53 protein-coding genes and 1 pseudogene are annotated in these 48,005 nt (G+C 71.1%); 26 read left to right on the top strand and 28 right to left on the bottom strand.

The genetic code is table 11. The features are described from left to right. The first annotated feature begins 103 nt into the window (after positions 1 to 103). From AC08OO_RS06215 to AC08OO_RS06205, 3 genes are all read left to right on the top strand, one after another. Positions 104 to 1,096 (top strand): GH25 family lysozyme, encoded by a 993-nt coding sequence (locus AC08OO_RS06215; RefSeq protein WP_476611456.1) that lies wholly within the window; start codon positions 104 to 106, stop codon positions 1,094 to 1,096. A gap of 91 nt (positions 1,097 to 1,187) precedes the next feature. Continuing rightward, positions 1,188 to 2,069 (top strand): hypothetical protein, encoded by an 882-nt coding sequence (locus AC08OO_RS06210; RefSeq protein ID WP_476611457.1) that lies wholly within the window; start codon positions 1,188 to 1,190, stop codon positions 2,067 to 2,069. Further along, complete coding sequence (locus AC08OO_RS06205) at positions 2,066 to 2,320, top strand: holin (RefSeq protein WP_476611458.1); 255 nt, start codon at positions 2,066 to 2,068, stop codon at positions 2,318 to 2,320. Before AC08OO_RS06210 ends, AC08OO_RS06205 begins: the two co-directional genes overlap by 4 nt. Positions 2,321 to 2,545: 225 nt before the next feature. Here the strand turns inward: AC08OO_RS06205 and AC08OO_RS06200 are convergent, their stop codons facing one another. The 7 genes from AC08OO_RS06200 to AC08OO_RS06170 all read right to left on the bottom strand — a co-directional run bounded on the left by AC08OO_RS06200 (position 2,546) and on the right by AC08OO_RS06170 (position 8,182). Next, positions 2,546 to 2,806 carry a hypothetical protein gene (locus tag AC08OO_RS06200; RefSeq protein ID WP_476611459.1) on the bottom strand — a complete coding sequence of 87 codons (261 nt, stop codon included), beginning with the start codon at positions 2,804 to 2,806 and terminating at the stop codon, positions 2,546 to 2,548. A gap of 95 nt (positions 2,807 to 2,901) precedes the next feature. Next, positions 2,902 to 3,183, bottom strand: a complete 282-nt coding sequence (locus tag AC08OO_RS06195; protein WP_476611460.1) for a hypothetical protein — start codon at positions 3,181 to 3,183, stop codon at positions 2,902 to 2,904. Between the two features lie 55 nt (positions 3,184 to 3,238). Further along, on the bottom strand, positions 3,239 to 3,673 hold the full coding sequence (locus AC08OO_RS06190; protein WP_476611461.1) for a hypothetical protein: 435 nt from the start codon (positions 3,671 to 3,673) through the stop codon (positions 3,239 to 3,241). Positions 3,674 to 3,825: 152 nt separating this feature from the next. Continuing rightward, positions 3,826 to 4,206 carry a hypothetical protein gene (locus AC08OO_RS06185; RefSeq protein ID WP_476611462.1) on the bottom strand — a complete coding sequence of 127 codons (381 nt, stop codon included), beginning with the start codon at positions 4,204 to 4,206 and terminating at the stop codon, positions 3,826 to 3,828. Beyond that, the gene (locus AC08OO_RS06180; protein ID WP_476618311.1) at positions 4,203 to 4,925 is read right to left on the bottom strand and encodes a hypothetical protein; all 723 of its coding nucleotides are present in this window, start codon (positions 4,923 to 4,925) and stop codon (positions 4,203 to 4,205) included. Before AC08OO_RS06180 ends, AC08OO_RS06185 begins: the two co-directional genes overlap by 4 nt. 71 nt (positions 4,926 to 4,996) lie before the next feature. Next, a complete protein-coding gene (locus AC08OO_RS06175) occupies positions 4,997 to 6,073 on the bottom strand; it encodes a hypothetical protein (protein ID WP_476611463.1) in 1,077 nt (358 codons plus the stop codon). 288 nt (positions 6,074 to 6,361) lie between these two features. Continuing rightward, entirely contained in the window at positions 6,362 to 8,182 is a 1,821-nt protein-coding gene (locus tag AC08OO_RS06170; RefSeq protein WP_476618310.1) for a SulP family inorganic anion transporter, read from the bottom strand. 284 nt (positions 8,183 to 8,466) lie between these two features. Here AC08OO_RS06170 and AC08OO_RS06165 point away from each other — a divergent pair, with 284 nt between their 5' ends. Further along, complete coding sequence (locus AC08OO_RS06165; RefSeq protein ID WP_023839852.1) at positions 8,467 to 8,814, top strand: ArsR/SmtB family transcription factor; 348 nt, start codon at positions 8,467 to 8,469, stop codon at positions 8,812 to 8,814. Between the two features lie 127 nt (positions 8,815 to 8,941). Then, entirely contained in the window at positions 8,942 to 10,186 is a 1,245-nt protein-coding gene (locus AC08OO_RS06160) for a malic enzyme-like protein (protein WP_476609479.1), read from the top strand. Between the two features lies 1 nt (position 10,187). Here AC08OO_RS06160 and AC08OO_RS06155 read toward each other — a convergent pair whose 3' ends face one another. Both AC08OO_RS06155 and AC08OO_RS06150 read right to left on the bottom strand, forming a co-directional pair. Further along, positions 10,188 to 10,367 (bottom strand): hypothetical protein, encoded by a 180-nt coding sequence (locus AC08OO_RS06155; RefSeq protein WP_476609478.1) that lies wholly within the window; start codon positions 10,365 to 10,367, stop codon positions 10,188 to 10,190. 385 nt (positions 10,368 to 10,752) lie between these two features. Next, positions 10,753 to 11,193, bottom strand: coding sequence for a type II 3-dehydroquinate dehydratase (locus AC08OO_RS06150; protein ID WP_011434893.1), 441 nt, complete (start codon positions 11,191 to 11,193; stop codon positions 10,753 to 10,755). A gap of 324 nt (positions 11,194 to 11,517) precedes the next feature. Between AC08OO_RS06150 and AC08OO_RS06145 the strand changes: the two genes are divergently transcribed. From AC08OO_RS06145 to AC08OO_RS06135, 3 genes are all read left to right on the top strand, one after another. Next, entirely contained in the window at positions 11,518 to 12,684 is a 1,167-nt protein-coding gene (locus AC08OO_RS06145; protein ID WP_476609477.1) for a DegT/DnrJ/EryC1/StrS family aminotransferase, read from the top strand. Further along, entirely contained in the window at positions 12,681 to 13,811 is a 1,131-nt protein-coding gene (locus AC08OO_RS06140) for a Gfo/Idh/MocA family protein (protein ID WP_476609476.1), read from the top strand. The genes AC08OO_RS06145 and AC08OO_RS06140 overlap by 4 nt, the downstream gene beginning before the upstream one ends. Before the next feature lie 66 nt (positions 13,812 to 13,877). Beyond that, the gene (locus tag AC08OO_RS06135) at positions 13,878 to 14,669 is read left to right on the top strand and encodes an HAD-IA family hydrolase (RefSeq protein WP_476609475.1); all 792 of its coding nucleotides are present in this window, start codon (positions 13,878 to 13,880) and stop codon (positions 14,667 to 14,669) included. Here the strand turns inward: AC08OO_RS06135 and AC08OO_RS06130 are convergent. The 3 genes from AC08OO_RS06130 to AC08OO_RS06120 are packed head-to-tail and all read right to left on the bottom strand — an operon-like array spanning position 14,636 to position 17,602. After that, positions 14,636 to 15,688, bottom strand: a complete 1,053-nt coding sequence (locus AC08OO_RS06130) for an ROK family protein (protein ID WP_476609474.1) — start codon at positions 15,686 to 15,688, stop codon at positions 14,636 to 14,638. The two genes, AC08OO_RS06135 and AC08OO_RS06130, sit on opposite strands and share 34 nt — an antisense overlap. 16 nt (positions 15,689 to 15,704) lie before the next feature. Continuing rightward, positions 15,705 to 16,526 carry a shikimate dehydrogenase family protein gene (locus AC08OO_RS06125; RefSeq protein ID WP_476607693.1) on the bottom strand — a complete coding sequence of 274 codons (822 nt, stop codon included), beginning with the start codon at positions 16,524 to 16,526 and terminating at the stop codon, positions 15,705 to 15,707. Between the two features lie 5 nt (positions 16,527 to 16,531). After that, on the bottom strand, positions 16,532 to 17,602 hold the full coding sequence (locus AC08OO_RS06120) for a 3-dehydroquinate synthase family protein (protein WP_476609481.1): 1,071 nt from the start codon (positions 17,600 to 17,602) through the stop codon (positions 16,532 to 16,534). Positions 17,603 to 17,872: 270 nt separating this feature from the next. Here AC08OO_RS06120 and AC08OO_RS06115 point away from each other — a divergent pair, with 270 nt between their 5' ends. Next, positions 17,873 to 18,325 carry a MarR family winged helix-turn-helix transcriptional regulator gene (locus tag AC08OO_RS06115; protein ID WP_476609473.1) on the top strand — a complete coding sequence of 151 codons (453 nt, stop codon included), beginning with the start codon at positions 17,873 to 17,875 and terminating at the stop codon, positions 18,323 to 18,325. Between the two features lie 414 nt (positions 18,326 to 18,739). Here AC08OO_RS06115 and AC08OO_RS06110 read toward each other — a convergent pair whose 3' ends face one another. From AC08OO_RS06110 to AC08OO_RS06090, 5 genes are all read right to left on the bottom strand, one after another. Continuing rightward, positions 18,740 to 19,312 (bottom strand): VOC family protein, encoded by a 573-nt coding sequence (locus AC08OO_RS06110; RefSeq protein ID WP_476609472.1) that lies wholly within the window; start codon positions 19,310 to 19,312, stop codon positions 18,740 to 18,742. A 215-nt stretch (positions 19,313 to 19,527) separates the two neighbouring features. Continuing rightward, complete coding sequence (locus AC08OO_RS06105) at positions 19,528 to 21,177, bottom strand: NAD(P)/FAD-dependent oxidoreductase (RefSeq protein ID WP_476618309.1); 1,650 nt, start codon at positions 21,175 to 21,177, stop codon at positions 19,528 to 19,530. A gap of 325 nt (positions 21,178 to 21,502) precedes the next feature. Continuing rightward, a complete protein-coding gene (locus AC08OO_RS06100; RefSeq protein ID WP_476609471.1) occupies positions 21,503 to 21,727 on the bottom strand; it encodes a hypothetical protein in 225 nt (74 codons plus the stop codon). Further along, positions 21,724 to 23,331: an L-seryl-tRNA(Sec) selenium transferase gene (gene selA, locus AC08OO_RS06095; RefSeq protein ID WP_476609470.1), complete on the bottom strand. Its 1,608-nt coding sequence runs from the start codon at positions 23,329 to 23,331 to the stop codon at positions 21,724 to 21,726. The genes AC08OO_RS06100 and selA overlap by 4 nt, the downstream gene beginning before the upstream one ends. A 21-nt stretch (positions 23,332 to 23,352) precedes the next feature. Next, complete coding sequence (locus AC08OO_RS06090; protein ID WP_476609469.1) at positions 23,353 to 23,841, bottom strand: hypothetical protein; 489 nt, start codon at positions 23,839 to 23,841, stop codon at positions 23,353 to 23,355. A 286-nt stretch (positions 23,842 to 24,127) separates the two neighbouring features. On the opposite strand from AC08OO_RS06090, the gene AC08OO_RS06085 reads away from it, so the two are divergent. Further along, on the top strand, positions 24,128 to 24,487 hold the full coding sequence (locus tag AC08OO_RS06085) for an STAS domain-containing protein (protein ID WP_035729468.1): 360 nt from the start codon (positions 24,128 to 24,130) through the stop codon (positions 24,485 to 24,487). 29 nt (positions 24,488 to 24,516) lie between these two features. Here the strand turns inward: AC08OO_RS06085 and mshD are convergent, their stop codons facing one another. Continuing rightward, the gene (gene mshD / locus AC08OO_RS06080) at positions 24,517 to 25,551 is read right to left on the bottom strand and encodes a mycothiol synthase (RefSeq protein WP_476609468.1); all 1,035 of its coding nucleotides are present in this window, start codon (positions 25,549 to 25,551) and stop codon (positions 24,517 to 24,519) included. A 225-nt stretch (positions 25,552 to 25,776) separates the two neighbouring features. Then, on the bottom strand, positions 25,777 to 26,520 hold the full coding sequence (locus AC08OO_RS06075; protein WP_476607801.1) for a response regulator transcription factor: 744 nt from the start codon (positions 26,518 to 26,520) through the stop codon (positions 25,777 to 25,779). A 337-nt stretch (positions 26,521 to 26,857) separates the two neighbouring features. On the opposite strand from AC08OO_RS06075, the gene AC08OO_RS06070 reads away from it, so the two are divergent. The 9 genes from AC08OO_RS06070 (at position 26,858) to AC08OO_RS06030 (ending at position 31,090) form a co-directional block, all read left to right on the top strand. Beyond that, positions 26,858 to 27,409 carry an alpha/beta hydrolase gene (locus AC08OO_RS06070; protein WP_476609467.1) on the top strand — a complete coding sequence of 184 codons (552 nt, stop codon included), beginning with the start codon at positions 26,858 to 26,860 and terminating at the stop codon, positions 27,407 to 27,409. Next, entirely contained in the window at positions 27,406 to 27,699 is a 294-nt protein-coding gene (locus AC08OO_RS06065) for a MoaD/ThiS family protein (protein ID WP_011434909.1), read from the top strand. Before AC08OO_RS06070 ends, AC08OO_RS06065 begins: the two co-directional genes overlap by 4 nt. Beyond that, entirely contained in the window at positions 27,696 to 27,821 is a 126-nt protein-coding gene (locus tag AC08OO_RS06060; RefSeq protein ID WP_023839837.1) for a hypothetical protein, read from the top strand. Before AC08OO_RS06065 ends, AC08OO_RS06060 begins: the two co-directional genes overlap by 4 nt. Before the next feature lie 32 nt (positions 27,822 to 27,853). Next, the gene (locus tag AC08OO_RS06055; protein WP_476609466.1) at positions 27,854 to 28,795 is read left to right on the top strand and encodes a hypothetical protein; all 942 of its coding nucleotides are present in this window, start codon (positions 27,854 to 27,856) and stop codon (positions 28,793 to 28,795) included. Positions 28,796 to 28,886: 91 nt separating this feature from the next. Beyond that, a complete protein-coding gene (locus AC08OO_RS06050) occupies positions 28,887 to 29,327 on the top strand; it encodes a thioredoxin family protein (protein WP_476618308.1) in 441 nt (146 codons plus the stop codon). Next, positions 29,275 to 29,442, top strand: coding sequence for a putative leader peptide (locus AC08OO_RS06045; protein ID WP_476609464.1), 168 nt, complete (start codon positions 29,275 to 29,277; stop codon positions 29,440 to 29,442). The genes AC08OO_RS06050 and AC08OO_RS06045 overlap by 53 nt, the downstream gene beginning before the upstream one ends. Positions 29,443 to 29,537: 95 nt before the next feature. After that, positions 29,538 to 29,957: a DUF4395 domain-containing protein gene (locus AC08OO_RS06040; RefSeq protein WP_476607795.1), complete on the top strand. Its 420-nt coding sequence runs from the start codon at positions 29,538 to 29,540 to the stop codon at positions 29,955 to 29,957. Beyond that, positions 29,954 to 30,787 carry a sulfurtransferase gene (locus AC08OO_RS06035; protein ID WP_476607794.1) on the top strand — a complete coding sequence of 278 codons (834 nt, stop codon included), beginning with the start codon at positions 29,954 to 29,956 and terminating at the stop codon, positions 30,785 to 30,787. The genes AC08OO_RS06040 and AC08OO_RS06035 overlap by 4 nt, the downstream gene beginning before the upstream one ends. A gap of 3 nt (positions 30,788 to 30,790) precedes the next feature. Beyond that, entirely contained in the window at positions 30,791 to 31,090 is a 300-nt protein-coding gene (locus AC08OO_RS06030) for a DUF1416 domain-containing protein (RefSeq protein ID WP_011434914.1), read from the top strand. A gap of 71 nt (positions 31,091 to 31,161) precedes the next feature. Here AC08OO_RS06030 and AC08OO_RS06025 read toward each other — a convergent pair whose 3' ends face one another. Beyond that, positions 31,162 to 31,413, bottom strand: a complete 252-nt coding sequence (locus tag AC08OO_RS06025) for a hypothetical protein (protein WP_347272478.1) — start codon at positions 31,411 to 31,413, stop codon at positions 31,162 to 31,164. Positions 31,414 to 31,598: 185 nt separating this feature from the next. After that, the gene (locus AC08OO_RS06020; protein ID WP_476609463.1) at positions 31,599 to 32,165 is read right to left on the bottom strand and encodes a nitrobindin family protein; all 567 of its coding nucleotides are present in this window, start codon (positions 32,163 to 32,165) and stop codon (positions 31,599 to 31,601) included. A 570-nt stretch (positions 32,166 to 32,735) separates the two neighbouring features. On the opposite strand from AC08OO_RS06020, the gene AC08OO_RS06015 reads away from it, so the two are divergent. After that, positions 32,736 to 33,098, top strand: a complete 363-nt coding sequence (locus AC08OO_RS06015; RefSeq protein ID WP_035729484.1) for a DsrE family protein — start codon at positions 32,736 to 32,738, stop codon at positions 33,096 to 33,098. A 101-nt stretch (positions 33,099 to 33,199) separates the two neighbouring features. On the opposite strand, the gene AC08OO_RS06010 is transcribed toward AC08OO_RS06015, so the two are convergent. Beyond that, complete coding sequence (locus AC08OO_RS06010; RefSeq protein WP_476609462.1) at positions 33,200 to 33,694, bottom strand: type III secretion system chaperone family protein; 495 nt, start codon at positions 33,692 to 33,694, stop codon at positions 33,200 to 33,202. A 56-nt stretch (positions 33,695 to 33,750) separates the two neighbouring features. Next, positions 33,751 to 35,058, bottom strand: a complete 1,308-nt coding sequence (mshA, locus tag AC08OO_RS06005; RefSeq protein ID WP_476609461.1) for a D-inositol-3-phosphate glycosyltransferase — start codon at positions 35,056 to 35,058, stop codon at positions 33,751 to 33,753. A gap of 238 nt (positions 35,059 to 35,296) precedes the next feature. On the opposite strand from mshA, the pseudogene AC08OO_RS06000 reads away from it, so the two are divergent. Further along, positions 35,297 to 36,088: pseudogene (locus tag AC08OO_RS06000) on the top strand (class I SAM-dependent methyltransferase); the annotation flags it as partial. Positions 36,089 to 36,184: 96 nt separating this feature from the next. Here AC08OO_RS06000 and AC08OO_RS05995 read toward each other — a convergent pair. From AC08OO_RS05995 to AC08OO_RS05980, 4 genes are all read right to left on the bottom strand, one after another. Continuing rightward, positions 36,185 to 37,138: an aldo/keto reductase gene (locus AC08OO_RS05995; protein WP_011434921.1), complete on the bottom strand. Its 954-nt coding sequence runs from the start codon at positions 37,136 to 37,138 to the stop codon at positions 36,185 to 36,187. Positions 37,139 to 37,255: 117 nt separating this feature from the next. Further along, positions 37,256 to 37,783 (bottom strand): hypothetical protein, encoded by a 528-nt coding sequence (locus tag AC08OO_RS05990; RefSeq protein WP_011434922.1) that lies wholly within the window; start codon positions 37,781 to 37,783, stop codon positions 37,256 to 37,258. Positions 37,784 to 37,952: 169 nt separating this feature from the next. Further along, positions 37,953 to 38,726, bottom strand: a complete 774-nt coding sequence (locus AC08OO_RS05985; RefSeq protein WP_476609460.1) for a helix-turn-helix domain-containing protein — start codon at positions 38,724 to 38,726, stop codon at positions 37,953 to 37,955. Positions 38,727 to 39,137: 411 nt separating this feature from the next. Next, positions 39,138 to 40,367, bottom strand: a complete 1,230-nt coding sequence (locus tag AC08OO_RS05980; RefSeq protein WP_476609459.1) for a DUF349 domain-containing protein — start codon at positions 40,365 to 40,367, stop codon at positions 39,138 to 39,140. Positions 40,368 to 40,646: 279 nt separating this feature from the next. On the opposite strand from AC08OO_RS05980, the gene AC08OO_RS05975 reads away from it, so the two are divergent. The 5 genes from AC08OO_RS05975 to AC08OO_RS05955 all read left to right on the top strand — a co-directional run bounded on the left by AC08OO_RS05975 (position 40,647) and on the right by AC08OO_RS05955 (position 46,772). Then, positions 40,647 to 41,552, top strand: coding sequence for a carbohydrate ABC transporter permease (locus AC08OO_RS05975; RefSeq protein ID WP_476608658.1), 906 nt, complete (start codon positions 40,647 to 40,649; stop codon positions 41,550 to 41,552). Beyond that, the gene (locus tag AC08OO_RS05970) at positions 41,549 to 42,514 is read left to right on the top strand and encodes a carbohydrate ABC transporter permease (protein WP_476609458.1); all 966 of its coding nucleotides are present in this window, start codon (positions 41,549 to 41,551) and stop codon (positions 42,512 to 42,514) included. The genes AC08OO_RS05975 and AC08OO_RS05970 overlap by 4 nt, the downstream gene beginning before the upstream one ends. 12 nt (positions 42,515 to 42,526) lie before the next feature. Next, complete coding sequence (locus AC08OO_RS05965) at positions 42,527 to 43,885, top strand: extracellular solute-binding protein (RefSeq protein ID WP_476609457.1); 1,359 nt, start codon at positions 42,527 to 42,529, stop codon at positions 43,883 to 43,885. A 25-nt stretch (positions 43,886 to 43,910) separates the two neighbouring features. Continuing rightward, a complete protein-coding gene (locus tag AC08OO_RS05960; RefSeq protein WP_476609456.1) occupies positions 43,911 to 45,068 on the top strand; it encodes an ABC transporter ATP-binding protein in 1,158 nt (385 codons plus the stop codon). A gap of 354 nt (positions 45,069 to 45,422) precedes the next feature. Further along, a complete protein-coding gene (locus AC08OO_RS05955) occupies positions 45,423 to 46,772 on the top strand; it encodes a transcriptional regulator (protein ID WP_476609455.1) in 1,350 nt (449 codons plus the stop codon). A gap of 60 nt (positions 46,773 to 46,832) precedes the next feature. On the opposite strand, the gene ygfZ is transcribed toward AC08OO_RS05955, so the two are convergent. Further along, the gene (gene ygfZ / locus AC08OO_RS05950) at positions 46,833 to 47,990 is read right to left on the bottom strand and encodes a CAF17-like 4Fe-4S cluster assembly/insertion protein YgfZ (protein ID WP_476609480.1); all 1,158 of its coding nucleotides are present in this window, start codon (positions 47,988 to 47,990) and stop codon (positions 46,833 to 46,835) included. Between the last annotated feature and the right edge of the window lie 15 nt (positions 47,991 to 48,005).

Here is a 48,005-nt window from a genome sequence, read left to right as displayed (position 1 = left end):
CTCATCATGCCGGGAGGCTGTTGGTGTCGTACCCGACCCGCTACCCGGGTGCCACCTGGCGCCCGGTGCCGCACTACAGCCCGGGGATGGGACGGAGCGGACGGTGGTGACCGAGTTCGCGGACATCTCCAGCTTTCAGGCCGGCGCCGACCTGGCCGCCTATGCCGCGGCCGGCCACGACCGGATCCTGCTCAAGGCAACCGAGGGCACGAGCTACACCAATCCGCACTTCGCCAGCTGGTGGCGGACTGCTGGCCGCCGCGGCCTGGCGCGCGGCGCATACCACTACGCCACACCGGGCCGCCAGAGCCCGGACGCCGAGGTGGGCCACCTCCTCGCCGCTCTCCAGGCTGCCGGCGGCCTCGGCGCCCGCGACTGGCTGTGCCTGGACGCCGAGCACCCGGAGGGCCCGACGCGGGACGCCTGCCGGTACGTCGCAGCGCTCGTCAACCGGCTCGCCGCAGCCGGCCACCCAACCGGTCTGATCTACACCGGCACCTGGTGGGCCGCGCCTGCCGGGCTCACCGCCGCCATGCTGCCCATCGGCTGGCGGCGCCTGCACCTAGCCAATTACGACGGCCTGGCCGACGGCGCTGTTCCGCTGCCCCCGGGCTGGAGCCGCGACCAGGTGGCCGCGCGCCAGTACACCTCTACCGCCAGCCAGCCCGGGATCCCGGGACCGTCCGACCGGTCCCGCGTGCTGCAGGACTGGCTGCCCACCCGCACCCCGGAGGACGACGTGGATGCACAGGAGCTCATCGGCACCCTCGACGCCGCGGCAACCGGCGCCGGACAGACGACGTGGGGCGGCACCGTCCGCGAGACGCTCGCGACCACGCAGCACACCTACAACGCCGCGGCCGCGGCGGCGGACCGAGCCGGGCAGGCGGTGGCCACGCTCACCCGCATCGAGGCATCCCTCGCCACCCTCGCCACCCGCGCCGCCGGCGAGCCGGCTACCACCCTCAACGACCTCCTCGACGCCGTGCCCCGCCTCGACGCCCTCGACGCCGCCCGGCTGGCTGAGGCCGCCGCCGGCCATGTCGCCTCCCTGCTCACCACCCCAACCCCGCCTCCCGCTGGAGCGTCCGCATGACGTCGCCCCTTTCCGAGCCGCCGCGAGTCTCGCCGGCCGCGGCACGCGCCTGCGAAGAGCTCGCCACCCTCATCCGCCATGGAGCTGCCCAGTGACCACGACCGTCCGCATCCCCGAGCTGCCCGGCCTGCCCTATCGCCTCGGTCGGCACATCCGCCACGACCCCCGGTCGGCGCGGTACGCGGTCGCCGGACGGCCTGCGTCCACCCTGGTGTCCCGCCGGTGGGAACGGCGGGTGGCGGTGTTCGATCAGGGGGCCACGGGTTCCTGTACCGGGCAGGCCGCAGTCGGCTGGCTCGGTACCGACAACGCGGTCCGGCAGGGGCTGACCGAGGTGACACTCGACGGCGAGACGGTCGCCGTCGCCGAGCCGCTCGCCGTCGAGCTCTACTCCGCAGCCACCCGCCTCGACGACATCGACGGCACCTACCCGCCCACCGACACAGGGTCGGACGGACTCTCCGTCGCGCAGGCCCTCCAGGCGGATGGCATGTGCGCGGGCTACGGGCACGCGTTCTCCCTCCAGGCGATGCTGACTGCGCTCCAGACGGGCCCGGTCATGGTCGGCACGGTGTGGCTGGAGGGCATGTTCGAACCGGCGCGAGACGGCCGGCTCACCCTCGAGGGCGCCGTCGTCGGCGGTCACGAGTACCTCGCCGACGAGGTGGACGTCGAGCGGCGGCGCGTCTGGCTCACGAACTCGTGGACCGGGTCCTGGGGGATCTCCGGCCGTGCCTACCTGACGTGGCAGGACGCCGACCGGCTCCTCGCCCAGCAGGGCGACGTCACCGTGCCCACCTCGGTGCAGGCGCCCGCACCGATCCCCACCCCCGTGCCGCCGGTCCCCGCTCCGTGGCGGCCGACGGCACTCGACGACGCACTCGCCGACGCTCTCGGGCATCTCACGCCGGCCGCGGAGGCATGGCTCATCGCCTACAGCCGGACCCCCACACCCACCGGAGGAGCCTCATGACCATCTACCTGCGTGACCTCGTCGAGCGCGTCGCGCTCACGTTCGCCGCGGCGTTCGGCGGCAGTCTGGTCGCTGCGAACTGGTTCTCGCTCGCCGGCGTCCAGGACCTGTCGATCCCGCAGACTGCCGCGGTGGCCGGTACCGCCGCAGTGCTGACGCTGCTGAAGGGCGTCGTCGCGCGGGCCGTCGGGTCGGTCAGCACGGCGAGCCTCGACCCGGGCCTGGCTGTCACTCCCACGTCAAGCCGGTAGGCGCGCCGTGCGCCTGCCGGCTTGACGTGGCCGTCCCGCCGGATGGTCGCTTATCACCCGCGCGGGCACGGCGACTGTTGAGGCGCGGCTGTCTGCGCTCACCCCGGCCGAGCCTGCGTCCGACGAGCCCTCGACCGCGTAGCCTGCGGATACGGAGCACCCCGCACAACTGACGGCCCCGGCCACCCGTGAGGGTGGCCGGGGCCGCTTTCGGCATGCCCGGGATCAGCCCTCCAGGGCCTCGGCGACGTACCTGACGACCGCCTGCTCGTCGAACACGCTCATCCCGTTGGCCGCCCGCGGGGTGATGTCAAACCGGCGGGCGATCACCCGGGCCGCCGGGTCGTACCGCAGGGTGACGGTTGCCCCGTCGCCCTGCCGGCCGGTGCCGAGTCGGTGGGGGGCGGTGCCGGTGGCCTCCGTGATGAGGGCGGAGAGTCGGTCGGTGTCGGCGGCGGCGATGCCGTGGGCGATGTCCAGCGCCACGATTACTCCTCGATGTAGTTGATGGTGGTTGAGTGCCCCGGGCCGGTCCGATACCGGCCGCACACCCCGCGCGGGGGTGGGGGCCGACTTCGCTGTTACGCGCGGGCCCGCTCGGAGAGGAGGCGGCCCAGGGCCTCGGCACGCGCGAGCCGGTCGACGGCCTTCGGGTCGCCTGCGGCGGCCGCGGCGCGCAGCTCGGCGGCCTCCGTCCGAAAATTGGAGATCTTGTTGGGGGTGGCGTACCTCGCGACCTCGGCGGCCGCCTCGCGGCCGCGCCGGTCCGCGGCGTCGGCCGCGGCCAACGCCCGCCAGTCGGTCGCCGCGCGGCGCCAGGCCGCCGGATCCGCGTCGCGCCACAGCGCGGCGGTGAGCTCCATGGGTGCCTCCTTGGGTCAGCGTGCCCCCACCCATGGGGACACGCATGCGTGTCTATCAGGCCGCTGCGAGGGCCGTGGCGGAGACCCACCGGGTCCGCCGGATCGCCTCGGCCCGGCGGGCCGCGTAGGCGGTCACGCTCGCCGCGCTCACTCCACCGGCTAGTCGGGTGAGCCGTCCGTCCGACGGGGCCAGGTAGCGGCGCACCGTCCGCTCCGCCACCCCGAGGCGGGCGGCCGCCTCGGCCACCGTCAGCACCCGGTCCGGGTGGACCAGGATCAGGGCGGGGGCCCTCGGGGCCGGCTCAGCCGGCGCCGCGCCCGCGGGGGCCGCCGGAGCCGCGGGGGCCGGAGCCGCGGCGGGGGCGAGGCCGGCCCGGACCCGCCAGACCGCCAGGTCGGCCCGGATCTCCCGCCGGCTCACCCGTAGGCCCTCGCCCAGCGCCCACCCGAAGACCTTGGTGACCTCCGCCTCGCCGTTGCCCTGCCTCATCCCGGTTCCCCCTTCACTCTCCCGCTTCCCTGTTCAACGCCATTAAACACGCATGCGTGTGTAATGGGAAAGCGAATCGGAGTGATGCGCATCACATCCACTCGCGATCACTCCTTAAACACGCATGCGTGTTTAAGGAGTGATGCGCACGGCTACGCGGAAGCCGCCCGCCGCAGGGCCGTGAGCTCCGCAGCCGTCCCCGCTATCTGCCCACGCTCGAGCGCCCGGGCGAGGCCGGCCAGGTCCGGGGTCACCATGAGCTCGTGCCGGCCGCCCGTGACTGCCAGGTCGTCCGTCCGCGGGGACCATCGGGCCAGCCGGCCTGTGGCGGCCGCGTGTAGCAGCCCCGCGGAGAACACCTCCTCGACGGCGGCGCTGCGGCTGGCCGACCCCTCCGCCCAGTCGAGCAGGGCCACCCGCAGTGCCTCGGCGGACTGCTCGCAGCATGCCGCGGCCCGCCGCGCCCGCCACCGCGCCCACGACCCTGCCGGCGGCGTCACCCCCGGGATCGGCATCCCATCCGGGCCGATCATGGCGCGACCTCGTCGTCAGTCAACCCGGCGAGTTCGGCGACGGCGGCGGCACGAGCGCGCTCGGCCGCGTCGCGCGCCGACTCGACTGAGCCGAGGGCCTGTTCCGCTGCGACCCGGGCCGCGTCGGCCTGGGCTGCGCGTGCGATGGCCTCGCGGGCGTCGGCCCGGGCAGCCTCGAGGTGCTCGACGGCCTGGTCGGCGCGCTGCTGCTGCGCGGCGGCGGTCTCCCGGGCGGCCGCGAGCAGCTGCTCGGTGGTCTCTGCCTTCATCTGGGCGAGCTCGGCGGCCTGGCGGGCGGCCATCTCGGCCGCGCGGGCCTCGTCACGCTGCCGCTCCGCGGCCTGCCGGGAGGCGTCCGCCTCGGCGCATGCCTCCCGAGCCTGGTCCCGATCGCTCTCGGCGGCCGCGGTGCGGCGCTGCGCCTGGCCCAGGTCGGTCCGCAGATGCGCCGTTTCGGTCTCGGCCATCTCGGCCCGGCGCAACGCCTGTTCCGCGCGCTGCTCGGCCGCGCTGCGCGCAGCCTCCGCCGCGAGCCGGTCGGCGTCGGCGACCTCGGCTGTGCGTTCGTTCGCGGCCTGGGCTAACCGGGCGTGCTCCGCGGCCTCCTCGGCGGTGATGCGGGCGGTCTGCGCGGTGTGCGCCGCGTTCTGGCAGTAGCGCGGCGCCCGGCAGCCCGTCGCCGGCGGCGGCGCGACCGACTCCGAGCACCCTGGGAACACGCACCCGGGCCGATCGTTCGTTCCGTTCGTTCGATCATTCTCCCCATGCGATGAACGAACGATTCCGTCAGTCATCGGGCCGCCCCGTCCGACGTGCCGTCGACGAGCGCCAGGCCCTCGGCGCGCAGCGCGGTCACCCGGGCCTGCGCGTCCGCGGCCATCGCGGCCGTGTCCGCGTCCCCCGGCCGCACCGCGGCCGCCGCGGTGGCCGCGGCAGCCTTGCGCTCCCAGGACACCCGCTCACGGACCGGGGTGTCGCCCCGCGACAGTAGCCGGTTGGACGTGGACAGCAGGGATGCGAACAGCCACCGCGACGTCTGCAGGCGATCCGGGACCGCGTCCACCGTGCCCGACGACACCGGGGCGACACCCTGGCCGTAGTAGTCCCCCGCCTGACGGCGGCGGATGACCCACTCGTCGAGCCGGCGCGCGTTTTCCCGCGGCGCGATCGCAGCGTCGGGCAGTGTCCTCGAGACGATCCCGCCCGGCTGATCCAGGTAGTGGTATGGCTCGTCGAGACCGCGATGCCAGCGGGTCAGGGCCGAGCCCCACCGCCCCTCGGCGGTCCGGCCCGAGTCCCATCCCGGCAGGCTGCCCGCGAGGACCTCGTCGACCGCCTCCCAGGTCATGCCGGCCTCGCACTCGGCGATGACGGCGGCCGTGAGCAACTCGTCGCCCCGACCGACGGCCAGGGCCGCCCGCTCGAGCAGTGCGCCCCGCGGCACCTCGCCCTCCACGGGCACAGCCGCCCGGGCGATGTCCGAGAGGTCCGCCGCCACATCCGAGACGACCAGCCGCGCGAGCGTCTCCGGTGGGGACGACCAGTGCCCCTCCGCGTCCAATCTCGTCCAGGTGGCCTCGGGATACGCCGCGGACGGCTCAGGCGCACCAGGCGCGACGCCGGCCGCGACAAGCTCGGCTGACAGCGCGTCATGCGCCGCCCGTACCGCGGCCACGGCGGCGGCCAGGCCCTCGAGCGCATCCTGCGCTGCCTCGCGGCGCGCGTCCTCCAGAGAGGCGATGTTGACGTGGCTGCGGTACTGGTCGACAGCCATCTCTGGGACGGCCAGGGCCGTCCGAGCCTGGGTCAGCGCCCGGTCGGTCCGGCGCGCGAGTTCTGCCCGCGCCTGCTGTGTGATGCTGGTCATAGGGGTCCTGTCCCGTCTGGCGCCGTCTAGCGCCGTCTGGGCCACGTTCCCGGACCTACTAACTAGCTGCGTTTCGGTCCGGCGTGACCTGCAAATATGCAGGTCAGCTGTGCGGTAGGGCCTCGCCACCTCCTAAGCGGTAGGCCGCAGGTCCGATTCCTGCCTGGGGCACATCCCGTCATGTCGATCGCCGCCTCCGACTGGTGGGACCAGAGTCCCCTGCGGGGCGGGCTGCGTCGCGAGCCGCGCGACCGCGACTAGCGCCGCGTGGGCTAGCGCCGCGTGGGCTCAGGTTGGGACGGCGGCCAGGGCGCCGGTGTGGTGGAGATGGTCCCGGGCAGCCTGGATGGCCGACGGGGTGGAGTCGAACAGGCGTCCCTGGCCGCGCAGCCGGTCCACCAGACCGACGGCGGCCACCGCTTTGGCATGCTCGGGTCGCAGCCCCGACACATACACCTTGACGCCGCGGTGTTCGAGCCGGTCGATGACGTCGCGCAGGACGAGGGCGCCGGTGCCGTCGACGGCGCTGACCCGGGACAGCCGGAGGATGAGGATCTCGACGTCGGCCACCTCGGTGAGCTCCAGCAGGAAGCGGTGGGCGGCGGCGAAGAACAGGGGGCCGTCGATACGGTAGGCGACGATGTGCTCGGCGAGTAGCGCGTGTTCGGAATCGTGATGATCGCCGGGGTCCAGCGGCACCTCCTCGACCCGCGCGGTTCGGGCGATTGCGCGCAGGGCGAGGGCGCCGGCGACCGCGAGGCCGAGGACGACGGCGATGACGAGGTCGAGCGCCAGGGTCGCCCCGGCGGTCAGCGCCATGACCAGGGCATCGGAGTGTGACGCACGGCCGAGGGTGCGCAACGAGGAGACCTCGACCATCCGCACCGCCGTGGCGAGCAGAACACCGGCGAGCGCGGCGAGCGGGATGCGCGCGACCAGGGGAGCGGCTGCGAGCATCACCCCGGCGAGGACCACGGCGTGCGCGAGGGCGGCGAGCCGGGACGAGGCACCCGAGCGGACGTTGACCGCGGTGCGGGCGATCGCGCCGGTGGCGGGCACCCCGCCGAACAGCGGGACGGCGAGGTTGGCCAGCCCTTGGCCGAATAGCTCCCGGTCGGGGTCGTGGTTGTGGCCGACGGTCATCCCGTCGGCCACACTGGCCGAGAGCAGGCTCTCCAAGGCTGCGAGCGCGGCCACGGCGACGGCGGCCGTGGCGAGCGTCGGGATCGCGGTGATGTCGAGGAAGCCGAGCGAGGGACCGGGCAGGGTGGCGGGGATTGCGCCGAGGGTCGTGACGTCCCACTCGCGGGCCGTGACGAGGGCCGTCGCGAGGGCCACGGCGAGCAGCGAGAACGGGACCGTGGGCCGCAGCCGGGCGCCGACCAGCATCGTCGCCGCGACGCCGACGGCGAGCGCCAGCGCGAGCCAGTGCGGCCGGTGGACGAAGTCGGCCACGGCGGCCCAGGCCACGCCGGTCACCCGGTCACCGTTTCGGGCGTGCACCCCCAGGGCCGAGGGAAGCTGCTGAAGGAAGATCACCGCGGCGATGCCGACGGTGAATCCCTCCACCACGGGCGCCGGCACATATTGCACGGAGCGGCCGACCCGCAGGACCGCGAGCGCGAGCATGATCATCCCGGCGAGCAGCCCGACGGTCAGCACACCAGCCGGCCCGTGCCGGTGCACGATCGGCACGAGCACGACGGTCATCGCGCCGGTCGGCCCGGACACCTGCAGGTTCGACCCGCCGAAGACCGCCGCGAGAGCACCCGCCACGATCGCCGTCACCAGTCCGGCGGCCGCGCCGAGGCCGGAGGAGACCCCGAATCCCAGCGCGAGCGGCAGCGCGACCACCGCGACGGTCATCCCCGCGAGCAGGTCACGGCCTGGCTGGCGGCGCATGCTCTCGATATCGGCCCGGCCGGGCAGGAGCCGGCCGAGTTCCAGCCGGCCGAGTTCCAGCCGGCCGAGTGGCCTGGGCCAGCGTGACGGGGCCGTCCTTATGGGGGCGGGGCAGTGGGGCCGGGGGTCCTCGGCCTGCCCCGTCGTCGTCTCGATGCGGATCCGATCCTCCCATATACTGGGATGAAAAATTGAAGGTTTCTTCAATTTACATGCTAAAAAGTATGGAGTGGGCGAGATCTCGGACACAGCGGCCCCCGCAGAGCCGTGCCGTGCGATAAAGAGCTGTTTCCCGACTCCGAAGTGTGGTAACGAACAGTTGATAAATTCTGTAACTGGCGGGGAGGTCGCCATCGAGCGCGAACGGGTCGTGGCGCTACTCACCGTGCCGGCGTGATCTCTGGGTGGGCGGTCGCCGGTACTCCGGCCAGGCCGGTACCTCGGCCGGTAGGCCTCGGCCGGAGCTGCGTGGGGTCGACGGGAGGTGGCTCGTGACGAGGCGGGTTCCGCTGTACCAGGCTAAAGCGGAGTTTTTTCGCATGCTTGGCCATCCGGTGCGAATTAGGGTGCTGGAGTTGCTGCAGGACGGGCCGATGCCGGTGCGGGATCTCCTGGCCGCGATCGAGGTGGAGTCGTCGAACCTTTCCCAACAGCTCGCGGTGCTGCGCCGGTCCGGGATCGTGACCGCGACGCGGGACGGCCCGACGGTGGTGTACGCGCTCGCGGGCGGGGACGTGGCGGAGCTGATGCGCGCGGCCCGGCGGATTCTGACCGAGATGGCGGCCGGGCAGGCCGGACTGTTGGCCGAGTTGCGCGAAGCGGAGACAAGCTCCTCATGAGCATGAAATGTGGTGGACCGATGCCCGGGACTCCCGCAGGTGGGACTCCCGCGGAGGGGAGCCCCGCCGAGGGGCCGGCTGGGGGACCGGCGCGCACCGGACGGAGTCGGGCACGGGTGGAGCCGGCGTGACGCCCCCTGGTCCGGCCGGTCCGGCCGGTTCAGCCGGGGTCAACCCCGCCTACAGCGTCACAGTCCGTGTTCCGCACCGGGCCACGATGATCATCGAGGCGGTCGTCGCCGCAGCCCCCGGCCCCGTGACGTGCTACGCGGACGAGCCGGATCCCGGGGGCGGCCGGCGGATCACGTTGGATGCCGACAGCGGGTCCACATTGACCTGGCTGGTCCGGGCGCTGCGGGAGCGGCTGGGTGCCGACCTGTTGCAGACCGAGGATCCCGTCTTCACCGTCGCGTCGACCGGCAAACTCGCCCAGTGTCTCCGCGCGTCGGTCACGACCGGTCACGATCTTGCGTTGTTGGACGCTGACGCCGACCGCCGCGTCATCAGCCACCTGGCCATGCACCCGACGCACACCGACCGGTTCACCGGCCGGCCGCGCCGAGTGGCGCTGCTCACCGACGGCAGCGCCGTCTTGGACTTTGAGCCGCTGGCCGCCGAGGCGGCCCTGCCAGCGGTCGAGTCCCAGGCGGTCCACCTGCACCGGGCGACCGGGTTCGACGTCATCCCCATGCCGATCGCAGCCCGTACCGCCGCCGAGCTCGCCGCGGCGATCGGCATGATCGCTCCGGGATTCGCCGCCACCGTTCTGGTCCACACGCATGTCCGCCGCATCGACGCCGCCCGCGCCGCGCTGCGGTCCGCCGCCCCGCATCTGCTGCTCGACACCGTCAACGACGGTCTCGCCGTCGCCGCCGCGGCCGCGGTCCTCAACCATCTCCGGGCGCGTGACATCGCGCCGGGGCGGGCCCGCGTCGCCGTCGTGGACCCGGCTCGGGGCGGCGATCTCGCCGGCTTACTGATCGGTATCGGCCTCCACGAGATCACCCTCTACGATCCGGTCGACTACGGCATCCAGCCGCTGCACCTGCTTGCCCCCGAACTCGATCTGATCGTCGACCTGATCGGCTTGGCGGCGCCGCCCAAGGGCGTTCCCGTCCTGCGGATCCGCCCGGAGACGCCCCCTCCGCTGGCCCGCGCCACCTCGGGCCCGCGTCCGCTGCACGCGCTGCCCGGACTGCTGCGGGCGGTCGTCACCACTCGCCGCCCGGTCACCCCCGCTGCCCGCCTCGCCGCCGTGCACGCCCTCGTCGGTCAGACGCCGCCCGGCAGCGTGCTGCCTCCCCTCGACCATCCACGGCTCGCCCCCGCCGTTGCCGCGGCAGCCACCCACGCCCTCACCGCGCAGGAGTAGCTCACCGCGCTCCCGGCGGAGGTGGTCGCCTGGAGGTGGTCACCTGGTAGGGGGTGGTGGGGCTCGCCACTGCCAGGCCCACCGACAGGTCCGCTGCCAGGCCCATCGGCGAATCCCGGCGGATGATCGTCCGTTGGGAGGGCCGTTCCTCATGAACGGGATGAACGGGGTGCGTTGTCATGGGCGGCACTCTCCCACCGGCATTGCGGATGCGGAAGTACGGCGGCCCCGGTCCGATCTTTGCGGCATATCATTCAAAAATACCCTAAAGGGCCATACGGCCATATTCCAGCAATGCACCACCCTGCTTCTTCGGCCTGCCGGGAAGCCCGAGCCGGACCGACATGGCCGAGGAACCGACATGGCCGAGGAACCGACATGGCCGAGGAGATGACATGGCCGAGGAGATGACACCGGACCGAGGGCGCTCGTGCGTCCGACGCCGGCCGGCCCGGCGCGGGGGGAGTTCCACGTCGCGGGTGGCCTGGTCACGTTGGGAAGGGGATACGAACGCCACTTCGCGTGACCAGTTATCCGAAGAGTCGTTCCCGGTCCGGCGGGACGTCTCAGCTCGGCGCGGGGACGAGGTCCAGCAGTGCCTGAGCGGCAAGCTCGTATCCGAGGGCCCCCAGGCCGACGATCACTCCCCGGGCGAGTGCCGAGAGAATGGATTCGTGCCGGAAGGACTCCCGAGCCCAGACATTGGAGAGATGGACCTCGATCCACGGGTTCGGATAATTGGCCAAAGCGTCACGAAGGCTCCAGCCGTACATCATCAGCGCACCTGGATTGACGATCGCACCGATCGAGTCGTAATTATCCTGAATAGTGTGGATCAATTCACCTTCGGATTCACGTTGTACGGAGACAAGTTTCCATCCGCGGTCCGAGATCCGAGCCGCGACGGCCGCCTCGATATCGGCCAGTGTCGCCGTGCCGTAGACTTCCGGCTGGCGTCGGCCGAGTATGCCCAGATTGGGGCCATTCAGGAGAAGTAGCGTGGTCACGGCGCCTCACAGACATGCTGGCCGGCTCGATGGTCGGCGTTTCTGATCCGGAACCCCACATTTATAGCAAAGCCACCTGCTGGACACCTGCAAGCAGAAAGGGCCAGCTGAGGTGTTCTTCTCAAGTCTATCTGTAGTCAGTCCGTTGATATTAGCGTGTCATGTCCGGGGGCGATGGGGAACCCGGGGGTACCGAGGTACCGTCCGTCATGCATCCTCTCGCGTAGATTCCTTCGCCGATCGCGATAATGGAACCGCCGACGGAACCTCGATCCCGGCGCGAAGAACAACGATACGGTCACGGGCAAGAAAAGGGTGGGGATCATGATCGGTAGAGCACGGCCAGCGCCGGAGTTGCCGGCCTGGCCGCAGTACTCCGACGAGGAGCGCGGTGGTCTGATCCGGGCGTTGGAACAGGGCCAGTGGTGGCGCATGGGCGGCAGTGAGGTCGACGCTTTCGAGCGGGAATTCGCTGCCTACCACGGGGCCGGCTACGCCCTCGCCGTAACCAACGGGACGCACGCGTTGGAGCTCGCGTTGCAGGTCCTGGGGGTTGGACCCGGCAGTGAGGTCATCGTGCCGGCGTTCACCTTCATCTCCTCCTCGCAGGCGGCCCAGCGCCTCGGCGCGGTGGCCGTGCCGGTCGACATCGACCCGGGCACGTACTGCATCGAGGCCACCGCCGCGGCGGCCGCGGTGACCCCGCGCACTCGGGCGATCATGCCGGTGCATATGGCGGGCCAGGTCTGCGACATGGACGCCCTGGCGAAGCTGTCCGCGGATGCCGGGGTTCCGCTGATCCAGGACGCGGCGCACGCGCACGGTGCGCAGTGGCAGGGTAAGAAGCTCGGCGAGCTGGGCTCGGTGGCGGCGTTCAGCTTCCAGAACGGCAAGCTCATGACCGCCGGCGAGGGCGGCGCCGTCACCTTCCCCGACGCCGAGCTGTACGAACTCGGCTTCCTGCGGCACAGTTGCGGGCGGCCACGCACGGACCGCCGGTACCTCCACCAGACCTCCGGGTCGAATTTCCGGCTCAACGAGTTCTCCGCCGCGGTCCTGCGTGCCCAGCTCGGCCGCCTGGCCAGCCAGATTGACACGCGTGAGGAGCGCTGGCCGGTGCTGGCGGGCGCGCTTGCCGACATCCCGGGCGTCGTCCCGCAGGGCCGCGACGACCGGTGTGACCGCAATCCGCGCTACATGGCGATGTTCCGGTTGCCCGGGTTCAGTGAGGAGCGCCGCAACGCGTTCGTCGACGCCCTTGTGGACCGCGGGCTGCCCGCTTTCGCCGCGTTCCGGGCGATCTACCGGTCCAACGGCTTCTGGGAGACCGGCGCCCCGGACGAAACGGTGGACGAGATCGCGAAGCGCTGCCCGAACACCGAGGCGATCAGCGCGGACGGCGTCTGGCTGCACCATCGGACGTTGCTCGGCACCGAAGAACAGATGCACCAGGTCGCGGCCATCGTGGCCGAGACCCTGGCCGAGCTGTGAGCCGAGGCGAGACCGGGAACCCCACGCGGACTCCGCTGCGGGTCTCCGTGGTGGGGCTGGGCTGGGCCGGTCGGTCGATCTGGCTTCCCCGGCTGCGAGAACACCCGGAGTTCGTCGTGGTCACGGCCGTCGATTCCGATTCCGGGGCCCGCCGGGCGGCGGCCGGGGCCGACCCGGGCCTGGCCGTGCTCGCCGACGTCGACGAGATCGACCGGACTCAGGTCGACCTCGCGGTCGTGGCGGTGCCCAACCACCGGCACGCCGACATCGCAGCCCGGCTGCTGAGCGCCGGTATTCCGGTTTTCCTGGAGAAGCCGGTGTGCCTGAGCTCGGCCGAGGCCGACCGGCTCGCGGCGGCCGAGCGCGCGGGCGACGCCATCCTGCTTGCTGGGAGCGCCGCGCGGTACCGGGCGGATGTCAGCCGGCTCTACGAGCTCGCCGACGGGCTCGGTGCCATCCGGCACGTCGATCTCGCCTGGATCCGGGCCCGGGGCATTCCCGACGCCGGTGGCTGGTTCACCCGGCGGGACCTCTCCGGCGGCGGAGCCCTGGTAGACCTCGGCTGGCACCTGCTCGACACCCTCACCGCGCTGCTGGGCAGCGTCCGTTTCCAGCAGGTGGTCGGGACGATCTCGGACGACTTCGTCAGCGACGGCTCCTGGGCGGCCTCCTGGCGTCACGACGATGGCACCGGGCCGGCTGTCGGCGCCGGCGGTGACGTCGAGGACACCGCACGTGGCTTCCTGGTCACCGAGAACGGGGTCTCGGTGTCGTTGCGGGCGAGCTGGGCCTCGCACGAGGCCCGGGACGTCACCCTGATCAACGTCGAGGGTGCCGCGGGCACCGCGTCGTTGCGCTGCACGTTCGGTTTCGGCCCAAACCGGCAGGATCGTTCGGTTCTGACCCGCACCCGGGCCGGCGAGACCGTGGCGGTGCCTGTGCCCGACGAACCGATCGGGACGGAGTACCGCCGCCAGCTCGACGAACTGCCCGCGCTGCTGGCGGATCCCGCGTCCCGGGGGCGGGCGATCGAGGAGGTCCGCCCGACCATCGCCGCCATCGAGAGATTCTACGACTCCGCGCGCTCGCACCGGTCCGTCGCGCCGCTCGCGCACGCGGCTCGCTGAGGTCACGCATCCACGACCTGTGTCACGAATATCGAACGGCACCCAACGTCGAGCCCGGGGGGGCACGTGGGAACTGAGCTGAAACCCTGGTCGGCCATGACCACCACCGGGACCGGGGCGGGGACGACCATCGGGACCGGTGCGGCGTCCGGAACACGGAAACGTGCGGTCATCTTCGATCTCGACGGGGTGCTGGTCGACAGCTTCGGAGTGATGCGGCAGGCGTTCACGATCGCCTACGCCGAGGTCGTGGGTCCCGGCGAGCCCCCGTTCGAGGAGTACAACCGGCACCTGGGACGGTACTTCCCGGACATCATGCGGATTATGAATTTGCCGCTGGAGATGGAGGAGCCGTTCGTCCGCGAGAGCTATCGGCTGGCCCACCAGGTGGTGCTCTTCGAAGGGGTCGCCGCGCTGCTGCGGAGCCTGCACGAGCGCGGCCTCGGGCTCGCGGTCGCCACCGGCAAGGCGGGTCCACGGGCCCGGCACCTGCTGGGTGAGCTCGACATTCTGCCGATCTTCGATTATGTCATCGGCTCTGATGAGATCGCCCGTCCCAAGCCGGCGCCGGACATCGTGAACCGGGCACTTGAGCTGTTGGGCGTGGCGCCGAATGAGGCGATGATGATCGGGGACGCGGTCGCCGACCTGGAGAGCGCGCGTGCGGCCGGCGTGATGGCGGTGGCCGCGCTGTGGGGCGAGGCGGACGGCGCCGAGCTGGTCGCGGCCGGGCCGGACGCGGTGCTGCGCCGGCCCGCGGAGTTGCTGTCCCTTCTCCGGCCGCACCCGGTCGAACCCGCCGGCACCGCCGGTGTCCCCGCAGCTCAGGCCAGCCGGCCGATCCTCGCCGGCGACTGAGCCGCCAGGAGCGCTCCGAACAGGGAGGACAGGCCGCCCAGCAACGCTGGGCGGACGGGCGCGGGCGGATGTCCCGGGCGGGCAAGGGTCTGGGCGTGCTCGGCGACCGCCCGCGGAAATCCAGGCAGGCCGGCCGCGAACCCGCCGCCGACCACCGCCATTGCGGGATGCAGCAGTTCGGTCAGCCCGACGACGGCCGTGGCGATCGCCGCGGCACTCTCGCCCACCGTCCGCACCGCCCAGGCGTCGGCCGCGAGCCAGGCTGCGCGCAGTTCGGCGAAGGTCACCTCCGCACCACGCCGCTGGGTGGCCCGGCGCAGGGTGGCCGGCCCGGACGCGGTTGCCTGCACACATCCGCGGCGGCCGCAGTCGCAGCTGGGCCCGTCGGACGAGATGATCAGATGTCCGATCTCGCTGGAGCCGCGACCGGGCCCCGGGCAGGACCGGCCGCCGAGCACGATCCCGCCGCCGACGCCCGTCCCGACTCCCAGGTAGACCACGTTCTCACAGCCGGCCGCGTCCGCCTCTGCGAGCGCGGCCAGATCGCCGTCGTCGCCGCAGACCACGGTGCTGCCCGGCAGCAGATCCCGCAGCGCGGCGCCGAGGTCGAGCCCGGTCCAGGCCGGCCGGCCCGGCCATGTTGTGACCCGGCCGGCGGCGTCGATGGTCGCGGGCATCGCCACGCCGACGGCGTCAACCCGACCGCCCCATCGGGCGGTCAGCGCGGCAACGTGTGCGGCGAGATCGTCGATGTCCTGGGTGGCGGTCGCCGACGGCGACCACTGGAAGGTTGTCTCCACCGGCCTGACGGGACCCTCCGGTCCGCTCGGCCTGCTCGGGCCGATCTGCTCGTCGCCTCCCATCGGGTTCGCCCCGGCCTGTGCGGCCCCGGCCTGTGCGGCCCCGGCCTGTGCGGCCCCGGCCTGTGCGGCCCCGGCCTGTGCGGCCTCGATGCGCAGCGCGACCTTGGTGCCGCCCACGTCGATACCCAGACAGCCGGTTGGGGATGGTGCACGCATGAGCCCTCGCAGGTCGTCAGGCGGGTGCCGCCGGGACGAGATCGAAGAACGAGCGGTAGAAGCCGATCTGGTGGGCGAGCATGTGGATGCCCGGATGGGTCGGCAGGCCGAGTGCGGCCGCGGCCCGCAGTAGGCGGGTGTCGGGCGGTTTCATGATGATGTCCGCCACGACGCAGCCCGCCGCGAGCCCATCCGGCGGGAAGGGGAGCGGATCGTTCGGACGCAGGCCGAGCGGCGTGGCGTTCACCGCGAGATCGACATCGTGCAGCAGGGGTGTCGCGACGCCGACGGCGCGGCCCGGCCAGTGCTCGTCGAGGCGGGCGAGCAGGCCGTCGCGCTTCTCCCGATCCGGATCGTAGATCGACAGCCGTGTGCTGCCGGCGTCGAGCAGCGCGGCCGCGATGGCGCTGCCGGCGCCGCCCGCGCCCAGTAGCGAGACCCGCGTTCCGGCCACCGGACGTCCGGCGGCCGTCAGCCCCCGGACGAATCCCGCTCCGTCGAAGTTGTCGGCCTGCCAGCGCCCGGACGGGCCGCGGCGCAGTGCGTTGGCGCTCCCGCTGATCGCGGCCGCCGGACTGCGTTCGTCGGCAAGGGCGCAGGCGGCGGCCTTGTGCGGAATCGTGATCAGGATGCCGTCCAGGTTCTCGATGCGCCGGAGTCCGTCGAGCACGGCGGGGAAGTCCGCCGGCCGGGCGTGCACCGGTACGAGGACGGCGTCAAGCCCGAGTTCGTCGAACAGCGGATTGAGCAACGACGGCGCCTGTACCTGTTCGACGGGATCCCCGACGACGGCGAACAGGCGGGTGGCGCCCGTGATAGCACACGCGGCCGGTGGCACGGGCGTCAGGCCAGCGGCCCGCGCGGCATGTCGCCGAGCGTCTTCATGACCAGGTTCTCCGGAATGTCGCCCACCAGTTGTGGGCCGTCCGCACCGTCGAGCACGAAGGTGAGGCCGGTGTTCGTCGACTTCTTGTCCAGACGCATCACGGCGACGAGCTCGGCGGCGTCCGCCTCGGTGGGCAGGGCCGTCGGCAGCCCGTAGCCGCGGACCACGTCCAGGTGCTCGCGGACCCGATCGTCCCCGATCCGGCCGAGCTCCCCGGCGAGACGGCCGGCGAACACGGTGCCGATCGCCACCGCCTCACCGTGGCGCAGCGCGAAGTCGGTGACGCGCTCCAGGGCATGCCCCAGGGTGTGGCCGTAGTTGAGGATGTGGCGCAGGCTTGAGTCCCGTTCGTCCCGGGCGACGACGGCGGCCTTGAGCGCCACGCTGGCGGTGATCTGCTCCGTCACCGGCAGACCGCGCAGGTCCCCGGTGCCGATGAAGTGGGCCCGCGCGATCTCGCCGTAGCCGTTGATCCACTCCCGCCGGGGCAGGGTCCGCAGGTGGTCGGTGTCGCAGAGGACGGCGCTGGGTTGCCAGTAGGCACCGAGGAGGTTCTTGCCGGCGGGCAGGTTCACCGCCGTCTTCCCGCCGACGCTCGCGTCCACTTGGGCGAGCAGGGATGTCGGGAGGTGTACCACCGCCACGCCGCGGTGGTACAGCGCCGCGGCGAGCCCGACGACGTCCGTGGTGGTCCCCCCGCCGCAGGAGATGACGACGTCCGACCGGGTCAGCCCGAAAGCCGCGAACCGGCCGCAGAGCGCCTCGACGTTCGACAGGTTCTTGTCCGCCTCGCCGTCCCGTGCGGCCAGCCGCAGTACCGGCACGCCCGGGTCGGGGACCGCGTCCTGCGGCCGCGCCGAGACGATGACGGCCCGCCGGGCGCCGATCCGCGCGACGATGTCGGGCAGGATTCGGCGGACCCCGGGACCGATATCGATCGGATAGCTGCGTGAGCCGAGGTCCACCGAGACCCGTCGATGATCGGCGGTGATCTGCTCGATCGGACTCGTCCGCTGTGCTGTGAGCATGCCCGTCACGGTGTGCCTTCCGGATCCGCGGTCGCGTGCTGGCACCTGCCTGGTGCCTTGCGGTGGTTCTGCACGGGGCCGCCCCGGCAATTCTGCCGTGCCCGGCAGTCGCCCCCTTCCGCCGGGTTGGGTGTGAGCCATCGCACTTCCTCCTTCCGTTCGTCTTCGTCGCTCCCGCGCGCCACCGACGCCCCGCGTGGGTCGGTGCCCCCGCGTGGATCCGCACCCCGCACGAATTGGTGCATGGTGCACGCAGAGTAGGGTCGTGTGGTGGGTTCAGACGACGGCGCGAGGCTCGCGACAGCGCTCGGACTTCTCCTCACCCGGCCGAACCGGACGCGTCTGTTCGGGGAGTTGCTCTCCTCGGCGGACGTCGGACTCGACGAGGCTGTCTACCCCGTGCTCAACGGTCTGGCCCGTACGGGCCCGACCACGGCGCGCAAGCTGAGCATGGAGATCGGCATCGACCGTTCGGTGGTGAGCCGGCACAGTGATCGTCTCGAGGCGCTCGGGTTGCTGCGCCGTTCGGCCGATCCCGATGACGCCCGCGCGGTCCGCCTGACGCTCACCGACGAGGGCCGGGCCGCCATCGATCGCTCTCGGCGTCGGCTGGCCGACGTCTTCCAGCGCATGCTCGACGACTGGCCCGCCGAGGACGCGCGTGCCTTCGTTGCCGGCATGGAACGCTTTGTCGCGGAGCATCTTGCCGGTCGGGGCCGGTGACCAGGCCGAACCAGGGCAGCGGACGGGGGAAGATTGCAACCTTCGTCGCCATCGCGACGACGCTCATCGGCGTGATCATCGGGGTTGCCGTTCACGGCTCCTGACGGCTCGGCCTTTTCTGGTTCGAGGAACGGGTGACGAGTGTTGTCAACGAGTGTTGTCAACGAGTGTTGTCAACGAGTGTTGTCAATGCTTCATCTCTCGACGCCGGCGGTTTGGAGATTCTCGCCTTACGCTGGCCGCTAGCGACGGGGGAGACGCGCACGGCGACATAGCGGCGCCCGCGGAACATCGGGAGGCCCGTACCTGCAGGGAGGCCGCCCGGCTCGGGGGGTGCCGGGCGGCCTCGATTGATGATGACATTTGGATGGCCGTCAGGACAAGCCCGCGAGGACGGCAGGTTTCGGACAATGATCACCAGCAGTCCTGTCCGGCACCCCCGGGGACGAGTTCGATCAGTAGTCCGGAACCCGCGTCGAGATAGGCCCGTCGCGGGTTCCGAGCGTCCGGCCGGAGTTGCTCGACCAGGCATCCCGCGGCGACCGCCCGGTGCAGGCACGCCGGCAGGTCGTCGACCTCGTAGCCGATGGAGAACAACCCCTCGCCGCGTTGGTCGAGAATTTCCCGCCCTGTCCATGGCCGGTCGCCGGGTTCCACCAGCTCGACCAGGCTGCTGCCGAAGCGGCCGAACGCGATCCGGACGTCCTCGATCATGATCGGTCGATCGTGCCAGACGGCGGGGCCGGAGACGACCCGCGACTCCCACGCATCGACCCCGAGGGAGACGGCATACCGTTCCCGGGCAGCGTCGAGGTCCGCGACGAGGATGCCGAGATGGTGGAACGTCAGCTCGCCCAGCATCTCCTCGATGACCCGTGCCGCCAGCAGGGCGCAGGCCGGTGAATGGGGCGTGGTGCGGACGGACGACGACGCCGGATCCGGCGTCGTCCGGATCCAGTCCTCCCGATTCTGGATGATTGTCTCCATCACCGCGGCTCCCTCCATGCCCCTGGCCCAGGCAGAGGGCGAGGGCGCCGATCGTATCGCCGTCCTCCGTCCTCCCTGCTCTCGCCGTTCTGCGGGCTGTTCTCGCCGTTCCGCGGGTGCCGTCGATCAGGACGATCCCGTCGCGGATGGAGGCGGGATGGCCCCGACCCTCAGCGGCCCGACCCTCAGCGCCCCGACCCTCAGCGGCCCGACCTTTAGAGGGTTGCCGGAGTGGGCACCCCACCCGTGCGGGTGAGCAGGTCGTCGAGGTCGTACTCGTACCAGCGGCGGAGCGGCTCGGGGGAACTCGTGCGCCCCCACTCGTACATGCGGCGCTGGGCTTCGAAGGAGCCGTCGTGCCAGCGGCGCAGCACATCGCCCAGCCGGAGCGGAGCGGGGAGGAAGTCGGCGCCGCCCAGCAGAGTGGCGAGCCGTTCGACGGCGGCGGCCGGGGCCAGCCGGCCGGCCTCGACCTCGTCCATCACGGCGCTGAGCGAGTCGAAGAAGGGCTGGAACTCCGGCAGATCGGGGCAGAAAGTGCCCAGATGTGGCGCGTCGAGCAGGCGGTCGAACAGCGCCGGATCGCCCTTTTCCAGATAGCCGAAGTAGGTTCCGACGATCCGGGAGATGCCCATGTTCCAGCCCAGGAACCACACCTTCGACCACGCCCGCCACAGGTCGAAGTCGCGGAACGAGACGTAGGAGCCGTGTACGAGCTTGTCATTGACGTCCAGGATCGTCTGGTTGAGCGTGTCGATGTGGCCGAAGCGTTCCGCCGAGAAGTCGTCGTCGGCGAGGGCCTCTATCAGGGTTGGTGCGAGGGCGTAGATGACCTGCATGGTGTTGGCCATGCCACGGGAGAACAGCGCGTCGATCGCCCCGGCTGCGTGGGACATCATCGCCCAGCGGTCACCGACCGTCCGCGAGCTGGAGTACTGGGTGCGACCGGTGGAGATCCAGTCCCAGGCGGGCCGGGCACCGGCGAACTGGCGCGCGATACTGGGGAACCGCTCAAGATAAGCGTTCCATTCCTGCTCGGCGGGTACCGAGGGATCCCTGGGGAAGCGTCGCGAGTCGAGGTTGAGCCCGACGCTGCACAGTGGGTTGGTGGCCCGCTGGTGATTGTCGAACGGGATCACCCACAGCCACCCGCCGTCGAACAGATGGTGCAGGGTGCCTTGGTGCCACAGCGACGGCTGCCCGCTCGGGAGGGTCACCTCGTCGAAGGGGGTGACCCCCACCATGTGGGTGAACAGGGTGCGGGAGTTCGTCCGGAACCGGCAGGGATCCTCTCGCAGGGCGAACTGGTTCGCCAACACGGAATTGCGTCCTGAGGTGTCGACGACGTAGCGAACGCGGATCCGTTCGCCGGCCCCTGTCGTCAGCGTCGCGGCGTCGTCGGCGAAGTCGACTTTTTCCACCATCGTGCGTTGCCGTGGTTCGGCTCCGTAACGGACGGCCGTATAGAAGAGGTAAGCATCGATGTCCTGGCGGTGCATGTGCATTTCCGGGCCGTTCGGAAACTCCGAGACGCTGCACTGAGTGACCTCTTCGGGGTTCTGGAGCGCACCCTCGTGGTGGTAGACGAATCCGAAGTTGCGCTTCACTCCGCAGGCCGAGGTGACGTGGGAGCGGACGCCCTCGAAGCTGCTCACATGGCCGAGCTCGGGGACGTCGAACCGCTGGGCGAGCAACTTCAGCAGATAGGTCGTCTCACCGATGGTCGACTCCCCGAGCGCGAAACGTGGATGCGTGCCACTGTCAATCAGAACCACGCGGTGACCGTGTCGGGCGAGGATATTGGCCAGCGTCGAGCCGGCGATGCCGCTACCGAGGATGGCAACCGAATAGTCGTACCCGCTCATTGCGTGACTCCTTGGACGCCGCTATCCGAGGTGGCCGACTGCATCCGCTGCACTCCTTAAAGGATCACAATCAGCACAACCAGTACACAACGACGTACTGAACCACCTCTACGCCCCCTGGTCCCAGTAAGCGGTATATCGATGCCGATGGGTAATCAAGATTCCCGAATCGGAAGTTTGAGTTATATGCTGGATTTGGAACATTTGCACTATAATGCCCCGATGTCTGGGCCCGTCGGCGGGCCCGCCACGTGCGAAGAAGCGATGTGGGTCCCCGCCGTCGCCGAGCGAACCGTGAATCGCTTATTTCTCCGTTTTTTTAGCGTTAGGTGGAGGTCTGGATCGGCCGTCCACCGATCGTGAACGAGTCGAGCAGCGTGGACTCCCCGTTCCACCGGTACCGTTCATCCGGGCTCCCCGCGGGTGCGCCGGGCCAGACGAGCAGGTGGACGAGCCCGTAGCAGAGCAGGGTCAGCGCGGCGGCGACCGAGCCCAGCCGTCTCACCGCGACGGCGACCGTCGGGGAGTCGTAGGGGCGGCCGAGGCTCACGGCGCCCGCCGGCCGGGCACGGTGGCGCGCGGGATGGCCATGGATTCGATCGTCATGACGTCGGCATCCTCGGCGATGTGCGGCTCGGTCGGGGCGTCGGTGATCGTGGTCGCGCCGGCTTCGGTCGCGGCAGCCAGCACGGCGGCGGCGAGGACGGGATCGAGTTCCACCGGAACGGTCCGCAGATCGAGCAGGCAGCATCCCTGCTCCACCCGGCCCAGCACGGACGGCTCGCCCTGGCGCAGGGGGGCGGCGATGACTGCGTCCAGGGCCACCGCGGCGCTTGGCAGCTCCGGGCCGAAGCCGCCGAACCCTCTGATCGTCAGACCACTCTCCGGGCCCGCCGGGGCCATGCCGTCTTCGTCTCGTGCGCCCTCGCGCCGGTGGCCGCCCGATCGACGGAATGCGGCGTCGTTCGGCAGCGGCGACGATCCACCCCCGCCACCGTCGACGACCGCACGACTCGCCACAGCCGAGGCTGCGATGCCCGAACGCCGTAGCCACGCGGCGAGCGTCTCGGCCCGCGTCGTCAGCCGTTCCGGTCGGGCATGCAACGCCTGCCTGACCGGGGAGTCGGGATGGCTGAGGGTGGCTTCCAGCGCGGCGAGCGTGAGCTTTCCGACCCGCATTGCCCGGGCCATCGGATGCCGACGTATCCGGTCGATCAGGTCGGCACGTCCCAGCAGCAGGCCGCACTGAGGCCCGCCGAGCAGCTTGTCCGCGCTGGTCGTGACCACGTTGACGCCGAAGCCGAGCCAGGTCGTGACGTCGGGTTCATCGGCGAGGAGCGGCTCGGGGCGTAGCAGCCCGGAGCCGCAGTCACCGACGAGGGGGATCTCGAAATCGGCGCAGAGCGCGGCAAGATCGTTGATCGCAGGGGTGTCAGTCAGCCCCACCACCTGATAGCTGGACGGATGCACGTGCAGCACGAGCCCGGTCTCCGGCCCGATCGCGTCGGCGTAGTCCCCGAGCGTCGTGCGGTTGGTGGTGCCGACCTCCCGCAGTCGAGCCCCGGTGCAGACCAGCAGTTCGGGCAGCCGGAACCCGTCCGCCGTCTCCACCAGCTCCCCGCGGCTCACCACGATCTCCCGCCGCCCGGCCAGCGCCGTCACCGCGAGGATCAGCCCTGCCGCGTTGTTGTTGACGATGTGCACGCCCGCCGCCGCGGGCACCGCGGCTGCCAACGCGGCCAGGGCGGTACGTCCTCGTCGTCCTCGCCGTCCGGTCCCGAGGTCGAGCTCGAGGTCGGTCGTGCCGGCTGCCAGGTCGAGGGCCGCGCGGGCGGCCGCGGACAGGGGAGCTCGGCCGAGCCCTCCGTGGAGCAGGACGCCGGTAGCGTTGATTACTGGGCGCAGTCCGGTGGCGGCGCGGGCGAGCGTCATCGGTGTCGCTACCGGCGTCGTCGGGCTGTCCTGGGCCGGGGATGCGAACAGACTTGTACGATCAATCACTCTCGGTGAAGCTAGTGCTCCTCCTCGTGGGATTCCGGACCTGGCCGGGACGGCGGCGTGGCCTGTCGGGTGTCTGCCCCTGCTGGGTGCCTGTAGGATCAGCCCGCTGCCCTCACGGCTCTGGCCGTCCTTTCGATGATCAAAGCGGCGCATGGTCAGGCCTCGGACCTTCGGTCACCCGGACGGCCCCCCGCCCAGATTGATTGTCGGCCAGGGTGGATCGTCGACGCTGAAGATGAGGGCGACGTCGGTGTCGGAGACGAAATCGACGAGCCGTGCCCCCGCCGGTAGCAGAGCCAGCGCGTGACGGAGCTCCGCGGCGCTCGATCCTTCCCCAGCGGAGATGATGTGCCGCGAGCGGACCCCGCAGGCGAGGTCGGCAGGCGGCGGTGCAGCGCCGGAGAGCCGGGACGCGGAGCGCCCCACGCTGGAGAGCGCGGCGCTGGACAACAGGGCGGCGAGCCGGTGCGCCTCGTCCGGCACGAGATGCGCGACGCAGAGAACGTCGAGCAGGGCCGACTGGGTGCGGAGAACGACGACCGGGGTTCTCCGCGGGACGCTGGGCTGCGTTCCCACGGTGATGACCGTGCCGTCGATCCGGCCGATGAAGGTGATGACGTCCGGGGGAGTGTCATCCGGGGTCCGGGGCGGGTCGATGTCCATGCGTAGACGCTCTCATCGGGCAGCCCGTCATCCCATCCCGCGCGGCGGGGAGCATGCGGGACGGACGGGCGGATGACGACGGGCGGATGACGACGGGCGGGGCGCGGACAAGCGTGCTGACGGACGCGCGATGAGAAGTCGCCCCTGGCGAGGGTCGGCCGCGTGTGGAAGCACCTCGGTCGGGGTACGGGGCCATGGTCGCGCTTGCCCAAAGGCGCGGCGCGACACGGGAGGCAGCCCGGCCGGCTTCTCGTGGCGCTCACGCCGTCCGGTCGCAAGCGGAGCCATGGAGCCAAGCGTGCGGGTTGAGGTGACCGACCGTGATGCCATCGTCGTGCATCCGGCCGGCGACATCGACTATTCGTCCCTGGATCCCCTGCGCGAGGCACTGCTCGACGCACGGGTCGCCGGAGTAAAAGAGATCATCGTGGATCTGGAGCAGGTGAGCTTCCTCGACTCGCAGGGGTTGGCGGTCATCCTGTTCGCCCACCAGCGTCAGCGGTCGGCCGGTGGCCGTCTCGTGCTGCGTAACCTCAACGAGGACGCCTACCGCCTGCTGCATGTCACGAACCTGAGTGCCGTGATAGACGTCGATCACGGCGACTCCGCCCCCGCGCGCGGCCTGGCGACCCGTCAGGGCGCCTGAGCCACGGGGGCCTTCCGGCCCAGGCCGGATCAACCCGTGGACGGCCTCTCCCAGTGGTAGGAGACGTCGCGGACGTAGGTGATGAAGCCGAGTCCGGTGTACATCCGCACGGCGCGGACATTGTCCTCGTCCACGTACAGCAGGACCGAGTCGAGCCCCTCGGCCTGCAGATGCCGCAGGCCGATCAGGGTGAGTGCCCGGCCGAGTCCCGCGCCGCCCGCGCCCGGGAGCACGCCCACCACGTAGACCTCGCCGATGGGCCCCGGCTGCGCGTTCCGTGGCGGCGTCTGGTCGGTCTCGTGCACCTTCGTCCAGTGGAAGCCGACGAGTGCGCCGTCGTGCTCGGCGAGGAAGAAGCCACGCGGGTCGAACCACGGCTCGGCCCGGCGCCGGGCCAGATCGTCCAGGGTCCACCGGCCCTGCTCCGGATGATCAGCGAAGGCGGCCGCGTTGACGGCCAGCCAGGCCCGGTCGTCCTGATCGGGGACGAAGGTGCGGACCGTCACACCGGCCGGCAGCCGGGGGTCCGGCAGGGGCGTCCCGGCCGCCAGCGGTCGCCGAAGCTGGAGCAGCACCCTCGTGCGAGTGAACGTGAGCCGGGTAGCCAGTGCCGCGGCGGCCGGCAGGTCGCCGTGGGCCCAGATGTCGAGGCGGGACGACGGCGCCGCGAGGGCCTCGGTCAGTCCGCCGACCAGGGCCGTGCCGACGCCACGTCCGCGGTGGTCGGGATGGACGACCACCTCGGCCTGCCGTGCCTGGGCCACGCCGCCCAGATGGGCGTAGCCGATGATCTGCCCGGCGGGGACGCGGCCCGGCATGGTCGACGTGTCCGCGGCGTTCTGGTCACCAGGGGTGTCCGGGACATTCGGGGCGCTCGTGTCCGCGGCGGCCGACACGGCCAGCAGGTGCCGGCCGGCGCCGATCCGCAGTCCGGGCCGGAGGGCCAGCCGGACGTCCTCGGACACCGGCCCGGTGCCGTCCGCCCGCTCCGCGGCGGCGAGGAGGCTCACGATGTCGTCCACGTCCATGGCGCTCAGGGTCTGCTGCCAGCTCAGCGAGGTCACCGGACGACCGTATGACGCTGGGCGGCCCTCGACGGTGCGGTCGGGAGGCCCCGGTCGCGAGGCCCAGATCGCGAGGCCCAGATCGCGAGGCCCAGATCGCGAGGCCCAGATCCTGGCTCCAGGAGCCAGGATCTGGGCCTCGCGCCGGCGATGCCGTCCTACTGGCGGTGCCCGGGGTGCCGGGATGCCGGGATGCCACGCGGCGGACGGGTGTCCGCGGTGACGTCAGACCCGCTCGGGGGTCCGGGACTCGTCACGGCCGATCTCCCCGGGGGTGTTCTCCGGTAGCGGCGCGATGGGCGGCGCGACGAACTTGTACCCGACGTGCCGAACAGTACCGATCATCGCTTCGTGCTCGGGGCCGAGCTTCGCTCGCAGCCGCCGGACGTGGACGTCCACCGTGCGGGTGCCGCCGTAGTAGTCGTAACCCCAGACCTCCTGCAACAGCTGGGCGCGGGTGAAGACCCGGCCCGGGTGTTGCGCGAGGTACTTCAGCAGCTCGAACTCCTTGAAGGTGAGCTCAAGCGGCCGGCCCCGCAACTTGGCCGAGTAGGTGGTCTCGTCGACCGACAGGTCGCCGGACCGGATGACACCGGCTTCGGCCGTGCCGCCGGCGGCGGCGACTCGACCGATGGCCAGCCGCAACCGGGCCTCGACCTCGGCGGGACCCGCGGAATCGAGGACGACGTCGTCAACCCCCCAGTCCGCGGACACCGCCGCCAGCCCACCCTCGGTCACCAGCGCCAGCAGCGGCGTGGTGAGCCCGGTGGTGCGTAGTAGCCGGCACAGGCCGCGGGCGATCACAAGCTCCCGGCGGCCATCCACCACGATCACATCCACCGGCGGGGCGTCCAGCAGCGCGCTCGCCTCGAGCGGGGCGACCCGTACGGTGTGGGTGAGAAGCCCAAGCGACGGAAACGACTCGGCGGACGGACCGGGGGCGTTGGTGAGCAAAAGGACGACGCTCAAGACGACTCCTCCAGGTGGTGTGTGGTGGGGCAGCGTCGACCCGGTGAGTAACTCGATGCCCGGCGCTGGGCGTCTCACGACCGTCATGGGCATGAAACGAAGGCCGGTATGTGGGGAGGATAGCGGAGTGTCCTACTCGGCTCCTACCGTCTACGGGCCACTACCTACGGCGGATGGTGAGATCCCGACCACGAGTCATGATCACTGGAGTGGTTGGGTGCCCGGTGCGTCACGCAATCTGGCTGTAGTGGTCACCCATGGCTTCTCCTGTTCGACGTCACGCCTGGCGCTGCAAACAGTGATGGTCGGATTACGTCCACATCCCGATGTCCAGGTCATGGATCTGCAAGCGTACGACCGATCCACCAGACTGTGCACTTTCGGTGACCCCGAGGTGCTGGATGTCGGTGCGGCCGTCGGCGTGGCTGCCGGCGCGGCCCGTCGACTCGGCTACCAGCGGGTCTGCCTCACGGGATGGTCGGTGGGCGGTGCCGCCGTGCCGCGGCACGGCGTGCTGATCCAGGTGGGGGAGCCCGCCCACAGCCATCGCCGTCGGCATCCCCCGGAGGCGGTAGCCAATGCGAGCGCGACCAGCCGGTGGTTCGTGCGGGACACCGCTCGGATGCGCCGGATCCATCGGCTGGCAGAGCGGCCCACCGGCCGGATGGTGGCACGGCGTCTGTTACGGGTGCGTATCGGCCCCCACGCGTTCGTACCAATTCCAGCTCCTCCGGTGAAGATAGTTGGTTCGGTCGCACCGACCTCGCCGCTCATCGTCCACGGCTGTCGTGACGGGTATTTCACGCTGGGACATCCGCGCGCGTTGGCCGCGGCGAGGACGGCGAGGACCGCCGCCGCGAGGACGGACGAAGGGCCGGAAGGACGGTGACGGACGAGACCGCAGGGGCGGGCCGGCCCGCGTCGATCGCGCGGGTGACCGTCCGCTACTGGGCCGCCGCCAGGGACGCCGCGGGGGTGTCCCAGGAGGAGATCGGCGCGGATACGCTGGCCGCTCTGCTCGATGTCGTCGCGGCCCGCCACGGCGGGACCCTGCCTGCGCTGCTGCGACGGTGCTCCTACCTCGTCGACGACCAGCCCGTGGGCCGGCGGGATCCGGCGGGGGTCATCCTGCGTGACGGTTGCGTAGTCGAGGCCCTCCCACCCTTCGCCGGGGGATGACGCTGTTCGTCGTCGGTCCGGAGATCGTCGGTCCGGAGGCCATCGCCGCTGGGGAGACCGTCGACGCGGAGGTCCTCGCAGCCCGACCCGGGGTCGCGCCCGGCTGGGACGGCGCGACGTGAGCCGCCCGAGCCGGACATGACAGCATGGCCCGGTGAGCGCAGGCGATCCCGGCACGCCCCATGGCGTCCTCGTCCCGGACGAGGCTGCCTCCATCCCCGCAGCCCGATGGGCGCCGGGTGCTTTGCCGTTGGCGGCCCTGGTGGCTACCGGCCTGGTGATGGCGGCCGCAGCCCTCGGCACGGAAGCCCTCGCGGCGGTCCTCATCGTCGAACAGATCGCGTTTGCCTGGGCCTGGGTCCGGATGCTCCGGGCGTCGACCGGTACCACCCTGCTCGTGGCGGCCTGGGGTGTCCTCGGTGACGTGGTCCTGTTGGCCTCGGACCGGCCCAGCTACGGATCGTTGGCCGGCGTCGTCGGGATCGCCGTGGCGGTTGTGATCCTCTACCAGCTCGCCCGACGCCGGTCAGCTCCCGTCTCCGGGGCAGGCTCGGTGTCTGCCAGTGGTTCGAGCCCGGTGTCTGCCAACGGTTCGAGTCCGCCGCCCGGTCCTGCCGTGCGGGTCGGTGCGGATCTCGCCGCGGCGCTGAGTGGAATCATTTTCTGTGCGCTTTTCGCCGGTTACCTTGCGCTGCGTTCCGGGTCCGGCGCGCACCATCCGGCCGATCTGCTGGTCATCGCCGGCCTCCTCGGCGCGGGTGGCACGGTCGTGGCGGGCCGGCTGGTGGGATGGGCGGGCGTTCCGGTGGTGCTGGCCGGGGCGGTCGGCGTTCTGGTCGGCGCGGCGCTGGGGGCCGGCTTCGGTGCCCTCGACCCCGATCGTCTGGCGGTGGGGGCCGCCGTCGCGATCGCCGTGGCGGGAGCGGCCGTGGCCGCCGTCATCGATTTGCTGCTGGCGCGGGCCCGGGACGCCGAGCCGCGGGTCGGCCCGGTCGCCACCTCGGCGCTGGTCGCGGACGTCCTGCTCACCGCCATCCTGCCGCTGGCCTCCGCGGCGCCACTGGTGTATTTCGTCGGCCGGCATCTGCCCGCGTGAGTCGATCGTCGGGCCGCGGCGGGGCCTGGACGGGAAGAGCCGGGGCCTGTCGGATGCTGTAGAAGCCGTGACCGGAATGTGGGTGTTGTCGGTGGCGACCGTGGTTGCTCTCGGACTGGGGGTGCTCATGCGGGCCCGGGACGGACGGTTCCGGCCGGTAGACGGCGGGCTGCGGGCCGAGTTCGCGTCGCTGGGCGAGACGATGGGGGAGCGGGCGACGCTGCTGCAGTTCTCCACGGCGTTCTGCGCTCCCTGCCGGTCCACCCGTCGGGTGCTGGCAGGGGTTGCCGAGGTCGTGCCCGGGGTACGCCACGTCGAGGTTGATGCGGAGGCGCATCTCGACCTCGTCCGTCGGCTGGGGATCAGGCGGACTCCGACGGTACTGATCGTTGACGGTCATGGCAGGGAGGTGCGGCGCGCGAGCGGTGCCCCGCCGACGCGTGCGGCGGTGTTCGCCACTCTCGAAGAGATCGTTTCCGATGGGATCAATCGGGCAGATGGTGATCCTTCGGATTCATCGTCGGCGGGTTAACACAGACGTGACGTTCACTGCTACCGTGACACGAACCATGCCCCAGATACAGCTTGTGAAGCGCCGCGCGGTCGATCTGTGCCGCGTACACAGCTGTCTGTGTTGTCTTTCCTGATCGTGGGTTGATGTTCCTCAGCCGTGATCGGCTGGCCCCGGTGCATCGCCACGTCCGAGCGGGTAGTCCAAGCCGGAAGTCAGGAGAAGGCCCTCGTGGTAGATCCTCGCGGGATGCGGTTCGCCGCTGCCGTCACCACGATCATGCTCGCCGTGATACTGCTCGCCGGCAGCCGCTGGTTGCTGCTCGCGCAGACCGTGGTGTTCGGGGTGGGGGCGGTGGCCGGGGTCCGGCACGCGCCCTACGGGCTGGTGTTCCGTTCCCTGATCCGGCCGAGGCTGGGGCCGCCGGCCGCCACCGAGGACGCCGCGCCGCCCCGGTTCGCCCAGCTGGTCGGCGCGATCTTCGGTGTCGTGGGTCTCGTGGGATTCTTCGTGGGGATGCCGGCACTCGGTTACGTCGCGGTGGCCCTGGCCTTCGTGGCGGCCCTCCTCAATGCGGCGTTCGAGTTCTGTCTCGGGTGCCAGCTGTATCTTTTTCTCCAATCGATAGCCGTGAAAGGAGCACGCACATGAGTCGTGAGAAGGCGCTGGTCGACGCCTCGTGGGTCGAAGCGAACCGTAACGACCCGAAGGTCGTCCTGGTCGAGGTCGACGAGGACGTCTCCGCGTACGACAAGGGGCACATCCCGGGGGCGGTGCGTCTCGACTGGAAGTCCGAACTTCAGGACCCGGTCATTCGTGACTTCATCAACAGGGAGCAGTTCGAGAAGCTTCTCTCCGAGAAGGGGATCTCGAACGACGACATCGTCGTGCTCTACGGCGGGAACAACAACTGGTTCGCCGCATACGCATACTGGTACTTCAGCCTCTACGGCCACGCCGACGTCCGCCTGCTCGACGGTGGTCGCAAGAAGTGGGAGCTCGACAGCCGTGAGCTGACCACCGAGGTCACCCCGCGTCAGCCCACCAGCTACACCGCCCCGGAGCCGCGCACCGACATCCGGGCCTTCCGTGAGGAGGTCATCTCCGCGATCGGCGAGAAGGCCCTGGTGGACGTCCGGTCGCCCGACGAGTTCTCCGGCAGGCTGCTCGCTCCCGCGCACCTGCCGCAGGAGCAGTCCCAGCGGGCCGGGCACATCCCCACGGCGAAGAACATTCCGTGGGCGAAGACCGCGAACGAGGACGGCACGTTCAAGAGCAATGACGAGCTGACCGGCCTCTACACCGAGGCCGGGGTCGACCTGTCCAGGGACATCATCGCCTACTGCCGTATCGGCGAGCGTTCGGCGCACACCTGGTTCGCGCTGCACGAGTTGCTCGACCTGCCGAACGTGAAAAACTACGACGGTTCGTGGACCGAGTACGGCTCGCTCGTCGGCGTGCCGATCGAGAAGGGCGCGTGAGCCATGTGCGGCGCCATCAGCGGTGGACCATCTGTGGAGGGAATTGACGTGGCCAAGGAAACCGTGATCCAGGGGGTCGTGGTGCAGGGCGGGGAGCCGGTTTCGACCGGTTATGCCCGCCTGCTGGACGAAGGCGGCGATTTTACCGCCGAGGTTCCGTTGTCCGCGACGGGTCAGTTTCGTTTCTTCGCGCGGCCGGGGCAGTGGACCGTCCGGGCTCTTGTCCCCGGCGCGACCGGCGAGCGCAAGGTCGTCGCCCGTCAGGGTGAGCCGGTCGACACCCAGGTCGAGGTCGCGGCCTGACGTCGCGTTCCTTCGCCGGGCGGGGACAGCGGGTTTCTCCCGCTGTCCCCGTGCTCACGTTGCCCCCGTGCTCATGCCCGGACCTGGCCACCGCGGTTGTTTCCCGCCGGTGACACGACGGCCGAAACGGTGCTCGCCGGTGGCGGAACCGTGGTCGGTACGGCGAAGGCCATCGGGCCGATCGAGAAACAGTGCAGACCGTTGTCGCGGGCAAACGCCACTGCGGAGCCCCGATCTGGGAACGGCGCGATGATCCGGTCGACCGCACGCTGGCCGGCGGCGGCGAAAAGGACGACCGCGAAGAGTACGTCGGACTCTGCCATCATGTGATCATGAAAGCGCATCCCGGGAAGGCCCGAACAGGTTTTCGCGTGTTCCGTTCGTGGTCTGTCGTTGCGCGTGCGATGTCTTCCGCAAAGGCTCCGTCATACCGTGAATAAAGTGTGACTCTTGGTGGACGGGCACCTCTTGGTGGACGGGCAGCTGGAGATGCCCCCGCGGAGTCGGCTCAGTCGGACACGCGGTGCAGGCGGGCGGACAGGTGTGACTGCATCGGCTTGCCCTCGGCCTCCATGTCGATCGCGTAGGCGAGATCGCCGCCCTCGACCAGGCCGTAGAGGCGCACCGACCGGGTGACGTCACGGGCGGTGGCGGTGCGGATCAGGACGTTGTGATCGAGATCGATACGGGTGCCGGTCACCGTGCCGACGTAGATCTCGGCGATGCCGAACGGGTGGGCCAGCATCACCTCGACGACCGGCTTTCCGTCCTCTCCGGGCTGGACCCGCCAGAACCCGGTCTCGGTCGCCAGCGGGCTGCCGGGCTCGCGGCCGTCCCGGGGCTCGTCCGCCCACCAGGTGTGCGACACGTATCCCAGCGCCGGGCGGCCGTCCGCGGCGAAGGTGATCTCCTGGCCGTAGTGGAATCCGTCCAGGCCCTCGTAGCCGCCGACCCCCTCGCCCCGCCAGGTCCCGACGAGGAAGGCCAGTGGTAGCAGGCTGGCGTGCAGATCAACGGTGCTCGTCGCCGTGTCGGACCGCGCCGATCCGGCCGCGGACCGCTTCCCGGCGCTCAACGCTGACCCTCGTACAGCTTGTAGACCACGTAACCGGAGAACCAGGCGATCAGGACGGACATCGCCACCAGAAGCCCGGTGAAGAAGTAGTGCAGCACGTCTGTAGCCTAGACGACGAGATCACGGGACTCCTCGTGGCCGTACCGGTCCTGGTCACCTCAGGTGCCACGCGGTATAGCTGCGCGCCAGGGCGGCTCGGTTCCGAGCGGCAAGGCTGTCCGGCTGCGCCGCTCGCATGCTCCACAGTCCCGCCACGTGGCAGGCGAAGGCGCTCCGATCCTCGTCGGTGCCGGCCCGCCCAGCAGTCCAGCCCCGCTGCCCGGCCTGCTGGGGGTATGCCCGGCGCCAATGAGACGCATGATCATGAATACGGCGTCTACCCAGCCGGCCCCGTGCGCCTACCTGCCAAGATGCTCCCGAACATGCATTTTTTATTTCATTACAATTCCATAGCCACGGGCAGGCAGGACGGATGGGAGCGGCGGACCGCTGGCCAAGCGGAAGCACGGGTCGTCGGACTCGTTCCTCGGCGGGACGCACGGGATGGGTGCGATTTGGCAGACTGGCAGGATGGCCCGCCCGCTCGTCGTCAAGGTCACCGCCGGGACGGATGCGCCGGAACGGTGTTCCCAGGCGTTCACGGTCGCGGCCGTCGCCGTCGCCGCCGGTACGGACGTCTCGCTCTGGCTTACCGGGGAGTCCGCCTGGTTCGCGCTGCCCGGCCGGGCGGAGGAGTTCAGCCTGCCGGAGGCGGCGCCGTTGCCCGATCTGCTCGCCGCCGTCCTCGCCGGGGGTCGCGTCACCCTGTGCACCCAGTGTGCGGCCCGGCGCTCCATCGGCCCGGACGACGTCCTGCCCGGCGTCCGCATCGCCGGTGCCGCCGCGTTCGTCGACGAGGTTCTCGCGGACGGCGTGCAGGCCCTCGTCTACTGAGGAGCGCCCGGCCTGGACGCAACGGCCTGGACGCAACGGCCTGGGTACAACGGGGACGCGTGAATCGCCGGGAAGTACCGCGTCCTCCTCGGGACCGGGTCTCATCCCGGCTTCGTGGCCGAGCCGGCGTCGGCGGCCAGCTTGGCCCGCCACGCCTTCTCCCGCTCGATGGCGGAGGCGAATCCCAGCGCTATCGCCGGGTCGAAGTTCTCGTCGGCGTAGGAGCCGACGCAGCCAAGGATGCGGTCGATCTCCTCCGTGGTGACCGCCAGCAGCGGGACCTGCCCGGTGAGGAAGATGTCACCGACCCGGTCGATGGAGAAGTGCACCCCGTAGGTCTTCGCGTTGCGGCCGAGCAGGAATCCGTAGGTGCCCGCCGCGTTCTCCGCCGGGGCGCGCATAAAAAACGCCTCGACGAGCAGGGTGTGGTCCTGCACGACGAGCCACGTCATCGTGCGCAGCTTGTGCTCGCCCTCCAGCGTGACGAGGAACGAGCCGGTGTCGACATGGTCGTAGGCGAGACCGAGATCCTTGAGCGTGTCATCGATCACCACGTCGAGCCGGTTGCGTTCCGCTGCGTCGATGGGCGCCGTCATGGCTGGGGCCTCCCCAGTAGCTGGTAGACGATGCTGGTTCCGGCGGAGATCCTCTCTCAGACGGCGACGGCGGTGGGGCTCAGCGCGTGCCGGTAACTGCGCAGCACGCCATGGGCCGTGGCCGACCAGCCGAACCCACCGGCCCAGGCCACCGCTCCGGCGGAGAGCCGGGCCCGCCATCGTGGTTGGCGCAGCAGCCGGTCCAGCGCGTCGGCATAGACGGCGGGGGTCCGACCGGCGACGAGCAGCCCGGAGACACCGTCGGCGACCGCGGTGCGCAGGCCCCCGACCGCCGCGGCGACCACCGGGGTGCCGCAGGCCTGGGCCTCGAGCGCGACGAGGCCGAAGCTCTCGCTGTGACTGGGGACGACGACGGCGGTGGCCGCGCGGTACCAGTGGACGAGCTCCTGCTGCGGGGCCGGCGGTTGGAAGCGGACGCGATCGGAGATCCCGAGATACGCCGCGAGTTTGACCAGGGCGTCGGGTTGTTCCAGACCGGATCCGCTGGGGCCGCCGACCACGGCGACGGTGAGCCGCGAGCGGCGGGCGGGATCGCGCCGCAGTAGTTCCGCGGCGGCGTGCAGCAGCAGATCAGGCGCCTTGAGCGCTTGGATCCGACCGACGAACAACAGCAGGTCGTCGGCGGGATCCACGCCGACGCGGGCCCGGGACTGCGCCATGTCACCTGGCCGGAAGACCTCCAGGTCGACGCCGGGCGCGACGACGTCGACCCGGTCCGACGCCGCGTCGTACAGATCGATCAGGTGCCGGTACTCGTCCGGCGTGGAGGCGAGCAGCCGGGTGGCCCCCCCGATGACCTCCTGTTCGCCGAGTAGCCGGCCAGGCGGCTCCGGGCGGTCTCCGGCGGCCAGCGCGCCGTTCTTGATCTTCGCCAGCGTATGGGAGGTGTGCACGAGGGGGACACCCCATCGTTGTGCCACCGCGAGACCGACCTGGCCCGACAGCCAGTAGTGCGAGTGGATCACATCGAACCACCCTGGTTCGTGCCCGGCCTCGGCGCGCAGCAGAGCCGCGGTGAACGCACACAGCCAGGCGGGAAGATCCTCCCGGTGGATCTCCTCGAACGGGCCGGCGTCAACGTGGCGGACCGTCACACCCGGCAACAACTCGGCCGAGGTCGGCAGCTTGCTGCTCACCGCGCGGGTGAACACCTCGACCTCCACCCCCAGCGCCGCGAGCTGCCGAGACAGCTCGACGACGTAGACGTTGAGCCCCCCGGCATCGCCCGTTCCCGGCTGTTCCATCGGTGAGGTGTGCATGGACAGCATCGCGACCCGGCTGGGCCGCCCGCGCCGTTCGGACTCATCGCGGACCTGGGCGGCGCCGCTTCTGATCAGACGCATCGAGCACCTCCGCATCCGCACGCCACCGGCGCCTGCCCGATACGACCAACCCTGCTGTGGACGAACACGTCTCCAACCGTTCTACCCGGCCGGTTGTCGGGTCAACTGTTGGTCTCCCCCCTTCGGGCTACCGGCCGGTCTCTGGTCCGCCGGTCTGCCGGTCTGCCAGGGTGGATCCGTGACGAACTCCTCCCGTCGGGAGCCGCGGCTCGCGGCCGGACGGGCGCGTGCCCTCGGGATGCCCACCCGGGGTACCACCGCGCCGAACCGGTTGCGACGGATCGATCGCTGGACGCTCGACGCGGCCGCCGCGCTGCTGCGTGGGGCGGCGGATCCCCTGGTCGTCGATCTCGGCTTCGGCGCGTCTCCGGTGACCACGGTGGAGCTCTACGAGCGGCTGCGAACGGTGCGTCCGGGCGTGCGCGTCGTCGGCCTGGAGCTCGACCAGGACCGGGTCACCCGGGCCGCACCGGCCGCGAGACCTCCCGGGCTGCGGTTCACCCGCGGCGGGTTCGAGCTTCCGCCGCCAGGGGAGCGCCCGGTGCTGGTGCGTGCCCTGAACGTGCTACGGCAGTATCCCGAGGGGGCGGTCCCCGGCGCGTGGGCGACGATGCTGGCGCGGCTCGCCCCGGGCGGGATGCTCGTCGAGGGAACCTGCGACGAGACGGGTCGGCGCGCCTGCTGGTTCGGTCTTCCGGCCCCGGGAGCGGCGCCGGCCTGGCTGCCGTCCGGCGCGGGGGGCCCGGCCGGGCCCACGCTGACCCTCTCCGCGCATCTGGCGAGCCTCGCCCGTCCGTCCGAGCTCGCCGAGCGGCTCCCCAAGGCGCTCATCGAGCACAACGTGCCCGGCCATGATGTCCACCGGCTGTTCACGGCCTTCGACCGCGCCTGGGAGCGGGCCGCGCCGCGGGCCGTCTTCTCCCCACGCCAGCGGTGGATCGCAGCCGTGGCGGATCTGCGGGCCCAGGGCTGGCCGGTCCGCGGCGACCGGCGGCGCTGGCGGCTGGGTGAGCTGACCATCGACTGGCCCTCGGCGGGCGGTTCGGGCGTTCTGCCGGTGCGGTGCGGGACGCCCCGGCGGAGATCTGACGGGACGTCCCGGATCGTGGATCCGTCGGTCCCGCGGTCAGTCGGCGGGACGGCGGGTCACGGCGATCTTGTCGAGCACCGCGAGGTCGTCCGCGCGGGGCTGCCACTGACCGGCCACGGCATTGGCGCGCACCTGGACCGGGCTGGTCGCGCCGGCGATGACCGAGGCGACCCCGGGCTGGGCGGCCAGCCCGCCGATCGTGACGTCCAGCAGTGACCGGTCCCGCTCCCGCGCAAAGGTTTCCAGGGCGTCCAGCCGGTCGAAGACCTCGTCGGTCAGCTCGTCCTGCCTGCCGGCCAGCCGGGTGCCGGGTGCCGGCACCTCGTCGCGCTGGTACTTGCCGGTGAGCAGGCCGTTCGCCAGCGGGTAGTACGGGATGACGCCGATGCCGTACTTCTGGGCGGCCGGCACGAGCTCTGCCTCCACGCCCCGTTCCAGCAGGTTGTAGTGGTTCTGCGCGGAGATGAAGCGGGTCGTCCCGGATGCCCGGGCGGTCCACTCCGCGTCGGCGACCTGCCAGGCATCGAGGTTGCAGGCACCGATGTAACGGACCTTGCCCTCCTTGACGATCTCATCGAGGGCCTCGAGCGTCTCCTCGATCGGCGTGAAGGCGTCCAGGGTGTGCAGCTGGTAGAGGTCGATGTAGTCGGTCTGCAGCCGGCTCAGCGAACCCTCGACCGCCTTGCGGATGTACCGCCGGGACGCCCGCGCGCTGAAGTCCTGGCCGTACATGCCGCCCATGTCGTTGCCGAATTTTGTGGCGAGGACGACATCGTCGCGGCGGCCTCGCAGCACGTGCCCGAGAAGCGTCTCCGAGCCGCCCTTGTTCCCGTAGGTGTCGGCGGTGTCGAAGAACGTGATCCCGGCGTCGAGCGCCGCGTCGACGACCGCACGGGTGCCGGTGAGGTCGACGCGCGAGCCGAAATTGTTGCAGCCGAGGCCGACGACAGACACCAGTAGTCCGGAGGATCCCAGCGGGCGATAGCGCATAAGTTAATACAACACATCGGACCACGGGCCCCGGACAGCAGGCCCCGGACCCGTGGTCGACCGGAACAGGTCAATGACCGTCCGTTGGTGATCCGGTGTGTCGATGTTCGCGGGCCGTTACTTCTCGGGGGCGGCCTCGGTCACGGCCCGGCCGACCGCCTCGGCAGCCTTGCGGCTCGAGGTGCGCGCGGCGCGGGTCTGGCTCACTGCCGTCCGGGTGCGCTGCACCGCCTCCTCCGTGGCCGGGCTGCGCCGGATGCTCGCCACCCGCTTCTCGCCCCGGGTGGCGAAGCTGTTGTAGAGGTAGGTGGCGCGTCCCTGCAGGTCGGAGATCTGGGAGGTGACGGTGGCCGGCAGCGCGCGCACGGCCGTCCCGACCTGGGTCGGAACCCGCGCCGCCTGGGTAGGCAGCGCGCCGACCCGGTCGGAGATCTTCCGAACCTCGGTGCTTGTGGTCGTCGGCAGGGCGAGCAGCTTCGCCACAGCGAGATCCGCCGCTCCCACCGACGCGTAGAGCGGCTTGCGCACCTCCGCCAGCGGAACCCTGACTTCGGCCCTCGCCTCGGCCGTGTCCTCCTGGGCCTGCGCGCTGACGCGGGCGGTGGGACGGCTGGCGGGGCGGTTCGTCGTGCGCGTGGTGGCCATGATGTCTCCCTCGGTTCGAAGATTCGTTGCTTTCGTGTAGAGATTTCCTGTTAGCGCCTCGTCGCCGACGGGTGAAAGGTCGGGTAAATGATGTGAGGGTCAGGGTGGTGATAGGCCGTACAGGAACGGAGTACTGCTTTCCTTTTCGTCGCGGTCTCCGCCGGTCGATCTAGGTCTGATCGACCGGGTTGTCGGTGGTCGGCTGCGGAGCCGGTGCTGCCGGTGTGGGTAGGGACGCGGGGGGAGCGCCGGTGATCGGACCGCTCTCGGTCCTCGTCGCCGCCGGTTCGCCTCCCGTGGCCTTCGATCGCCTGGTGCGGCCCGGGGCGCTCCCCGGTGACGGCTTACCCGTACCGTCCGACGAGGCCGACCGCGCCGCGGTGGTGGTGCCCCGGGATGTCGCCGACGCCTGTCGGGCGGATCTCCGTTTCGTCGTCGGCTCCGCGAAGGTCGCTCCCACGGTGGCGGCCGAACCCCGTGCGGACACCGAATCACCGATGGCGGCCGGACCCGCGGTCGGGGCGGCGGGCTCGCCGGGGACGAACCCGCGCGGCCCGGCCTCGGCGTCGCCGTCCGGGTGGCCGCGGCCGGCCCGCGCCGCGATGGCGTTCTCCCGGCAGAACGCCTCGTAGATGTCGAGCACGACCTGCTTCTGTCGTTCGGACAGGGATTCGTCCGCGAGCACGGCAGCCATGACGTTCTCTTCGCCCTGCCGTTCCTCCAGAATTCCGGCCTGCACGTAGAGCACTTCGGCGGAGATGCGGAGCGCCTTCGCGATCTGCTGAAGAATCTCCGCGGACGGCCGCCGGAGGCCTCGCTCGATCTGACTGAGGTAAGGGTTGCTCACCCCGGCCTGCTTGGCGAGTTGACGAAGGGAGATCTGTGCGCTGTGCCGCTGATCGCGGATGAAATCGCCGAGATCGCGCACATTCAGGGCCGCCACCGGGTCGAACGCCTCCTTCGCCGGAGGGCGAGGCGGGTTGCCGCGCCCATGGCGGGCGCCCCGCCATCCGTGAACCTCGGCATACGGCTGGACCCCGCGGCCGAGGACTCCGCGGACGACCGCCCGCCGAGAGCCCGCCGTCCGTGGACGCTGCGATTCGGGGGAGGCCATGCTGCCTCGGCAAGCTCCGGTCGGCACGGAAACGAGTGCGCCGCCACAACACATCACCAACGCAGTCGACGATACGTCGGGCTGCTAACTCTGGCAAGCGGTCAGTTAGCGCTCTTTGGACGTGTCCGCCCCGAGGTGCACCACCTGGTACTCCGCGGACCTTCGCCCCTTCGACCACGGCGGATGCCGCAGTTCCCCGTTTTCGGGTCCATACGAAGCGCCCGCGCCTGCCGGCGCGGCTCAGTCGTTGTGGGACTGTCCCTCGGCTTGGGCCAGCCAGGCCCGCTGGGCGGCGAGGGCGGACTCGGTGTCGGCGATCTCCTTGGTGCGTCCGGCGGCCTGGGCCCGGGCCAGCTTCGCCTCCAACTTCGCGACGGATTCCCGCAGCTTCGTCACGAATGGTGAGGAAGCGAGGGAGCGCTGGGCCCAGCGGGCGTCGGAGGCCTCGCGCAGCTTGTCGCCGATGGCCGCCATCTGCCGCTCCAGGGAGCCCGCGGCCTCCCGGGGGACCCGTCCGATCTCGTCCCAGCGGTCCTGGATCTCCCGGAGACGACGCAGCGAGCGGTCGGTATCGGCCGGATCCAACGCCGTCGCCTCGGCCAGCAGTTTCTCCTTCTTGACCTGGTTTTCGCGCAACTCGGCGTCGCGCTCGGCATTGGCCTCGTTGCGGCGGGTGAAGAAGGCGTCCTGCGCCGCGCGGAAGCGGTTCCACAACGCGTCGTCGATATCCTTTGCCGCGCGACCGGCGGCCTTCCAGTCGGCGAGCAGCGCCCGGTAGCGGGCGGCCGTGCCGGCCCAGTCGGTGGAGTCGGACAGCGCCTCCGCCTCGGCGATGATCGCCTCCTTCCGTTCCCTCGAACGGGCCCGCTGCGTGTCGAGAGCGGCGAAGTGCGCGGTCCGGCGGCGGGTGAACTCGTCCCGGGCCGTGGCGATGCGCCGCCACAGCGCCGAGTCGGTGCGCTTGTCCAACGAGCCGGCGGCGCGGAACTCCTCGGCGAGCGCGCGGAACCGCTCCCCGGCGGTCTTCCACTCCGAGCTGCGGCCGAGCCGTTCGGCCTCGGCGACCAGCTGCTCCTTGGCCGCGGCGATCCGGCCGGCCCGCTCGGCCCGCTCGGCGGCGAGCGCGGAGCGATGTTCCTCAGTGGCGGCGACCACGGCCTCCAGCCGCGTGCGCAGCGCATCCAGATCACCGACGACCGCGGCCTCGTCGAGGGAATCGAGTAGCCGCCGTGCGCTGCCGACGATCCCGGCCGGATCGACCCCGCTGACCGTCAGCCGCCGCTCGAGCAGCTCGACCTCGGCGGACAGATCGTCGAAGCGGCGCTCGAAGTGGGCCAGACCCTCACGGAGACTGCCGGCACGCCATGATCCGACGGCACGTTCGCCGCTGGCCGTGCGAACGAAGACCGTGCCGTCATCGGCGACACGCCCCCAGGCGGAGGCGTGGTCGGGCTCGCTGCGGTCGCTCATGGTGTTCCCGAAGATCGACTGACGTTTCCTGTCATTCTTGCAGGCGTTGGCCGTTGAGGGGACAGCCGCCACGGATCGGTCACCACGATTCGCCGTCGACCGGGTGCGGCGCGTGGGCCGTGGGGGTCGATCCGAGCCGTTGGCGGTGTCGCGTGGGCCGTTGGCGGTGTCGCGTGGGATGTGGACGGACCGGGCGACACGTGCAGGCACCGGCTGCTCCTCCGCGGGAGCCACCCCCGTACCGGCATCCCTGCACAGGTGGGGCCAGGATGCATAACTGTGACGCGTGAGGCGGGTGACAGCCGGGCGGGCTGGCGAGCCGGGGTGTTGTTGCTGCCGGCGTTCGTGGGACTCGGTGTTTTCGTCATCGGGCCCGCATTGGTGTCGGCCTTCATCGCGGGCACGGACAAGACCCTGACGGGACCGCGTTTCGACTGGGTCGGCACGGCGAACCTGCGTACCGCTCTCTCCGACGCGGACCTGGCCGGCGCCGTGCGCAACACGCTGCTGTACTGCGCCCTCACGGTGGTACCCGCGATCGTGATCGGGCTGGCGCTCGCGCTGGCCGCCGAACGGGTGACCCATGGCCGGGCGCTGGTGCGATGTGCGCTGTTTCTTCCGGTCAGTGCGAATATTGTGGCCATGGCGGTCGTGTTCGCCTACATGTTCGACAGCAGCCCCGACGGTCTCGCGAACACCATCGTCGGGCTGTTCGGGGTGGCTCCGGTCGACTGGCTCGGCGACACCTCGACCGCGTTGCCGGTGGTGGCCCTCGTCGGTGGTTGGCGGCTGACGAGCTTCGTCTTCGTCGTCTATCTCGCCGGGCTGACGGCGATCCCGAGATCGGTGTACGAGGCGGCGGACGTGGACGGCATCCACGGATTCGCCCGGCTGCGTCACATCACCCTGCCGCTGCTCGCCCCGACGACGATCTTCCTGGGGATGTTCGTCACCATTCTGACCCTGCAGACCTTCGAAACGGTCGCGGTGCTCACGAAAGGTGGCCCCCTGGACTCCAGCACGACGATCATTTACTACATTTACGAGGTCGGATTCACTGGATCGTTCCGCATCGGATATGCCTCGATGATCGCCCTGATGCTGTTTGTCGTGATCGTGGCACTGGGTGCCGCTGGTGGGCTGCTCGGGCGCCGCATCCGACGCACCCGGGAGGCCGCCGCGTGAGCGTCGACACCTCCAGTCCGGCGTCCGGGCCGACGCCCCGTGGCCACGCCGTGCGGCGAGCCTCGCGTCGGCGGGCCCCGCAACCGGGATCGGCGCCGGCGCCGATCCCGGCATCGCGGCGCGGTCGCCGCCGGTCACCGACCGGACCGACGATCGGGCGTCTCATCCTGCTCACGATCGGCATCGTCGCGGCCGTCCTGCCCTTCGTCTGGATGGTGCGGACCGCCGTTGGGCCGCGGCAGACCGCGCTGGCGCTGACGTCGAACCCGATCCCGTCCAGCATCGACCTGAGCTCGTTCGACCGCGCCTGGTACGCCGGTGATCTCGGACCTGCCCTGCTCACGGGGGTGGCGGTGAGCCTGGCGATCCTCGCGTTGCAGCTCGCGACGGCGATCCCGGCCGCCTACGCCTTCTCCTGTCTGCGCTTTCGCGGGCGTACGGCAGCCTTCTCGGTGGTGCTCGCCACCCTGCTGGTGCCGACCCAGATCACCGCCGTGCCGAACTACGTCACCATTTCCGCGCTCGGACTCGCTGACACCCGGGTCGGCCTGGTCCTGCCGTTCATGACACACGCAGCGATGATCTTCATGCTCCGGCAGTACATGAGCACCATCCCGGGGTCGGTCCTGGAAGCCGCGCGGATGGACGGGCTCGGTACCTGGCGGACGCTGTGGACGATCATCGTGCCGCTCGCCGCGCCCGCGATCGCCTCCGTATCGGTGTTCAGCTTCCTGTTGTCGTACAACGAGTACCTGTGGCCGCTGCTGGTCGCGCGGTCGCCGGACATCGCCACCCCGCCGCTGGCGCTCGCGCGCCTGATGACCGACTCCTCCTCCGTCATTCCGGACTTCACCGAGCTCGCCGCGGCCGCGCTGATCATCAGCCTGCCGTCGCTCGTCGTCTTCGTCGTCGCCCAACGCCGTCTCGCCGCCGGAATTACCGGTACGGGTGCCGGTGCCTGAGAGGAAGAACGTGTGATCCGTATTCGCCGAATGCTGCCGCTGCCCGTCGCTGCCGCGATGATCATTCTGACCGCGTGCGGCGGCGGTGGTGACGCGAGCCCGGCAGACCCCGCGGAGAGCCTGCGCCCCACGGCCCGCCCAGCCGACGCCGGCGTCGACAACGTGGCGGGCGCCAAGGCATCGCCCGCCTGCGTGGCCCAGGTCAAGACGCTGCGGATGTCCGCCGTCGGCACGCTCAACGACGTCGCGAAATCCGGCAAGGCCTATCTGGAGAAGGCGCATCCCGGCCTCACCGTGGACCTCAACACGAGCGCGCCGGACTACACCTCCCTCGTCCAGCAGATCAGCGCCGACCGCTCGGCCGGCCGTTCCGTCGACGTGGCGGTCGCCGGCTTCGACCTGCTCCCGACCTTCGCCCGGGACCTCGGCGCCCAGGAGCTCTCCCCGCGCCTGCTGCGCGCGTCCTACGACCAACGGCTGGTCGGCCTCGGGCAGGTCGCCGGGAAGCAGATCGGCATTCCCCAGCAGGTGTCGTCTCTGGCCCTGGTCTACAACCTCGACGTGCTGCAGAAGGCCGGCGTCGATCCGGCGACGCTGGGCACGACCGACGGGGTGATCGCCGCCGCTGACAAGATCAAGGCTTCGGGTCAGAATGTCCAGCCCCTCGACCTGCCGACCGGCCAGCAGTTCGGGCAGTGGATCCTCAACACCCTGGCCAGCTCCAAGGGGACGCCGATCCAGGACGCGAACGGTCGGCCCGCCCTGAACACCCCGGCGGCCCGCGAGGCCGCCGCGTTCCTCGCGAAGGCCGCGAGCTACGGTACGCACTCCGCCGATCCGACCCAGCAGGGCCTGCTGCGGTTCGGCATCCGCCGGCAGACGGCGATGACCGCCGTGACGGTGGCCTCCGTGGCCGGCGGGCTGAAGTTCATCGCGGGGCAGGGGACGAAGGGTTTCCGGGCCGGCGCGGTCCCGTTCCCGACTCTGCCCGGCGGGACCCAGCACCCGGTCGCGGGCGGCAACGCGCTGACGGTCCTGTCCACCGATCGCTGCCAGCGGGAGATGGCGACCGAACTGGTCGTGTCGCTGCTTTCGCCGGACGTCGTGGCCGCGGGCACGGAGGCGTTGAGCTACATCCCGGTGGATACTCAGGCCGTCAGCCAGCTCGGGTCGTTCTACGCGACCTATCCGCAGCTCAAGCCGTTCAACGCGCTCATCCCCTCGCTGGTGAAGGCGCCGGCTTGGAGCGGGGCCCGCGGCGGGGAGGTCCCGAGCGCGATCTCGGACCAGGTGCAGCGCATCCTCAAGGGCGAGGACCCGGTCAGGGCCCTCGCCGCGGCCCAGAGCCAGGCTGTGGAACTCACCCGTTGACCGGCGGACGCCGCGGGAGAGACCGATGACCCGGATCACGGAACCGGCCGACGGACCCGCCGTGGTGACGGCCGCCACCACGGGGGTGCCGATCGAGATCGACGGGCTGGGCCGGTCGTTCGGCCCGGTCCATGCGCTGCGCGACGTCACGCTGACGGTTGCGCCGGGGGAGATCGTCGCGCTGCTCGGACCGTCCGGCTCGGGCAAGTCGACGCTGCTGCGGATCTGCGCCGGGCTCGAGGAGCCGACGTCGGGTGATCTGCGTTTCGGCGGGGTCAGCCAGCTTGGCGTTGCACCCCACCGCCGGGACGTGTCCATGGTCTTCCAGCATTTCGCGCTCTACCCGCATCTGACGGCCCTGGAGAACCTCACCCTGGCGTTGCGTCACGGCCGCGGCCTGCCGAAGGCCGCGGCGGTGGCCCGGGCCCGTGAGACGCTGGGCATGCTCGGCATCGGTGAGCTGGCAGCTCGCCGGCCCGCGAAGATGTCCGGGGGCCAGCGCCAGCGGGTCGCGATCGGCCGGGCACTCGCGACCCGGGCCCGGGTGATCCTGTTGGACGAGCCGATGTCGGGGCTCGACGCCCAGCTCCGGGTCGATCTGCGGGTCGAGATCGTGGGCCTGCTGCGCAGGCTCGGCACCACCGCCCTGTTCGTCACGCACGACCAGGCCGAGGCGATGGCGGTCGGTGACCGGGTCGCGGTGCTCAGCGGCGGCCGGCTGCAGCAGATCGGGACGCCCGACGAGATCTACGACCGGCCCGCCACGCGCTTCGTCGCGGCGTTCATCGGCAGCCCGCCGATGAACGTCCGGGAGGGACGCTGGCATGACGGCCAACTGCACGGGGACGGATTCGCCCTGGCCGCCCCCGCCGGCGCGACGGCGTTCGGAGTCCGGCCCGAGCACCTGGTCCTGGTGGCGGCGGCTTCCACTGGATCAGGATCGCTACCGGCGGACGCCGTGGTGGCGCCGGTGGCGCTGGCGTCGGACGCGCTGCGGGTAACCGGTGAGGTCGTGGTGAGCGAGCGGCTCGGGGCGGAGCGGACGGTGTACGTCCGGACCTCCGCCGGGGTGCTCGCCGTCAGGGTCGACGCCGCTGAGGTGCTCGGCGTGGGCATGCGGGTCACCCTGCGCGCACCGCTGTCCACCCTGACCTTCTTCGACGCCGCCGGCGCCCGGATCTGACGCGGCGCAGCCTCGATCCGCCGCAGCCGTCCCCCTCCCACCCCGCGCGTCCAGTCGGATCGGCGCCGCGTGAATCGCGGAGGGGCCCTCCCCGTGGGCCTGTCCCCGGCTGTCCGACTCGGGAGAATTTCTGACCGGTCGACGTGATCGCATTCGATCAAAAGCTAAATATAACACACTTTTTTCGGACGCTCGGCGGACATGCGTGCAATCAGGGCCCGCCAGTGGTCCGGGAGTGACCTCTGTGCACGCATCGCACCGGAGTCGTCTCTTGGAGCACCAAGATGTCGCGACATAGCGTTAGTAGGTACTCACGGAAGTGCCCCTGGAGATGCGACTGCGAGGAGATCGTCGATGCTGACGGATAACGCTCATGCCTGCACTCATCCGCTTGCGTTCATCCGAGCCCAGCGCGGGTGGTCCTACCAGCGTCTGGCGCGGGTCGTGGCCCGCCGCGCACGTGACCTCGGGGTGGCGAACATGGCCGCCGAGCGGCAGAAGGTCTGGCGCTGGGAGCACCGTGGGGTCGTGCCCGACCGGGTGTCCCAGCTCGCGCTCGCCGCGGAGCTCGGCGTCCCCAACGATCGCCTGGAGTCGCACCCCTGGCCCGCGTGGCTACCGACCGGCGACGCGGTGCGCACCGAGTACCCGTGGACGCCGGGTGGCAGCATAACCTCGATCATGGACGTCGTCGAGGACGCGCTCTCCGACCGCCGCGGCTTCCTGACGATCACTGGGACCGGGGTGGCGGAACTCGCGACGCAGTGGCTCGGCATGGAACCGGCCCGGCTGGCGGCGGCCCTGAACGGGGGACGGGTCGACGACCAGATCGTGAACCGGATCGAGCACAACATCCCCGGGCTGCGGGTCATGGATGAGCGGCTCGGTGGGGAGAGCGTGCGCCGGCTGGTCGACGCCGAGCTCGGCGTGGTGGCGGACCTGCTGGCGCGCGGATCCTATACCGAGCATGTGGGCCGTCACCTGCATCTGGTGGCCGCGGAGCTCGCCCGGTTCGCGGGGTGGGTCTCGTTCGACGCCGGCTTCCAGACGGCCGCCCAGCGGTACTGGATCACCGCTCTGCATGCCGCGCACACCGGCGGGGACCGCATGCTCGGTGCGAACGTGCTGAAGAACATGTCCCTGCAGTGCGTGGACTTCGCCCGCCCGCGGGAGGCGGTGGATCTGGCCGAGGCCGCCGTGGCCAGCGCCGAGGGGGCGTCCGGTCGCGTCGGCGCCATGCTGCACATGCGGCGGGCCCGTGCCCATGCCGCGCTCGGGGAGGCCAGCGCCTGCGCGCAGGCGCTGGTCTGCTCGGAGGATGCGATGGTCACCGCGCGGCCTGAGGAGCCCGCCTGGTCGTCCTACTTCGACGAGGCCGAGTACCAGGCGCAGATCGGCAGCTGCTACATCGATCTCGGTCACCTCGCGCAGGCGGACCGGTGGCTGGAACGCTCCCTGGCGATCCAGCCGGCCTCCCGGGCCCGGGACCGGGCCACCTACCTGCTTCGGTGGGCCGCGGTCCAGATGGATCTCGGTAATGTCGATCACGGGTGCGAGCTGACCCGCCAGGCCCTGCCGATGCTGGCGGCGACGCGATCCAAGCGCAACGCCCGCCGGGCCGACGAGCTGCGCCGCCGGCTGCGGCGGCACGGCACCGACCCGGCGGTGCGGGAACTCGATCAGATCCTCGCCCGGACTGTCTGAGCCGGCCGGAACCCGAGCCGGCCGGAACCCGAGCCGGCCGGAACCCGAGCCAGCCGGGAATCAGGAACGCAGCCGCCCGGCGGGACGCTTCGGCGCCGTCGTGGCCGGCCCGTCGTCCGGATCGATCGCGGCGGCCAGCGGCGCGCCGTCGGGATCGGCGACGACGAGGGAGGCATCCGTCGGCACGGACCGCTTGATCACCGCCAGGGCGATGGGGCCGAGTTCCTCGTGGACCTCGGAGCTGCCGACAAACCCGACCTCGCGCCCGCCGACCGTGACGGTGGAACGGGGCGCCGCCACCGTGCCGTCGAGATGCAGCAGCACCAGCCGCCGCGGCGGGCGACCGAGGTTGTGCACCCGGGCGACGGTCTCCTGCCCGCGGTAGCAGCCCTTGTCCAGGTGCACGGCGCTCGCCAGCCACCCCACCTCGTGCGGAATGGTGCGATGGTCGGTCTCCCGGCCGAGCCGGGGCCGTCGGGAGGCGATGCGCATGGCGTCGAAGGCGGACAGCCCGGCCAGACCCGCCCCGGCGGCGCGCAGCCGCTCGACGGTGCCGGTCAGGTCGGCCCGGCCGACGAGGAGGTCGACGCCGTGGGGCATCCGCCGGACCAGCGTGCCCGTCCCGGTACGGCCGACCGGGTAGGGACCGGTGATCGGCGCCCCGACCGGGCCGGGGGCCTGTGGTTCGGGCAGGCCCGGGCCGGGCGCGCCGTCACCCGGCCCGCCCAGTGCCGCGGCCGCGACCTGCGCGGCCCTTGGCCCGAGCACGCTGAGCACCGCCGTCACCGCGCCGAGGTCCGCCGGCTCCACGCGGAGCATGAAGCGCATCGACTCCAGGTAGCGCAGCAGGATGCCGCCGGTGCCGGGCTCGACGTCCACCCAGGTGGACGTGCCGTCGTCGGCGAGGACGAGATGGTGTTCGACGTGGCCGTGCGGGGAGAGCACCAGCGCCTCGGTGCCCCGCAGCGCGCCCAGCGCGGACAGATGCTGAGAGGTGACGCTGTGCAGCCAGGAGAGCCGGTCGGGGCCGGAGACGCGCAGCACGTCCCGATGTGATCTGTCGACGACGGCGGCGGCGCCGCGCACCGCGCGCTGTTCCCGTAGCGGATCGCCGTAGTGGGCGGCGACCGCGTCGTCTTCGGCAGTGCCGGCCACCGCACCCGGCAGGCCGAGCAACGGGGAGAGCGAGGCGGGCGTCGTAAGGGACCCTGCGGTCATGGGACTCAGTCTAGG

This window comes from Frankia sp. CeCAU1 (assembly GCF_977971845.1).
Note: the sequence above shows the minus strand (reverse complement) of the source record. Positions and strands in the feature narration are given on the sequence as shown.

Bases quoted from the DNA above. Each gene is read 5' to 3' on its own strand.
- AC08OO_RS06205 (WP_476611458.1), top strand. From the start codon at position 2,066: ATGACCATCTACCTGCGTGACCTCGTCGAGCGCGTCGCGCTCACGTTC.
- AC08OO_RS06195 (WP_476611460.1), bottom strand. From the start codon at position 3,183: ATGGAGCTCACCGCCGCGCTGTGGCGCGACGCGGATCCGGCGGCCTGG.
- AC08OO_RS06190 (WP_476611461.1), bottom strand. From the start codon at position 3,673: ATGAGGCAGGGCAACGGCGAGGCGGAGGTCACCAAGGTCTTCGGGTGG.
- AC08OO_RS06185 (WP_476611462.1), bottom strand. From the start codon at position 4,206: ATGATCGGCCCGGATGGGATGCCGATCCCGGGGGTGACGCCGCCGGCA.
- AC08OO_RS06175 (WP_476611463.1), bottom strand. From the start codon at position 6,073: ATGACCAGCATCACACAGCAGGCGCGGGCAGAACTCGCGCGCCGGACC.
- AC08OO_RS06155 (WP_476609478.1), bottom strand. From the start codon at position 10,367: ATGACAACGCACCCCGTTCATCCCGTTCATGAGGAACGGCCCTCCCAA.
- AC08OO_RS06145 (WP_476609477.1), top strand. From the start codon at position 11,518: ATGATCGGTAGAGCACGGCCAGCGCCGGAGTTGCCGGCCTGGCCGCAG.
- AC08OO_RS06130 (WP_476609474.1), bottom strand. From the start codon at position 15,688: ATGCGTGCACCATCCCCAACCGGCTGTCTGGGTATCGACGTGGGCGGC.
- AC08OO_RS06120 (WP_476609481.1), bottom strand. From the start codon at position 17,602: ATGCTCACAGCACAGCGGACGAGTCCGATCGAGCAGATCACCGCCGAT.
- AC08OO_RS06110 (WP_476609472.1), bottom strand. From the start codon at position 19,312: ATGGAGACAATCATCCAGAATCGGGAGGACTGGATCCGGACGACGCCG.
- AC08OO_RS06105 (WP_476618309.1), bottom strand. From the start codon at position 21,177: ATGAGCGGGTACGACTATTCGGTTGCCATCCTCGGTAGCGGCATCGCC.
- selA (WP_476609470.1), bottom strand. From the start codon at position 23,331: ATGCGCCGCTTTGATCATCGAAAGGACGGCCAGAGCCGTGAGGGCAGC.
- AC08OO_RS06090 (WP_476609469.1), bottom strand. From the start codon at position 23,841: ATGGACATCGACCCGCCCCGGACCCCGGATGACACTCCCCCGGACGTC.
- AC08OO_RS06085 (WP_035729468.1), top strand. From the start codon at position 24,128: ATGGAGCCAAGCGTGCGGGTTGAGGTGACCGACCGTGATGCCATCGTC.
- AC08OO_RS06070 (WP_476609467.1), top strand. From the start codon at position 26,858: ATGGATCTGCAAGCGTACGACCGATCCACCAGACTGTGCACTTTCGGT.
- AC08OO_RS06060 (WP_023839837.1), top strand. From the start codon at position 27,696: ATGACGCTGTTCGTCGTCGGTCCGGAGATCGTCGGTCCGGAGGCCATC.
- AC08OO_RS06045 (WP_476609464.1), top strand. From the start codon at position 29,275: ATGGGATCAATCGGGCAGATGGTGATCCTTCGGATTCATCGTCGGCGG.
- AC08OO_RS06035 (WP_476607794.1), top strand. From the start codon at position 29,954: ATGAGTCGTGAGAAGGCGCTGGTCGACGCCTCGTGGGTCGAAGCGAAC.
- AC08OO_RS06030 (WP_011434914.1), top strand. From the start codon at position 30,791: ATGTGCGGCGCCATCAGCGGTGGACCATCTGTGGAGGGAATTGACGTG.
- AC08OO_RS06025 (WP_347272478.1), bottom strand. From the start codon at position 31,413: ATGGCAGAGTCCGACGTACTCTTCGCGGTCGTCCTTTTCGCCGCCGCC.
- AC08OO_RS06015 (WP_035729484.1), top strand. From the start codon at position 32,736: ATGGCCCGCCCGCTCGTCGTCAAGGTCACCGCCGGGACGGATGCGCCG.
- AC08OO_RS06010 (WP_476609462.1), bottom strand. From the start codon at position 33,694: ATGACGGCGCCCATCGACGCAGCGGAACGCAACCGGCTCGACGTGGTG.
- mshA (WP_476609461.1), bottom strand. From the start codon at position 35,058: ATGCGTCTGATCAGAAGCGGCGCCGCCCAGGTCCGCGATGAGTCCGAA.
- AC08OO_RS05995 (WP_011434921.1), bottom strand. From the start codon at position 37,138: ATGCGCTATCGCCCGCTGGGATCCTCCGGACTACTGGTGTCTGTCGTC.
- AC08OO_RS05990 (WP_011434922.1), bottom strand. From the start codon at position 37,783: ATGGCCACCACGCGCACGACGAACCGCCCCGCCAGCCGTCCCACCGCC.
- AC08OO_RS05980 (WP_476609459.1), bottom strand. From the start codon at position 40,367: ATGAGCGACCGCAGCGAGCCCGACCACGCCTCCGCCTGGGGGCGTGTC.
- AC08OO_RS05960 (WP_476609456.1), top strand. From the start codon at position 43,911: ATGACCCGGATCACGGAACCGGCCGACGGACCCGCCGTGGTGACGGCC.
- AC08OO_RS05955 (WP_476609455.1), top strand. From the start codon at position 45,423: ATGCTGACGGATAACGCTCATGCCTGCACTCATCCGCTTGCGTTCATC.
- ygfZ (WP_476609480.1), bottom strand. From the start codon at position 47,990: ATGACCGCAGGGTCCCTTACGACGCCCGCCTCGCTCTCCCCGTTGCTC.